46 protein-coding genes (2 of these 46 only partly in view) are annotated in these 57,671 nt (G+C 71.1%); 25 read left to right on the top strand and 21 right to left on the bottom strand.

What is annotated here, in order from left to right; all coding sequences use genetic code 11:
• Positions 1–237, bottom strand: the 5' portion of a protein-coding gene (locus MMA15_RS19495; protein WP_241061429.1) for a CGNR zinc finger domain-containing protein. The gene continues 402 nt to the left of window position 1, outside the view; 237 of the gene's 639 nt are visible here — the first part of the coding sequence; it begins with the start codon at positions 235–237; its stop codon lies off the left edge, out of view.
• Between the two features lie 101 nt (positions 238–338).
• Between MMA15_RS19495 and MMA15_RS19500 the strand changes: the two genes are divergently transcribed.
• A complete protein-coding gene (locus MMA15_RS19500; protein ID WP_241061430.1) occupies positions 339–1,184 on the top strand; it encodes a class I SAM-dependent methyltransferase in 846 nt (281 codons plus the stop codon).
• A 450-nt stretch (positions 1,185–1,634) separates the two neighbouring features.
• Here the strand turns inward: MMA15_RS19500 and MMA15_RS19505 are convergent, their stop codons facing one another.
• Positions 1,635–2,831: an NAD(P)-dependent malic enzyme gene (locus MMA15_RS19505; RefSeq protein ID WP_308290570.1), complete on the bottom strand. Its 1,197-nt coding sequence runs from the start codon at positions 2,829–2,831 to the stop codon at positions 1,635–1,637.
• A 672-nt stretch (positions 2,832–3,503) separates the two neighbouring features.
• Here MMA15_RS19505 and MMA15_RS19515 point away from each other — a divergent pair.
• From MMA15_RS19515 to MMA15_RS19535, 5 genes are all read left to right on the top strand, one after another.
• Positions 3,504–4,490: an ABC transporter substrate-binding protein gene (locus MMA15_RS19515; RefSeq protein ID WP_241061431.1), complete on the top strand. Its 987-nt coding sequence runs from the start codon at positions 3,504–3,506 to the stop codon at positions 4,488–4,490.
• A 67-nt stretch (positions 4,491–4,557) separates the two neighbouring features.
• Complete coding sequence (locus MMA15_RS19520; RefSeq protein ID WP_241061432.1) at positions 4,558–5,523, top strand: amino acid ABC transporter permease; 966 nt, start codon at positions 4,558–4,560, stop codon at positions 5,521–5,523.
• Between the two features lie 5 nt (positions 5,524–5,528).
• Entirely contained in the window at positions 5,529–6,281 is a 753-nt protein-coding gene (locus tag MMA15_RS19525; RefSeq protein WP_241063308.1) for an amino acid ABC transporter ATP-binding protein, read from the top strand.
• Between the two features lie 114 nt (positions 6,282–6,395).
• Positions 6,396–7,358 (top strand): zinc-binding dehydrogenase, encoded by a 963-nt coding sequence (locus MMA15_RS19530; protein WP_241061433.1) that lies wholly within the window; start codon positions 6,396–6,398, stop codon positions 7,356–7,358.
• A 2-nt stretch (positions 7,359–7,360) separates the two neighbouring features.
• On the top strand, positions 7,361–7,945 hold the full coding sequence (locus MMA15_RS19535; RefSeq protein WP_241061434.1) for a Uma2 family endonuclease: 585 nt from the start codon (positions 7,361–7,363) through the stop codon (positions 7,943–7,945).
• A gap of 88 nt (positions 7,946–8,033) precedes the next feature.
• Here the strand turns inward: MMA15_RS19535 and MMA15_RS19540 are convergent, their stop codons facing one another.
• The 6 genes from MMA15_RS19540 to MMA15_RS19570 all read right to left on the bottom strand — a co-directional run bounded on the left by MMA15_RS19540 (position 8,034) and on the right by MMA15_RS19570 (position 15,772).
• Positions 8,034–9,026 (bottom strand): PadR family transcriptional regulator, encoded by a 993-nt coding sequence (locus tag MMA15_RS19540; protein ID WP_241061435.1) that lies wholly within the window; start codon positions 9,024–9,026, stop codon positions 8,034–8,036.
• A gap of 1 nt (position 9,027) precedes the next feature.
• Positions 9,028–9,885, bottom strand: coding sequence for a DUF4097 family beta strand repeat-containing protein (locus tag MMA15_RS19545; RefSeq protein ID WP_241061436.1), 858 nt, complete (start codon positions 9,883–9,885; stop codon positions 9,028–9,030).
• Between the two features lie 230 nt (positions 9,886–10,115).
• On the bottom strand, positions 10,116–11,945 hold the full coding sequence (locus MMA15_RS27960; protein ID WP_277400414.1) for a thiamine pyrophosphate-dependent enzyme: 1,830 nt from the start codon (positions 11,943–11,945) through the stop codon (positions 10,116–10,118).
• A complete protein-coding gene (locus tag MMA15_RS19560) occupies positions 11,942–13,357 on the bottom strand; it encodes an MFS transporter (RefSeq protein WP_241061438.1) in 1,416 nt (471 codons plus the stop codon). The genes MMA15_RS27960 and MMA15_RS19560 overlap by 4 nt, the downstream gene beginning before the upstream one ends.
• 79 nt (positions 13,358–13,436) lie before the next feature.
• Entirely contained in the window at positions 13,437–15,140 is a 1,704-nt protein-coding gene (locus MMA15_RS19565; protein ID WP_241061439.1) for an urease subunit alpha, read from the bottom strand.
• Positions 15,137–15,772, bottom strand: a complete 636-nt coding sequence (locus MMA15_RS19570; RefSeq protein WP_241061440.1) for an urease subunit gamma — start codon at positions 15,770–15,772, stop codon at positions 15,137–15,139. Before MMA15_RS19570 ends, MMA15_RS19565 begins: the two co-directional genes overlap by 4 nt.
• Positions 15,773–15,897: 125 nt before the next feature.
• Here MMA15_RS19570 and MMA15_RS19575 point away from each other — a divergent pair, with 125 nt between their 5' ends.
• Entirely contained in the window at positions 15,898–17,151 is a 1,254-nt protein-coding gene (locus tag MMA15_RS19575) for an RsbRD N-terminal domain-containing protein (protein ID WP_241061441.1), read from the top strand.
• A 122-nt stretch (positions 17,152–17,273) separates the two neighbouring features.
• On the opposite strand, the gene MMA15_RS19580 is transcribed toward MMA15_RS19575, so the two are convergent.
• Positions 17,274–17,456: a DUF6104 family protein gene (locus MMA15_RS19580; protein ID WP_241061442.1), complete on the bottom strand. Its 183-nt coding sequence runs from the start codon at positions 17,454–17,456 to the stop codon at positions 17,274–17,276.
• A gap of 190 nt (positions 17,457–17,646) precedes the next feature.
• On the opposite strand from MMA15_RS19580, the gene MMA15_RS19585 reads away from it, so the two are divergent.
• The 7 genes from MMA15_RS19585 to fxsT all read left to right on the top strand — a co-directional run bounded on the left by MMA15_RS19585 (position 17,647) and on the right by fxsT (position 29,168).
• A complete protein-coding gene (locus tag MMA15_RS19585; RefSeq protein ID WP_241061443.1) occupies positions 17,647–18,081 on the top strand; it encodes a CU044_2847 family protein in 435 nt (144 codons plus the stop codon).
• A gap of 150 nt (positions 18,082–18,231) precedes the next feature.
• The gene (locus MMA15_RS19590) at positions 18,232–20,385 is read left to right on the top strand and encodes a VMAP-C domain-containing protein (protein ID WP_241061444.1); all 2,154 of its coding nucleotides are present in this window, start codon (positions 18,232–18,234) and stop codon (positions 20,383–20,385) included.
• Between the two features lie 75 nt (positions 20,386–20,460).
• Positions 20,461–21,480 (top strand): AAA family ATPase, encoded by a 1,020-nt coding sequence (locus tag MMA15_RS19595; protein ID WP_241061445.1) that lies wholly within the window; start codon positions 20,461–20,463, stop codon positions 21,478–21,480.
• Between the two features lie 6 nt (positions 21,481–21,486).
• Positions 21,487–24,534, top strand: coding sequence for an SAV_2336 N-terminal domain-related protein (locus MMA15_RS19600; RefSeq protein WP_241061446.1), 3,048 nt, complete (start codon positions 21,487–21,489; stop codon positions 24,532–24,534).
• A 101-nt stretch (positions 24,535–24,635) separates the two neighbouring features.
• Complete coding sequence (locus MMA15_RS19605) at positions 24,636–24,878, top strand: FxSxx-COOH-like cyclophane-containing RiPP peptide (RefSeq protein ID WP_241061447.1); 243 nt, start codon at positions 24,636–24,638, stop codon at positions 24,876–24,878.
• Positions 24,879–24,887: 9 nt separating this feature from the next.
• Positions 24,888–26,081, top strand: coding sequence for an aKG-HExxH-type peptide beta-hydroxylase (locus MMA15_RS28275; RefSeq protein ID WP_241061448.1), 1,194 nt, complete (start codon positions 24,888–24,890; stop codon positions 26,079–26,081).
• A 66-nt stretch (positions 26,082–26,147) separates the two neighbouring features.
• Positions 26,148–29,168: an FxSxx-COOH system tetratricopeptide repeat protein gene (gene fxsT / locus MMA15_RS19615; protein ID WP_241061449.1), complete on the top strand. Its 3,021-nt coding sequence runs from the start codon at positions 26,148–26,150 to the stop codon at positions 29,166–29,168.
• Between the two features lie 125 nt (positions 29,169–29,293).
• On the opposite strand, the gene MMA15_RS19620 is transcribed toward fxsT, so the two are convergent.
• The 4 genes from MMA15_RS19620 to MMA15_RS19635 all read right to left on the bottom strand — a co-directional run bounded on the left by MMA15_RS19620 (position 29,294) and on the right by MMA15_RS19635 (position 36,393).
• Entirely contained in the window at positions 29,294–33,130 is a 3,837-nt protein-coding gene (locus MMA15_RS19620) for a multifunctional oxoglutarate decarboxylase/oxoglutarate dehydrogenase thiamine pyrophosphate-binding subunit/dihydrolipoyllysine-residue succinyltransferase subunit (protein ID WP_241061450.1), read from the bottom strand.
• 305 nt (positions 33,131–33,435) lie between these two features.
• Positions 33,436–34,551 (bottom strand): HAMP domain-containing sensor histidine kinase, encoded by a 1,116-nt coding sequence (locus MMA15_RS19625; protein WP_241063309.1) that lies wholly within the window; start codon positions 34,549–34,551, stop codon positions 33,436–33,438.
• A gap of 136 nt (positions 34,552–34,687) precedes the next feature.
• Positions 34,688–35,512 (bottom strand): response regulator transcription factor, encoded by an 825-nt coding sequence (locus MMA15_RS19630; RefSeq protein ID WP_241061451.1) that lies wholly within the window; start codon positions 35,510–35,512, stop codon positions 34,688–34,690.
• An 80-nt stretch (positions 35,513–35,592) separates the two neighbouring features.
• The gene (locus MMA15_RS19635; RefSeq protein ID WP_241061452.1) at positions 35,593–36,393 is read right to left on the bottom strand and encodes a spermidine synthase family protein; all 801 of its coding nucleotides are present in this window, start codon (positions 36,391–36,393) and stop codon (positions 35,593–35,595) included.
• 182 nt (positions 36,394–36,575) lie between these two features.
• Here MMA15_RS19635 and lon point away from each other — a divergent pair, with 182 nt between their 5' ends.
• A complete protein-coding gene (gene lon, locus MMA15_RS19640) occupies positions 36,576–39,011 on the top strand; it encodes an endopeptidase La (protein ID WP_241061453.1) in 2,436 nt (811 codons plus the stop codon).
• A gap of 103 nt (positions 39,012–39,114) precedes the next feature.
• Here the strand turns inward: lon and MMA15_RS19645 are convergent, their stop codons facing one another.
• Positions 39,115–39,963, bottom strand: coding sequence for a lysozyme (locus MMA15_RS19645; protein WP_241061454.1), 849 nt, complete (start codon positions 39,961–39,963; stop codon positions 39,115–39,117).
• A 289-nt stretch (positions 39,964–40,252) separates the two neighbouring features.
• On the opposite strand from MMA15_RS19645, the gene MMA15_RS19650 reads away from it, so the two are divergent.
• Positions 40,253–40,711 (top strand): MarR family winged helix-turn-helix transcriptional regulator, encoded by a 459-nt coding sequence (locus tag MMA15_RS19650; protein ID WP_241061455.1) that lies wholly within the window; start codon positions 40,253–40,255, stop codon positions 40,709–40,711.
• 81 nt (positions 40,712–40,792) lie between these two features.
• On the opposite strand, the gene MMA15_RS19655 is transcribed toward MMA15_RS19650, so the two are convergent.
• On the bottom strand, positions 40,793–41,713 hold the full coding sequence (locus tag MMA15_RS19655) for a protein phosphatase 2C domain-containing protein (protein ID WP_241061456.1): 921 nt from the start codon (positions 41,711–41,713) through the stop codon (positions 40,793–40,795).
• Positions 41,714–42,269: 556 nt separating this feature from the next.
• Here MMA15_RS19655 and MMA15_RS19660 point away from each other — a divergent pair.
• The 5 genes from MMA15_RS19660 to MMA15_RS19680 are packed head-to-tail and all read left to right on the top strand — an operon-like array spanning position 42,270 to position 48,085.
• Positions 42,270–45,152 (top strand): sensor histidine kinase, encoded by a 2,883-nt coding sequence (locus MMA15_RS19660; protein ID WP_241061457.1) that lies wholly within the window; start codon positions 42,270–42,272, stop codon positions 45,150–45,152.
• Positions 45,149–45,742: a roadblock/LC7 domain-containing protein gene (locus MMA15_RS19665; protein WP_241061458.1), complete on the top strand. Its 594-nt coding sequence runs from the start codon at positions 45,149–45,151 to the stop codon at positions 45,740–45,742. Before MMA15_RS19660 ends, MMA15_RS19665 begins: the two co-directional genes overlap by 4 nt.
• Positions 45,739–46,158 carry a DUF742 domain-containing protein gene (locus tag MMA15_RS19670; protein WP_372498271.1) on the top strand — a complete coding sequence of 140 codons (420 nt, stop codon included), beginning with the start codon at positions 45,739–45,741 and terminating at the stop codon, positions 46,156–46,158. Before MMA15_RS19665 ends, MMA15_RS19670 begins: the two co-directional genes overlap by 4 nt.
• Entirely contained in the window at positions 46,139–46,780 is a 642-nt protein-coding gene (locus MMA15_RS19675) for a GTP-binding protein (RefSeq protein ID WP_372498272.1), read from the top strand. Before MMA15_RS19670 ends, MMA15_RS19675 begins: the two co-directional genes overlap by 20 nt.
• A 48-nt stretch (positions 46,781–46,828) precedes the next feature.
• The gene (locus MMA15_RS19680) at positions 46,829–48,085 is read left to right on the top strand and encodes a styrene monooxygenase/indole monooxygenase family protein (RefSeq protein ID WP_241061460.1); all 1,257 of its coding nucleotides are present in this window, start codon (positions 46,829–46,831) and stop codon (positions 48,083–48,085) included.
• A gap of 121 nt (positions 48,086–48,206) precedes the next feature.
• Here MMA15_RS19680 and MMA15_RS28280 read toward each other — a convergent pair whose 3' ends face one another.
• The 6 genes from MMA15_RS28280 to MMA15_RS19710 all read right to left on the bottom strand — a co-directional run bounded on the left by MMA15_RS28280 (position 48,207) and on the right by MMA15_RS19710 (position 53,185).
• A complete protein-coding gene (locus MMA15_RS28280) occupies positions 48,207–49,307 on the bottom strand; it encodes a C40 family peptidase (protein WP_241061461.1) in 1,101 nt (366 codons plus the stop codon).
• Between the two features lie 303 nt (positions 49,308–49,610).
• Entirely contained in the window at positions 49,611–50,474 is an 864-nt protein-coding gene (locus MMA15_RS19690; RefSeq protein ID WP_241061462.1) for a protein kinase domain-containing protein, read from the bottom strand.
• Between the two features lie 122 nt (positions 50,475–50,596).
• Positions 50,597–50,851, bottom strand: coding sequence for a DUF8847 domain-containing protein (locus tag MMA15_RS19695; RefSeq protein ID WP_241061463.1), 255 nt, complete (start codon positions 50,849–50,851; stop codon positions 50,597–50,599).
• Positions 50,851–51,333, bottom strand: a complete 483-nt coding sequence (gene soxR, locus MMA15_RS19700; protein WP_241061464.1) for a redox-sensitive transcriptional activator SoxR — start codon at positions 51,331–51,333, stop codon at positions 50,851–50,853. The genes MMA15_RS19695 and soxR overlap by 1 nt, the downstream gene beginning before the upstream one ends.
• A gap of 89 nt (positions 51,334–51,422) precedes the next feature.
• Entirely contained in the window at positions 51,423–52,175 is a 753-nt protein-coding gene (locus MMA15_RS19705; RefSeq protein ID WP_241061465.1) for a TetR/AcrR family transcriptional regulator, read from the bottom strand.
• Between the two features lie 53 nt (positions 52,176–52,228).
• Positions 52,229–53,185, bottom strand: coding sequence for an AurF N-oxygenase family protein (locus MMA15_RS19710; RefSeq protein WP_241061466.1), 957 nt, complete (start codon positions 53,183–53,185; stop codon positions 52,229–52,231).
• A gap of 210 nt (positions 53,186–53,395) precedes the next feature.
• Between MMA15_RS19710 and MMA15_RS19715 the strand changes: the two genes are divergently transcribed.
• The 4 genes from MMA15_RS19715 to MMA15_RS27975 all read left to right on the top strand — a co-directional run.
• The gene (locus MMA15_RS19715) at positions 53,396–54,547 is read left to right on the top strand and encodes a ferritin-like domain-containing protein (protein ID WP_241061467.1); all 1,152 of its coding nucleotides are present in this window, start codon (positions 53,396–53,398) and stop codon (positions 54,545–54,547) included.
• Between the two features lie 331 nt (positions 54,548–54,878).
• Positions 54,879–55,727, top strand: a complete 849-nt coding sequence (locus MMA15_RS19720; protein ID WP_241061468.1) for a SigB/SigF/SigG family RNA polymerase sigma factor — start codon at positions 54,879–54,881, stop codon at positions 55,725–55,727.
• A 539-nt stretch (positions 55,728–56,266) separates the two neighbouring features.
• Entirely contained in the window at positions 56,267–56,569 is a 303-nt protein-coding gene (locus tag MMA15_RS19725; RefSeq protein ID WP_277401235.1) for an ATP-binding cassette domain-containing protein, read from the top strand.
• Positions 56,472–57,671: the 5' portion of a sugar ABC transporter ATP-binding protein gene (locus MMA15_RS27975; protein ID WP_277400416.1), read on the top strand. 255 nt of this gene lie beyond the right edge of the window; 1,200 of the gene's 1,455 nt are visible here — the first part of the coding sequence; the start codon lies at positions 56,472–56,474; its stop codon lies off the right edge, out of view. Before MMA15_RS19725 ends, MMA15_RS27975 begins: the two co-directional genes overlap by 98 nt.

The following is a 57,671-nucleotide window of genomic DNA, read 5'->3' on the forward strand; positions in this document are numbered from 1 at the left end:
CAGGTCCACGGCGCGCGTCTCGTCGCCCTCGGAGGCGGCGCTGAAGACGGCGCGCAGCCGGGTCCGCACGGCGCGGAGGCGGCCGACGTCGGCCTCCGTGGCGCGGCGGGCCGTCTGGCGGCTCTCGCCGCACAGCTCCCTCACGGCCTCGACCGACGTGAGGGTGTCCTCGTGCCGTTCCGGCTGCTCGGTGTTGACCAGGCGCACCGCCCAGTCCGAGTAATAGTTGAGTTCCACTTGTGATCCTTACGGCTGCCGGTCTATCGTCGGCCGTGTTCAGTAATGAGTGCGCTCGGACCGAGGGTATTACATCCACGTATCGCATCCAGGAGGACGGCGTGGCCGCGTACACGGACGAAGGCGACAGCGGGGGCGGCCGGAACAGCTCGGCGCCCGGCGCCGACTGGCAGGCGTGGCAGGAGAGTTGGGACCGGCAGCAGGAGTTCTATCTGCCGGACCGCGAGGAGCGTTTCCGGGTCATGCTGGAGATGACCGAGGCGCTCGCCGTGGCCCCGGGCGCATCGGGCCCCTCCGGGGCCTCCGGTCCCGCGGTGCTGGACCTGGCCTGCGGTACGGGCAGCATCTCGGCGCGTGTGCTGCGGCGCTTCCCGGACGCGCGCTGCACCGGGGTCGACCTCGACCCCGCGCTGCTCACGATCGCGCGGGGCTCCTTCGCCGGTGACGAGCGCGTGGAGTTCGTGACCGCGGACCTCACCGACCCGGACTGGACACGCCGGCTCCCGCACCGCTCGTACGACGCGGTGCTGACGGCCACGGCGCTGCACTGGCTGCGCAGCGACCAACTCGCCGTGCTCTACGGGCAGATCGCGGACGTGCTGCGGGACGGCGGCGTCTTCATGAACGCCGACCACATGCCCGACGAGACCACTCCGCGCATCAACGAGGCGGCGCACGCCTTCGACAAGGGGCGGCGTGAGCGGGCAGAGGCGGAGGGTTCGCAGGACTGGATCGCGTGGTGGGACGGGCTCTCCCGGGAGCCCGCGGTGGCCGACGCCGTGGCTGAGCGTTTCCGTACGATCGGCAATCCGCTCGCGGGCGACCACTCGGACGGCGAGGTGCAGTCTCCCGGCCGCCATGCGCAGTTGCTGCGGGAGGCGGGCTTCGCGGAGGCGCGTCCGGTGTGGAGCGCACCACTGGACGCGCTGGTGCTCGGGCTCAAGTAGCGGGTCGGTTCTCGGAGTCCTCAAGTCCTCAAGCAGTGCGCGCGAGCTGCCCGTCGGCCGCTACGAACGGGGGTGCGGCCGGATTGCGGGCCGGGCGGCCGGTGCCGGGGTGCAACTCGCCGATGCGGGGCCCCGAGTGACAGGCGTGGGGTTCGACTCACCGGCACCGGGCCCCATGACCATGACCCGGCTGGCGGGCTGCCGGGCTCCCCGCGACCGGCCCTCCTGCGCCCAAGGCCCAGCCTCATACGACCGAAGCCCGGCCCCAGCCCCATACGAGCGAAGCCCGGTCCCGGGTGACTCCCCGGGACCGGGCCGTTCGTCCGTGAACCACGCCGGGCAGCGGGCCTGTTGAGCGCCCGGCGCCGCCCGCCCGCTCGCCCGCCGGGCGTCGGGTGAACCCTCCGCCCACCGCGGGCGACCGTCCACTCCGCGTCGGGCATCAGGCCCTCAGCGCCGCGCCACGCCCTCCGCGCGTGCTGCCGCCGCCACCGCTGCCGTCACCGCGGGGGCGACGCGCTCGTCGAACGGCGAGGGGATGACGCAGTCCGCGCTCAGCTCCTCGGAGACCACGGCCGCCAGAGCCTCGGCCGCCGCGAGCTTCATGCCCTCGGTGATGTCGGTCGCGCGCACCTGGAGCGCTCCCGCGAAGACACCGGGGAAGGCGAGGACGTTGTTGATCTGGTTCGGGTAGTCGCTGCGGCCGGTGGCGACCACGGCGGCGTACTTGGAGGCGACGTCCGGGTGGATCTCCGGGTTGGGGTTGGCCATGGCGAAGACGAAGGAGTCCTTCGCCAGGGTCGCCACCGCCTCCTCGGGGACCGTACCGCCGCTGACGCCGATGAAGACGTCCGCTCCGGCCATGACCGACTCCAGCGAGCCCGAGCGCCCCTCCTTGTTGGTGAAGGCGGCCAACTCCCGCTTGACGTCGGTGAGATCGTCGCGGTCGGCGGAGACGACGCCCTTGCGGTCGCAGACCACGACGTCGCCGATGCCCGCCTCCACGAGGATCTTGGCGATGGCGATTCCCGCGGCGCCCGCGCCGGAGATCACCGTACGCAGATCGCCCAGCGAACGCTGCGAGAGAAGCGCGGCGTTGCGGAGCGCCGCGAGGGTGACGATGGCCGTGCCGTGCTGGTCGTCGTGGAAGACGGGAACGTCGAGGCGCTCCTTGAGCTTTGCCTCGATCTCGAAGCACCGGGGTGCCGCGATGTCCTCCAGGTTGACGCCGCCGAAGGACGGTGCGAGACGTACGACGGTCTCCACGATCTCGTCGGTCTCACGGCAGTCCAGCGCGACCGGGAACGCGTCCACGCCGCCGAACTGCTTGAAGAGGATGGACTTGCCCTCCATCACCGGGAGGGACGCCTCCGCGCCGATGTCGCCGAGACCCAGCACCGCGCTGCCGTCGGTGACCACGGCCACCACCTGGGACTTCCAGGTGTAGTCCGCGACCAGCTCCGGCTGTTCGGCGATGGCGCTGCAGATCTTGGCGACGCCGGGTGTGTACGCGAGGGACAACTCGTCCGCGTCGCGCACGGGGACGGTCGCCTGCACGGCCATCTTCCCGCCGCGGTGCAGGGCGAAGGCCGGATCGATCACGTCCTCGTCCAGTCCGTCCTTCGAATTGACGATCTCCGCTGCCACTTGTCGAACCCCTTTGTCGAAAAACTTTGTGAGAGTGGCCGCTCCCTGGTTGAGGAACGGGCGGGCACCACGTCCGCCGGCCGCGGCGCCCCTTGGCCCTGGTGGGAGCCCCGGGCAGAGCCCGGTCGGGGGTCCCCCAGGCCGTTGGGCCGAGGTCGGGGGTGCCCCCGGGCCGTCAGGCCGAGGCGGGGCCCCCGGCCGTCGGGCCGAAGTCGGGCCCCGGGCCGTCGGACCCAGGAGGAGAAGGCGAACGCCGGGCGCGCCGCTCACGCGCCCCGGTCCCCGGGTGAGGGGTGTAATCGACCTTTGTACCTGACGAAGCCCACTTGTTACGACCCGCTTCTCTCATGAGCGGCGGTCTGTAAACGGACATTAGCCCACACAACGTCCGGAAGGTGTCCGGGGGTCGGGGAATCGGCGACGCCAACACCCTTGCCGGCGAAGGGTATTCGGCCAGGCACGGTGATGTGCCGAAGGTCTCCTGTCCGTGCCGGGCCCGACTGAGGGCGACGCCCTGTACGCGACGGGTGAGTGCCCTGTATCCGGAGCCCGGCCTCCGTTATGTGATTTTGACTCACCAGATCTGCGTAAGCCCTCGAACGGATGGCAGGATTTCCAAGCACCCGAGCATTCCCCCACTGGCCGCTCCCTTTTCCGCAGGAGGACCCCGTGATGACCGCACGCACCCCCCGCCGTCCGGGCACCGCGCGCAGGCGGAGCTCCACCAGGGCCTTCGGCCTGGGAGGTACCCGCAGCGTGGCGGCGCCCGTCGCACTCGCGGTCACCGGCGCCCTGCTGCTTGCAGGCTGCGGCGACCAGACGGACTCCGCGAGCGGAGGCGCGAAGACGCAGGGCAACAAGGCCCCGTACTTCGACGAGCTGCCGAAGAAGATCCAGAACGCGGGCGTCATCAAGGTCGGTACGGATGCCGCGTACAAGCCCATGGAGTACAAGGACGGGCAGAAGATAGTCGGACTCGACCCCGACATCGCCAACGCGCTCGGCAAGCAGCTCGGAGTGCGCTTCGAGTTCACGAACGGCACCTTCGACGGGCTGATCACCTCCATGCAGACCGGCCGCTTCGACATGATCATGTCGTCGATGACGGACACCAAGGACCGGCAGGAGGGCCTCGACGACCAGGGCAAGAAGGTTGGCAAGGGCGTCGACTTCGTCGACTACCTCACGGCGGGCTCCTCGATCCTCGTCGAGAAGGGCAACCCGAAGAAGATCAAGAAGATCGACGACCTGTGCGGCAAGAAGGTCGCGACGCAGCGCGGCACCACCTCGCACGAGATCCTCAAGAAGCAGATCGACGAGTGCAAGAAGGACCGTGAACGGCCCCTGACGATCGAGCCGTTCGACACGGACGACGAGGCGCGCGTGCGGCTGAAGGCCGGTGGCGTCGTCGCGGACATCTCCGACTTCCCCGTCGCCGCCAACGCCGCCAAGTCCACCGACGACTTCGAAGTCGTAGGCGAGCAGATGGAGTCCGCCCCGTACGGCATGGCCGTCACCAAGGGCAACGACGAACTCAGCGGCGCCCTCAAGCAGGCCCTGGCGAAGATCATCGACAACGGCACCTACGAGAAGCTGCTGGCGAAGTGGGGCGTCGAGGACGGCGGCGTCTTCAAGGCGAAGATCAACAGCGGCACCTGAGCCGCGCCACCGCCAGCCCCTCCCGGACCAGCCCCTCCGGGGCTCCGACCGACAGGCAGCCACATCCATGACCGCTCCCACCGATAAGGCGGCGGACGGCGCTTCGCCGCCCGCCCGCACGCCTCCCGAGGCGATAAGAGCGATACCCGTGCGGCACTACGGCCGCTACGTCTCCGCCGCCGTCGTCATCGTGCTCCTCCTCCTCATCGTCAAGGCGTTCGCGGAGGCGGACCTGACGTGGGGGTCGGTCGGCAGCTTCTTCTTCAACGACCAGATCATGCAGGGCGTGGCCAACACCCTCGTCGTCAGCGTGCTGTCCATGCTGATGGGCCTGGTGCTCGGCATCGTCCTCGCCGTGATGCGGATGTCGAAGAACCCGGTCACCAACTCCGTGGCGTGGGGCTACATCTGGTTCTTCCGCGGCACGCCCGTCTACGTGCAGTTGCTGCTCTGGTTCAACCTCGCGCTGATCTTCCCCGTCCTCAACCTCGGCCCGATCTACAAGGACGAGATGACGGACGTCATGACGCCGTTCATGGCCGCCCTGCTCGGACTCGGGCTCAACGAGGCCGCGTACATGGCGGAGATCTGCCGCGCGGGCATCCAGTCCGTCGACGAGGGGCAGACGGAGGCGTCGCAGGCGCTGGGGATGACCAACGGGCAGAACATGCGGCGCATCGTGCTGCCGCAGGCGATGCGCGTGATCGTGCCGCCCACCGGCAACGAGTTCATCAACCTGCTGAAGACGTCGGCGCTCTGCTCGGTCGTGCAGTACGAGGAGGTGCTGCGCAAGGCGCAGAACATCGGCAACACCTCCAGCGCGGTCGTGGAGATGCTGTTCGTGGCGACCATCTGGTTCCTCGTGATCACGACGATCTTCAGCATCGGGCAGTTCTATCTGGAACGGCACTACGCGCGTGGCTCGTCCCGGCAGCTTCCCGCGACGCCCTGGCAGCGGGCGCGGCAGCTCGTGTTCACCTTCAGCCGTGGTACGGGAGCGGGCTCCGGCCCGGGAGCGGGAGGCGCCGCATGAACGCGATGGTGAAGGCGGAGGCCGTACACAAGTCCTTCGGGCATGTCGAGGTGCTCAAGGGCATCGACCTGGAGGTCGCGCCGCGCGAGGTCTTCTGCATCGTCGGGCCCTCCGGCTCCGGCAAGTCGACGTTCCTGCGGTGCATCAACCACCTGGAGAAGATCAACGCCGGACGGCTCTACGTCGACGGCACCCTGGTCGGCTACCGGGAGCACGGCAACAAGCTCTACGAGCTGCGCGACCGCGAAGTGGCCGCGCAGCGCCGCGACATCGGCATGGTCTTCCAGCGCTTCAATCTCTTCCCGCACATGACCGCGCTGGAGAACGTGATGGAGGCGCCGGTACAGGTCAAGGGCGAGCCCAAGGCGCAGGCGGCGGAGCGTGCCCGCACCATGCTCGACAGGGTGGGCCTCGGCGAGAAGACCGACAGCTATCCGGCACAGCTCTCCGGCGGGCAGCAGCAGCGCGTGGCCATCGCCCGTGCGCTGGCGATGGAGCCGAAGCTGATGCTCTTCGACGAGCCGACCTCGGCGCTCGACCCGGAGCTGGTGGGCGAAGTCCTCGACGTCATGCGCGACTTGGCGCAGGACGGCATGACGATGATCGTCGTCACGCACGAGATGGGCTTCGCACGCGAGGTGGGCGACTCGCTCGTCTTCATGGACGACGGGGTGGTCGTGGAGTCCGGACGGCCGCGGGATGTGCTGAACGACCCGCAGCACGAGCGGACGAAGTCCTTCCTGTCGAAGGTCCTCTAGGGACGGGACGCGGGCATGCGTGCGTGGGCGTGCGCGGGCGGCCCGCCGTGAGATCTGTCGCGTTGCGGGGCGGGGGCTTTCTGGCCCCTGTCCTGCGGGAGTAGCGTCTGGATCATGTTTGCTGCATACGCCGCGCGCATCGACAAGGAACAGCCGCTCGACGGGCTGGAGCTGGGCGACCGCCCGGAGCCGGCCGTTCCGGACCACTGGACGTCCATCGAGGTCAAGGCGGCGTCGCTCAACCACCACGACCTGTGGTCGCTGCGGGGCGTCGGCCTGGGCGAGGACTCGCTCCCGATGATCCTCGGCTGCGACGCCGCCGGAGTCGACGCCGACGGCAACGAGGTGGTGCTCCACTCCGTCATCGGCGCCACCGGTCACGGCGTCGGCCCGCGCGAGCAGCGGACCCTGCTGACGGAGAAGTACCAGGGCACCTTCGCCGAGCGCGTGGCCGTACCGAGCTGGAACGTACTGCCGAAGCCGAAGCAGCTCTCCTTCGAGGAGGCCGCCTGCCTGCCCACGGCCTGGCTGACCGCGTACCGCATGCTCTTCACCAACGCGGGCGTACGGCCAGGCGACAGCGTGCTGGTGCAGGGAGCGGGCGGCGGTGTCGCGACCGCCGCGATCGTGCTCGGTGCCGCCGCCGGACTGCGGGTCTTCGCCACCAGCCGCAGCGAGGACAAGCGCAAGCGCGCCGTCGAACTCGGCGCCGAGGCCGCCGTGGAGAGCGGGGCCCGGCTGCCGCAGCGCGTCGACGCCGTACTGGAGACCGTCGGCGCGGCCACCTGGTCGCACTCGCTGAAGTCGCTGAAGCCGGGCGGCACCGTCGTCATCTCGGGAGCCACCAGCGGCCCCAACCCGCCCGCCACGGAGCTCAACCGGGTCTTCTTCCTCGAACTCAAGGTCGTCGGCTCGACGATGGGCAGCAAGGAGGAACTCGCCTCCCTGCTGGACTTCTGCGCCACCAAGGGCGTCCGCCCCGTCATCGACTCGACGCTGCCGCTGGACCGGGCCCGCGAGGGCTTCGCGAAGATGGCGGAGGGCGAACTCTTCGGCAAGATCGTCCTTACGGTCTGACGATGGCAGCCCCTGAGCGTGAGTCCGAAGTGGCAGCCGACGACGGCACCGGGTCATCGGTGGAGCACGCCTTCGACGCGTACAACGCGGCGTCCCCCGAGGGATGGCGCGTGGAGTTGATCGAGGGAGAGATCCACGTGGTGCCACCGGCCAACGGCGAGCACGAAGAGATCGTGTCCGAGGTGAGCGGGCAGGTCCGCGACCATCGCAGGGAATTCGGCCGTTACACCGGGCTCGGCCTGTTCGTGCCCGACGCGTCCCCCACAGGCAAGGTCGTGCCGGATCTCGTCATCGCGCCGAAGGGCAGCTTCGGCGACGACGCCGAGTACCACGACCCCGCGCCCGTGCTGCTCGTCGGCGAGGTGACCTTCCGGTCCACCGCCCAGCAGGACCGCGGGCCGAAGCTGCGCGGCTATGCCCGTGCGGGCATCCCCTGCTATCTGCTGATCGACCGCGAGGTCGGCGAGGTCGTGGTCTTCTCGGAGCCCTCCGGCGCCTCGTACACGCGCAGGGTCGAGGCGAAGCTGTCGAAGACGATCGAGCTGCCCGAGCCGCTCGGATTCGAGCTGGACACGGGGGAGTTCTGAGCGGGGGCGTCGTCGGGGACGGACGCCCCCGACGACGCCCCCGTATCTCCCGGACAGACCCCCGGCCCGCCCTCGAACCCCCGCCGTCTCAGTCGCCGTCCGCGTGCCCCTCTCCCGCACGCAGCAGGGCGACCAGATGTTCCGCCGTGGCGGAGAGACGGCGGCGTGCCTCGCTCAGTTGGCCTTCGGTCACGCCGTGGTCGCGTGCCGCGTCCCGTACGTCGTCGCGGAAGTGGTCCAGCAGCCGCTCCAGATCACGGGCCGGGTCGTCGCTCGGTGCGTCCTTCTCCCGCGCCCAGTCGGGGCGTTCGCTCTCGCCGCTCATGGGGCCCTCATGGCGCGCATAGGGGAACCACGCGGTGGTGTGGTCCGTAATGCGGTCCAAGTTGCCCATTTCGCGGGCCAGTTGGGACATGCCCTCGCGGACGGCGCCGGGCCAGTCGCCGGACTTCGCCCGTGACTGGACCTGGTCCTGGACCTGACGGGCGATGCGCTGCACCTCCTCGACCGCGGCGGCGCGTGCCTGGGCCTCCTTGACCTGGCGCTTGGCCTGCTGGGTCTCCCGCTTGGCGCGGCGCGCCTGCTCCTTCCACTCCTCCTTGGCGCGCTTCATCTCCTCCTTGGCCTGCTGCCACGCCTCCTTCTCGGCGGGGCCCGGCCAGCCGTGCGCCGCCCAGCCGCCGTTGTCCGTACGGGTGCGGCGGGCCTGTTCGCGCATCTCGCGCCGCAGATCGCGTGCGGAGCCGCTGACGTCCTCGCGGATGTCGGCGGCCAGCGCCGTCAGCGAGGCGCTGATCTCGACCTCAAGCTCCGCCAACTCGTCCTCGCGGTCGGCCAGTTCGGCGCGTCCCGCCTCCGTGATCGAGTAGACCTTGCGGCCGCCTCCCTCGGTGGTGTGGCTGACGAGGCCCTCGGCCTCCAGCTTTGCCAGACGCGGGTAGACGGTGCCGGCGGACGGTGCGTAGAGGCCCTGGAAGCGCTCCTCCAGCAGGCGGATCACCTCGTAGCCGTGGCGGGGTGCCTCGTCGAGCAGCTTGAGCAGATAGAGGCGGAGGCGGCCGTGTGCGAAGACGGGGGGCATGTCAGGCGTCCTTGCTGAGGAGGAGGTCGTCGTCGTGGAGGGGGGCCGCGCGCCGCAGGAGGGCGATCGAGCCCGAGACGCTGTTCGCCCGCAGCCGGCCGCTGCCGGTGCCGAGCGTGCCCGTGACCTTCTTCGCGCCCCACTCTCCCTGGACCTTCAGTTCGTCGAAGGCGCTGGAGACGGCGCCGCTCGCGGTGCTCGCGTCCACCGTGGCGTCGACGGGGTCCGCGAGGCGCAGGGCGACCTCGCCGGAGACCGTGCCGAGGGCGATGTCCGTCTCCGTGCCGCCGCCCGTGTCGAGGTCGAGGATCATCGAGCCGCTGACCGTGTCGGCCTTCACCGACGAGCGGCCGTCGATGACGGTCAGGTCGCCGGAGACGGAGTTGAAGCCGATGCGGCCCGAGAGGCCCTGCGTCTCGACGTTGCCGGAGACGGTCTCGGCGCGTACCGGGCCGTCGATGCCCACGAGTGTCGTGTCTCCGCTGACTCCGCGTACGTCCGTACGTCCCGTGGTGCCGGAGACGAAGGCGCTTGCCCCTACGACGCCGACCGAGAGGCGCACCTGCGAGGGCACCGAGACCGACACCACCACGTGCCGGTTCCAGCCCTTGCGGTCGAGCCACTTGAGGAAGCCCTTCCAGGGGACGTCCTCGTAGGCGATCACCAGCGAGCCGTCCTCGACCGTGACCATGAGGGGCGGCCCCTTCACCTCGCCGATCTCGATGCGTGCTCCGGGCTCGGAGGAGCCGACTACGTTGACGCTGCCGCCCACGATGCGTACCTGGAGCGATTCGACGCGGTCGTCGATGTCGAGGGTGCGTGGTTCGGAGATCGACCACGAGGAGCGTTCGGCGGGCACGGCGGCCTCCCGGGTAGGCGGGGCGGGACGGGACGTGAGCACGGCGCGATGCGACGACATATCGCGTCCGAGTCCTGGAACACGATATGTCGTGTGTGGTCGTGGAGGCAAGCGTCGCGGAAGGCATCGCGTCAGGGAGGGGCCTCGGTCGTCCGCCTGCCCCGTCGCCCTGGTCGCCCCGCTCGCTCCGTCACCCCGCTCGTTCCGTCGCTCTGTTCGCCCCAGTCGCCCTAGACCGCCGGGCCGCCGTCACCTCCGTATGCCTGCTGCCGCAGCGAACCGACCGTCATGCCCGGGGCCAGCCGGCCCTCGGCGGGACGCAGCGAGATCAACGCGGCCCTGCCGGAGCGGCAGTTGGCGAGCGCACGCTCCAGTGCGGGCGCGAACTCCTCGGTGGCCGTGACCGTTTCGCCGTGGGCGCCGAAGGCACGGGCGTAGGCGGCGAAGTCCGGGTTGAGCAGGTCGGTGCCGCTGACGCGGCCGGGGTGGGCGAGTTCCTGGTGCTTACGGATGGTGCCGTAGGTGCCGTTGTCGACGACGAGTATCAGGGGCGCGGCCTCGTGTGCGACGGCGGTGGCCAGCTCCTGTCCGTTCATCAGGAAGCAGCCGTCGCCCGCCAGCGTGACGACCTGGCGCCCGGGGCAGGCGACGGCGGCGGCGACCCCGGCCGGGACGCTGTAGCCCATCGACCCGTTACGCGGCGCGAGTTGGCGCATGCCGTCGCGGTATGTGAGGAAACGCTGCGCCCAGAGGGCGTAGTTGCCCGCGCCGAAGGTGACGACGGAGTCCGGGTCCAGCCGGGCGTCGAGGGCGGCGAACACCGCGCCGAGGTCGAGGAGTTCGGGATCGTGCAGCGGCCTGCGGTAGGCGAGGTGGGCGGCGTGGGCCGCGCGGGTGTCCTCCGCCCACGGAACCGCCGCCGCCGGCTTGAGAGTCGCGACTGCCCTGCCGAAGGCGGCGGGCGCGGCGAGCAGCGAGAGGTCGGCACGGTGCCAGACGCCGGGCGGCTGCGATTCGGGGAGCACATGGACGATGCGGCGGGCCATGTGCGGGGCGCCTGCCGGGACTTCGGCCGCGCGGGACGTGCCGGTCGCGTCACCGTCCCCGGCAGCGTCACCGTCCCCGGCAGCCTCGCCGTCCCCGGCATGGCCTCCGTCACGGCCCGGGCCCTCCGAGTGGTCCGAGGCCTCCAGCAGCGAGAACCCGTCCGTACCCACCTCCCCGGGCGCGGCCCCCACACAGATCAGCAGATCCGCCGAGGCCACCCGCCGGGCCAGGGCGTCGGAACGCCCATAGCCCAGGTGCCCGGCGAAGCATTCGCTGTCCTCGGGCATCAGGTCCTGGCAGCGGAAGTCGACGGCCACCGGCAGCGACCATGCCTCGGCCCACTGGCGTACGTCCGCTCGTGCCGCGTCCGTCCAGCGGCTGCCGCCGAGGATCACCAGCGGGCGCCGCGCGTCCGTCAGCAGCGCTTCGAGTTCGCTCGACTCGCCCGTGGAGACGGCGCCTTCGGGCACCGGGAGCGGACGGGCGTCCACGACGGCCGCGCTGTCGGTGAGCATGTCCTCGGGCAGCCCGACCACCACCGGACCGGGACGCCCCGAGGCGGCGGCGGCGAAGGCGCGGGCGGTGATCTCCGGCAGCCTGGCCGCGTCGTCCGCGGTCTCCACGAGCTTGGCGTGCGCGCCGAACGTGCCGCGCAGATCGAACTCCTGGAACGCCGCCCGGCCGGTGTGGCCACGCGGCACCAGCCCTACGAAGAGCACCAGCGGCGTCGCGTCCTGGTGCGCGGTGTGCAGCGCGACCAGCGCGTTGGCCGCGCCGGGGCCCCGCGTGGTGAAGCAGACGCCGGGGCGCCCGGTGAGCTTGCCGGACGCCTCCGCCATATAGGCGGCGCCGCCCTCCTGACGGCACACGACCATGCGTATGGGAGCGTCGTAGAGCGCGTCCAGCACGTCGAGATAGCTCTCGCCCGGAACGCCGTAGACCTCCTCGACTCCGTGCGCCACCAGCTGGTCGACGAGTATCCGCCCGCCGGTGCGCGGCAGTGGACGCCTCATGCGACGGCCTTCGGCGTCTCGTGCCGCATGCTCGGATCGTGGCCCAGCCGCCGCCGCAGCACGGGACCGGCGAGGTACGAACCGGCCGCCGTGCACGCCGCGATGAAGACCAGCAGCAGCGCCGCGCTCCACGAGGCGCCCCCGGAGAGCCCGAGCAGCGACGCGGCGACGAGCGGCACGAAGCCGGAGACGACACCCGCCAGGTTGTACGACATGGCGACGGCGCTGTAGCGGAAGTTCTCGGGGAACATCCCGGAGACGACGGCACCGATCGGCGCGTAGGGAATGGAGATCGCGCCGATGCCGAGCGCGACGCCCAGGATCACGAGCGGCGTGCGGCCCGTGTCCACGAGCCAGAACGAGGGGAAGGCCGCGAGCACCGAGATGACACCGCCCGCGACGCACACCCTCCAGGGCCCCGCGCGGTCGGCGATCCTGCCGCAGGCGACGAGCACGCCGATCTCCACCACGGCCCCTACGAGCGTCGCGTCGAGCATCACGGACTTGTCCACGCCGAGCTGTTCGGTGCCGTAGGAGATGATGAACGTGGTCAGCAGGAAGAAGCCGCCGATGCCCAGGAACGCCGCGGCGATGCCGATGAGGATGCGCCCCCAGGTGCGGCGGAACGCCTCGATCAGCGGGGCGGGCGGCGGGCCGTTCCGCTCGCTGTCGGCCATCATCGCCTGGAAGACCGGGGACTCCTCGATGCGCAGCCGCATGTAGAGGGCCACGAAGAGCAGCACGAAGGCGAAGAGGAACGGTATCCGCCAGCCCCATGAGTAGAACGCCTCGTCGGGCAGCGTCCCCACGAGCGCGAAGGCACCGCTGGAGAGCAACGTGCCGACGGGGGAGCCGAGTTGGGGGACCGCCGAGTAGCTGCCGTGCTTCTCCTTCGGGGTGTGTTCCAGCGTCAGCAGCATCGCGCCGCTCCACTCGCCGCCCACGGAGATGCCCTGGAGGAACCGCAGTACGGCCAGCAGCGCCGGTGCCCAGATGCCGATGGTGCCGTAGCCGGGCAGCAGCCCGATGCAGCCGGTCGTCAGGCCCATCAGCACGACGGTGATGATCAGCGCGGTGCGCCGCCCGTAGCGGTCGCCCACGTGACCGAAGATCGCCGCGCCGACGGGCCGAGCGACGAAGCCGACGGCGAAGGTGATGAACGAGGCGATGGTGCCGACGGCCGGGTCGAGGTCGGGGAAGAAGAGCTTGTTGAAGACGAGGGCGGCGGCGGTGCCGTAGAGGAAGTAGTCGTACCACTCCAGGGCCGTGCCGATGAACGCGGCCGAGAGCAGCCGCTTTACGTCGGCGGTGCTGGGCGCGGCCGTTGCGGACGGGGACGAAGAGCCGTCCGCGTACGGGGAGTCGGTGCCGGAGGGGGAGTCGGGGTCGGCCGGGGGCGGGGACGTGCTCATGCGGTCTCCTAGGGGACGGTGACCAGACTGTGCGGGGACGTGTGCGCCTGTGCGCGGCGGCCGGACGGCCGGCGGCCGGTCAGGCGAGGTGATGGAGTCGGGCGAGCGGGACTTCCGTGGCGGCTCCGGTGGCCGTCGGCGCGCCGTCGACGAGCACGGGCCCGGCGGAGCGCGGCACTTCGACGCGGGGCGTGGCGGTGTTGTGCAGCATGTCGTTGCGGCCGAGTCCGCGGCTGTCCTGGACGGGTGCGTAACTCAGCCCGGGGGGAAGGGAGTTGCGGGCATCGGCGTCCGCCAGCGCCTCGGCGCCGATGAAGACCCGGGACAGCCGTGAGGCCGCGTCGCCGAGCGCGCCGTAGTAGGGGCGGTAGGTGCGGGGCTGGGTGAGCCGCGTCGAGCCGGAGCCCGATCCGGTGTTGCCCCACGCCACGAAGCCGCCCTTGATGACGAGTTCGGGTTTCGTGCCGAACCAGGCGGGGTGCCAGAGCACGATGTCGGCGAGCCGCCCCGGGGCGACGGAGCCGACGTCGTGTGAGATCCCGTGCGCCACGGCCGGGTTGAGCGTGATCTTCGCCAGGTAGCGCAGCACCCGTGCGTTGGCGCTGTGCTCGACGCCGCTCTCCCCGTTGCGTACGGCCTGTAGGTGGGCGAGCTGCCATGTGCGGCGCACGGTCTCCGCGATCCTGCCCATGCCCATCGAGTCGGAGTTGACGATGCTGATCGCGCCGAGGTCGTGCAGGGAGTTCTCGGCGGCGATGGCGTGGGCGCGTATGCGGCCCTTGGAGACCTCCACGTCGCTGTCGATGTGATGGTTCTGCCGGTGGACGGTCATCGTCATCGGGAACAGCTCGTCGACGGTGTTGACCGTGTACGGGACGGTCGGCGTCGTCGAGGAGGGCAGGATGTTCGGCTCGGAGAGGATCTCCAGCAGATCGGGGTGACCGCCGCCGCCTTCCACGTGGTAGGCGTGCACGGTGCGGCCCCGGGTCGCGCCGACGGTGTCGCGCAGATAGCCGGACTCGTTCATCGAGTCGGTGTGCAACGCCACCGGCAGATCGGCCTGTTCGGCGGCGTCCAGGCAGTTGTCGACGATGCGCGGCGTCGCGCCGAAGTCCTCATGGATCTTGAAGCCCCCGGCGCCCGCCAGCACGATCTCGTCCAGCAGCCGCCGCGAACTGGACGAACCACGCGCCAGGAACGCCACGTTGAGCGGCGTGCCGCGCCACGCGCTCATCAGCGTGTGCAGATTGCGCGCCGGATTGCAGCCGATCTCCCACATGCCGCCGAGGCCCATGCCGACGACCGTGGTGACGCCCGAGGAGAGCGCCGCGGGAGCGATCTCCGGCGACGAGAGATGCACGTGGCTGTCGACGATGCCGGGCGTCGCGATCAGCCCTTCGCCGGGGACCATCGAGGTGTGGGAGTCGACGGCGAAGTCCACGGGCGCGACATCCGGGTTGCCCACGCCGCCGACCGCGACCACGCGGCCGTCCTTCACGCCGATGTCGGTCTTGCGCACGCCCAGCCGGGGGTCGAGCAGCACCACGTTGGTGACGACCATGTCCAGGGCGGAGTCCCGGTCGGAGCGGGGCGAGGCGAGCAGCCCGTCGCGCACGGTCTTGCCGCAGCCGCCGAGGAGCTCGTCTCCCGGCGTCCCGTCGTCGGTCTCGACCTCCACCCAGAGCCCGGTGTCGCCGAGTCGTATCCGGTCGCCGGTCGTCGGCCCGTAGAGCGCGTTGTAGGTACGCCTGTCCACCTGGGCCGGTGTCCGCTCGCCGCTCATGTCCTCGCCTCCACCACGTCGACCTCGCGCACGCCGCCCGGTTCGAAGACGAGGGCGGTGCCCGCGGGGATGTCGAGCCTCATGCCGGCGGCGGCCTCACGGTCGAAGGAGAGCGCCGCGTTGGTCTCGCCGAGGGGGTAGTGCGAGGAGACGTAGACGGGCCGGTCGCCGGTGTTGCGCACGGTCAGCCGCATCCTGCGCCGCCCCTCGTTGATCCGTACGGGATCGGCGGCCGTACATACGGCACCGGGCGGGTCCGCGGCCGTACGAGGAGCGTCGGCCGTGCCGGTGCCCGCTCCGCCGGCGCCCGCGGGTTTCGCGCCCGCCGACGCCGCGATCGGGGCGTCCACGGCGACCAGCGCCGTACCGCTGGGGAACAGAGCCTCGACCTGGACGGTGGGCACCAGCGCGGGCACGCCCTCCATCACGTCGTCCTCGGTGAGCACCGAACGTCCCACGGCGATGACCTCGTCCATGCTCAGCCCGTCCCACGCCGCCTCCAGGACCTCGTCGCAGATGAGGGCGACGGCCTCGGGAGCGTTGAGACGGCGGCCGCGCGAGCGGCGCCTTCGAGCCAGCTCCGCGGCGGTGAAGAGCTGAAGCCGCTCGTTCTCGCGAGGGGTCAGATGCACTGTCGGGGCCTCCCCGAGGCTCGACCGGCCGGTCGGTGGGAAACGGGCGATCGACCCAGGATCGCGTGCGGGAGGCGGCAGGCCAACGTTGAAGTATCGCGGAACCGGACCTCACAATCGTGCATATGCACACTCCACCCCGCCCGGCCGACCTCCCGCCGGACCGCGCGACGGAGCGCCCGCCCGACCGTGCTGCCGAACTCGCCGTCGAGTGCCTGGAGGGCGTCGAGGACCTGCTCGGCGACTGGCTGGAAGCGGTACAGCCCCTTCGCGACACCTACGAGGGCGCCGTACCTGACGACGACTTCCGCGGATCGGCGCTCCAGGCCTTCGAACTGCTGCTGCGTACGGTCGCGGAACTGCCCGTACCGGCGGAACTGGCCGGGATCTCGGAACGCATCGGCGAACGCCGCGCCCGCCAGGGCGTGCCCCTCGACTCGCTGCTGGCGGCGGCAAGGCTCGACTTCCGGGTGGTGTGGGACGCGCTCGTCGAGCGCGCCGACGACCGGGACAAGGTGCGGCTGGTCGCCTCCGCCTACCACGTATGGGAGGCGGTGGAGGCCCACGTCACCGGCATCATGACCGCGTACCAGCGCACGGTGCTGGAGATGGGGCGGCAGCGCGAGGACGAGCGGCGGCTGTGGTTCGACCGGCTGCTGGAGAGCGGCGGCCACAACCCGACGGTCGTACGCGATGTGGGCCTCGCGCTGGGCTTCGTGCCGTCCGGCCGGTTCCTGTGCGTGGCGGCACCGCCGGGCAGCGGGCCCGGCGGAGGGCTGCACGGCGCGGCGGCGGCGCTGCGCTCGGCGGGGGCGGTGTCGCAGCGCCAGACGGTCTCGTCGGCGTCGCTGCTGGTGGTGCAGCTCGGGCGGCGCGTCACCGAGGAGACCGTGCTGGAAGGGCTGGACGGGGTGCCGTGCGGGGTGTCACCCGTCGCCGAGGGCCTGGCCGGGGTGCCGAGGGCCGTGGAACTGGCCACCGCGACCGTGAGGGTCCTCGCCGAGGACGCGACCGGGCCGCTGCGTCTCTCCGACGCGTGGCTGGACGTACTGGTCAACCGGGCCGGTCACTTCGCCGCGCACCTCACGGAGGACGTGCTCGGCGGGTTGTACGGGAGGAACGCCGGTGACGGCGGTAACGGGAGCGACGGCGGCGCGGTGCCCGCCGCAGAGAGGGAACGGCTGCTGCACACGGTCCGGGTGCATCTGACGGGAAGCGGCTCCATCGCGGAGACCGCCCGAGCCCTCTACTGCCACCGCAACACCGTCCAGCAGCGCTTCACCCGCTTCTGCGAACTGACGGGCCGCGACATCCGCCGCCCCGGCGACGCGGCGCTGCTGGCGTTCGCGCTGCGGGCACGGGAGAGCGGCGGGGGGTAGGGGAGCGGGGGAGGCGGGCGGCTCGCCCGGGGCCGGAGCGGCGTCGGGCGAGCGCCGTCGGTCGTCGACCGCGGGATCGCGGACTGCGGATCATCGAGCGGACCGCGGACCGTCGAGCGCCGTCAGTCGTCCTCGTCCTCGTCGTCGAGCCGCGCCAGCCAGGTCGCCAGCCGCTCCACGGGCACCTCGAAGTCGGGATTGAGATCCACGAACGCCCGCAACTGCTCGGCCAGCCACTCGAAGGTGAACTCCTCCTCGCCGCGCCTGCCGGCCAGTTCCTCGATGCCGCGGTCGGTGAAGTACACGTATGGCTCCTGGGGGACGGTGGACTGTAGCGGGTCCCAAGATAATGCGCGCACGAGAGGCGACCGCGGCCGGTCGCAGCGCATGCGGCGGCCGGGCCTGCGGCAGCGCAGACGCAGGGCCGCGCAGACGCAGGGCCGCGGTGACGCACCGGCAGCGGTGACACAGGGGAGACGAAGGGGAGGGGCGCCCGTGGAACGGGACGTTCGTGTACAGGAGATCGAACTGCCGGGCGGGGAGCGGGTGCTGGCATCCGTGAGCGTGCTGGAGCCCGGCCGTGTTCCGGGCGGCGGCAGCGGCGGGTACGCAGACGGAGCCTACGAGGGCGGAGCCTACGAGGACGGCCGGTACGAAGAGGAGGAGTACGAGTTCGAGGACACGGGGGCGTTCGACGGGCTGAGCGCCCGTGTCGACCAGCTCAACGAGCTTGTCAGCGGCGTCGGTTCGGCCGTGCTGAACGCGGCACGCTCAGCGCGCCCGGACGAGGTCAGCGCCACCTTCGGCATCGAACTCGCGGCCAAACCGGGCAGGGCGGTGGCGATGCTCGCCGACGGGCAGGTGAAGGGGGCGATCTCGGTGACCTTGACCTGGAAACAGGGGGCAGAAACGCGGCAGCATGAACAGTAATCTTGTCCAGCACACGTCTCCGGCGGGAGAGTTCGGGGGAACGGGGGTGGAGACGATCACTGTCTGCGAGGGACGGGCCGGGATGCCCGTTCGAGGACGGCCGGCCCGGACGGCACGACTCGGCTTGCTGCCGTGCGCCGTGCGTGTCCCGTGAGCGCCGTCGAGAGCGCCGTGCGCTCGGCGGTCGTACGGATTGGTGCACCCGGCGACGGGTACAACGGCGAAGACGGCGGCCCGCGTGCGGAGTTCTGGGGCAGCGGCTTCTTCATCGCGCCGGGCTGGGTGCTGACCAGCGCGCACGTCGTGGCCGAGGGGAGAGGTGCCGTGTGGAGGGGTGATCGCGTCATCGGCATCACCACGGAAAGCGGCGAGAAGCTCGTGGCGGAGCTAGCGTGTGCCCTTCCCCGGCCCTCCGCAGCCGACCAGCGGACCGGTCCCTGGGCCGACCCCGACCTCGCACTCTTACGGGTCCCGGAGGAGCCTGCCGCCTCTCCTCCCAACGCCCTCTGGCTGAGCGACCGTTCGGCGCTGAACTCGGCCCACGTGGAGCTGTTCGGCTACTCCTCCGCCCTCGGCGCCGATGTGGCGTATGTGCAGGGTTCCGGGCGGGCCAGCGCCGGCGCCGGCGGCCCGATGATGCTGGAGGGCACCTACGTCCCGGCGGGCTGTTCGGGCGGCCCCGTAGTGGACCGGGACCGCGGCAGCGTCATCGGGGTCAACAAGGGCCGTGCGCGGGACGGCAGCCATGTCGTGCGGGCCACGCCGATCACCGCGCTGCGCCGGTTCTGCGAGGAGGGAGCGCGGGAGGCGGCGGCATGGCGGGAGGCGCTGCGCGCTCACGACCGGCACCACCTGGAGCGCTTCCTGGCTCTCGACTGGAGCTGGCCGAGGGAGCAGTTCCTGCGTGAGCAGCAGCGTGACCCCGGCGGGTACGCGAGCGGTTTCACCGCCTACGACCGTGCCGAACTCTTCGGCCGCTTCGCCGAGTTGCCGCCGCCGGTCAGCGCCGGAGAGGTGCTGGAGATGGTGGAGGAGGCACGCCGCGACGTACGCCGGGAGACATTCAGGCTCCACATCCACTCGCCCCGTAGCTGGCGCGAGGGAGTCGGGCTGCTCTACGACATGCACGACGGCAGCGCCTCGGGCGGCGAGAGCAGCCGCGACCGGGAGCGTGCGGCGGTGGTGCTGTACGCGGCACGCGTGTGCCAGGCCCTCTCCGCGCCCGGCCGCACGGTGCCGCGGCAGCGCACGGCTTCGGCCGATGAGCGGGCCGCCCAACAGACCGACCCCCTCGCGGAGTTGAAGGCATGGGTCGGCAACGTGAAGGCATGGGTCGGCAACGCAGCGGTGACCCTGCCGAACGGGATCGACAGGGAGCTGGTGCAGAGCATCCTGGACAGCGCCGTGGCCGGGCACGGCCCCCGCGCCTCGTACGCCGACGTGCTCGTGGAGATCGACCCCGACCTGTACGGCACCCACCCGTGGCGGATCAAGCTCGTACAGGAGGACGGCCAGGTCACGCCCGTACGGCAGAGTGAGACCGGCGTGCCGCGCGCCGAGCTGGAACGGGACATCCGCGCCGCGCTCGCCGACGCCCTCGACAAGGGCGACATCGGCGAACACCTCGCCGCCGTGGACTTCATGCTGCCGCGTGCGATGTTCGACGAGCCCGTGGAGATGTGGCGGGCCAGGGTGGCGAGCCCGGACGAGCCGTTCAGCCCGCACACGCTGCCGCTGGGCCACCGGCGCACGGTGGCGCTGCGCGACCGGCACCGCTGGATGCAGCGGGAGCGCATCCCGGAGTGGCACCAGCGCTGGCGCGTCATCAAGAAGGGGCACATGGAGGCGGTCCCGCTGTGTCTGGGCACGGGCGACGGCGGAGACGGAGGGCTCCATCACACGCAGCACGAGAGCGAGTTGGCCGCATACGGCAGGCTGCGAAGCGCCGAGCCGCACGCCGTCCCCGTGCACTGCACGCGTGCGGGCAGCGGGCAGGGAGCGGTGGCGCTGGGCGTGGCGCTGGGGGCGGGGCACCCGGTCGTACTGTGGCGGCGCTGCGACGAACAGCACTCGGACTGCGCCGAGTTCCACGAACGGGCCGCGGAGCTGCTGAACTCCGCGCGGTCCGCAGGAGCCCCCGAGAGCCTGCGGGAACTCGTGCGCGACCTGCGCAACCAGAACGCCGGTCCCGATGTCTCAAAGCCCGCAACTGCCTGGGCCGGAGAGCTCGTTCTCCTTTACGATCCGCCGCAAGGCCCGCAACTTGCCGACGAACCGCTCCGAGCGCCGCCACTTCGCCCGTAGCCTCGGGCACACCGCCCGCCTACGACCGACGTCCCGACGACCCGACCAGGACCGGAACAGCACAAGGAGCTCACAGTGAGCGATTGGCGAATCTACCGGGGAGCGGGTCTCCCGCACGACGGCGCCGGGCGGTTACCCGCCCCGCCGCCCTGGAGGGACTTCACCCTCTCCGGGGGCTCGGGGCCCGGCGACGAGGGAGACGCGGCCCGACGGCTGGGCGTACAGCGGCAGTTGGTCGAGAACCTCCACCCCCGCCCCGAAGAGGTCGAGGCCGTCAACGCCGCCCTCTATCTGCGCCGCCCGCTGCTGGTGACCGGCAACCCCGGCACCGGCAAGTCGACGCTCGCACACGCCGTAGCGCACGAACTGAAGCTCGGCCGGGTGCTGCGCTGGCCCATCGTCAGCCGCACCACCCTCCAGGACGGGCTCTATCACTACGACGCCATCGGCCGGCTCCAGGACGTACAGCTCGACAGGGCCGTCGAGGGAGAACGGGCCGAACGTCCGCCCATCGGCTCCTATGTGCGGCTCGGCCCGCTCGGCACCGCGCTGCTGCCGCGTCCCGAGGGCCAGGAGGCACTGCCGCGGGTGCTCCTCGTCGACGAACTCGACAAGAGCGACATCGACCTCCCCAACGATCTCCTGAACGTGCTGGAGGAGGGCGAGTTCACGATCCGGGAACTGGAACGCAGCGCCGACCGTGAGCCCGTCAGCGAGGTGCTCACCGACGACGGCGACAAGGTGGCCGTCACCGGCGGCCGGGTCCGCTGCACGACCTTCCCCTTCATCGTCCTGACGTCCAACGGCGAACGGGACTTCCCGGCCGCGCTGTTGCGCCGCTGCATCCAGCTCGAACTCAAGCCGCCCACCGACAAGCAGCTCGCCGCCATGATCACCGCCCATCTCGGCGAGGAGGCGCTCGCCGAGGGCGAGGAGCACATCCGGCGCTTCCTGGAGCGCGACGCCGGCCAGGTAGTCGCCACGGACCAGCTCCTCAACGCCCTGTTCCTGACCCAACGGGCGGCAGGAGCCGAGCGGGTGACGCGCAGCCGTCTCGCGGAGATGCTGCTGCGCCCGCTGGACCGCCCGAGGTGATGGGGGATGCACCCGAGCGGGCTCCCGAACCGCGCCCCGTCGCGGCTGACCGAACTCGTCTCTCGGATGCGCGAGGCAGGCTGGGAGCCAACGGCCGAGGAGGTGGCCGAGGCGCTGTGGCTCGCCCGGTGGGCCGGCACCGGCGTGCACGAGACGGTGACCGCCGACCCTGCCCCGGACGGCGACCGGGAACGGCGGTCGGCGGCGGAGCCGTCCGGGCACCGGGAGCCTCCGGCGGACAGGCGCGCACCCGGCAATGAGATCGGGCCCGGGGCTCCGGCAGAGCGCGCGGCCTCGCTGTCCACCGTGTCGCTCTACGCACCCGACCGTCACGGCGGTGCTCCGAGCAGCGCGTTCCCCGTGCGCGCTCCCGCGGCCAGCACCCTGCCGGGTCTGCTGGGGCTTCAGCGTGCGATGCGCCCGCTGCTGGGCTACCGGCCCCGGCTGCCGTCGGTGCCGCGCGTACTGGACGAGGCCGCGAGCGCCGAACTGAGCGCCCGCAGCGGTGCCGTGCGTCCCGTCTTCGGCCCGGCGCGGCGGCCCGAGACCGAACTTCTGCTGCTGATGGACGCGTCGGCGACGACCTCGGTATGGCAGCTCACCTTCGACAAGCTCCGCCAGACCTGTGAACGACTCGGTGCCTTCCGCGACGTCCAGGCCCTCTGCCTGCACCGCGGCTCCGACAGGACGCCGCTCATCGGCACCGGGCCCGACCCCTCAGCCACCCGGCTGCGCCCTGCCGACCAGTACCGGGACACCACCGGGCGGAGGCTGACGCTCGTACTCAGCGACTGCGTGGGCCCCCTGTGGCAGGACGGCGGAGCGCAGCGGATGCTGCACCGCTGGGCGGGCGGTTCGCCGCTGGCCGTCGTGCAGCCGCTGCCCCCTCGGCTGTGGCCGCGCACGGCTCTGCCGGGCGAGCCCGGGCTGCTCATACGCGACAAGGGGCCCGGCGGCCCCGTCACCTTCGAGCCGGACGGCTACGGACGGCTGCCCGCGCACGATGCGCTGCCGGTGCCCGTACTTCTGCCCACGCCCGCCGCGCTGGGCAGATGGGCCCGGCTGCTGGGCGGCGAAGGACGTCAGACGGTGCGCGGCGCCGCGGCCTGGGTGACGTCCCGGCACCATGCGATGCCGGCGCCTTCGTCGTCGCACGGTGCCGACGCCCGCGATCTGCTCAACGCCTTCCGGGCGTCCGCTTCCCCCGGCGCGCTCGACCTGGCGGTGCATCTGGCCGCCGTACCGCTCGTGCTGCCCGTCATCCAGCTCGTACAGGAGGCGATGTTCCCCGACACGGGGCCCATGGAGCTGGCGGAGGTGCTGCTGAGCGGGCTGCTGGAACGGCTTCCGGACGTCGAGGACTCGCCGGGGCCCCGCTACGACTTCATACCGGGAGTGCAGAACCTGCTGCTCCAGTCCCTCGACCAGGGAGCGGCCGAACTGGTGCTCAAGCACCTCTCGGAGTACGTCACCAAGCGCTTCGGCAAGGGCACCCGCAACTTCCCCGCGATGGCCGTCGCCCAGCTCAGCGGGCGCTTCACCGGCATGGAGAGCGAGCACCCGGAACCGGAGGAGCCGGGGGACGACGAGGGGGAGCTGGGGGAGGAGCTGTTCGCCGAGATCCCGGCCCGGGTGGTGCAGTGGTACCGGCCCGTACGGCCGTTGCCGGACCAACTCAAGGACGCGGAACGGCTGTTGGACCAGTGGCGTGTGCAGCGCGACAGCAAGCTGCTGCGCGAGGCACACGAGGTCACCGAGGGTGTGCTGCTCGCCGAGGACAGCGGGCGGGCCCGCCGGGTGCTCGGCCGGGTGCTGTTCGCGCAGGCGGGAACCCCCGAGGTGCGGCGTGACCCCGAGCGCCGCAGGAAGCTGCTGACGCGTGCCGAGCAGTTGCTGTCAGGAGAGGGCCCGGAAGGCGCGGCGACCGTACTGGCCCGCGCCGGAGTACGGCACGAACTGTGGCGCATGGACGGCGACTCGGACTGGCTGCATGCCGTGGCGCGCGATCTGAGCGACCCCCTGGAGGACGAGCGGTCCACCCCCGCGACGCAGGAGGACCGGCGCGTACGGCTGGGACGTGCCCTGCTCGACCTCGCCCGTACGGAACGCAATCAGGAGGCAGCCGCGGAGTACGCCACAGCCGCGGCCGGCGAACTGCGCGCCGCCGCAGGCCTGTCCGAGGCGGCCGGCGTCTCCGCTCAGCGGCGGGGCGCCGTGCTGCTGGACCTCGTCGCCGCCCTGCGCCTGACAGGCCGCTCCGAGCACACGAGGCTGCTGCGCCTGCTCGCCGACGCGGAGCCCGCCGTGCGGGCCGACCCCGCGGCCCCCGGCGGCCGGAACCTGCTGCTGCGATGGACCGGCACCCGGGCCCAGGTGTACCGCGAGGCCGGCGACTTGCAGGCCGCCGACCAGGCGTACGAGGAGGCCGCCGAGCTGACCGCACGGGACACCCCGCAGCGCTGCGAACTCTTCATCGAGTGGGGCGAGGCGCGGCTGCTGCGGCACGACGACCCGTACGGCGCCGAGGGCATCCTGCGCGAGGCGCTGACCGGAGCCCCGGCGAGCGGACGGCTGCCCGCCCGCGCCCAACTGCTGCTCGGCCGGGCCTTGGTGCGCCGCTGGCAGCGGGGGCACTTCCTGCCCGACCTGTTCGAGGGCAGTCATCTGCTGGAACTGGCCGCACGTCAGTCGCCGGACGCGGTGCAGCGCGCCGAGAGCTGGCGGCGGCTGGGCGACGCCGGGTTGGAATTCCCGGACGCGAGGCCGCCGTTCGCACAGGCCGAACGGTGTTATCGGACCGCGCTGACCGAGGCACGCGAGACCCCTGGAGCGCGCCGCACCGGTTCCGTGGAGGCCGCCCGCGCCCTGCACGCACTGGCCGCGCTGTACGAGCGGTGCGATGAGCCGCGCAAGGCACTGGCCGCGTACCGGGAGGCCGCCGAGGAGTGGCACCTGCTGGCCGGCACGCTCACGCCCGTTCCCAGAGGGGAGGCCGGACGCACCCGCGAACGGATCGCCGCGCTGGAGACCGGTACGGCGGGCGGGGCCGAATGACAGCCAATCCAGGACCGAACAGGTTTCCGTATCCGGGGCCTCGGGAAGGACAACAGCCGCTGAGGAGCCTCCTGGATGGGGCCACGGGGAGGGAGAGCACAGTGCCGAAGCACACTGATGCCGAACTGGTCGTGGAGAGAGCGGAGTACGCGCTTGCGCCGCCGCTCCCCGACCTCTCCGGCGTCGACCTGCGCACCCTGCGCCTGATGGACACCCCCGACCTCACCGCGGCGGTGGCCCACGTGCTGCGCGGGCCGGGGGAGTCGGGCGAGCTCTTCAAGCAGAACGGGGACGAACGCCGCGCCGGTGAAGCCCCGAACAGGACTGGACGCTGTGGCGGCTGACCGGTGCGCGTGACAGCGCAACAGCTGTGGCTCCTCGGCCGGACCCGCGCACAACCGGGAGACGTGGACGCCCACCTGCGGGTGGTTCACCACCACCGGCTGCTGCTGCTCAAGTCGCTGTACGAGCGGGTGAACGCCGAGCGTGACACGCTCCCGGCCTCGGCGTTACGGGACTTCGCCGCCCACTGGGAGCTGCTGGAGCGGGCGGAGGCGCACTCTCCGGGCAGCACCCGGCACGCCCTGGCGTACCCGACCGTCGGCAGCAGGCTGGTGCGAGCGCTCTACGCGCGTGAACCGGGGGCCTTCGGCGCGGAACTGGCTCTGATCGGCCAGATCGCCGCCGCCGCCGCGTTACGGTCCGGCTGCCCCTTCGAACTCGTACTGCCCGCGCCGGAAGGGGAGTTGGTGCTCCCCGGCGTCGGCGGCTACGAGTGCCCCTCCGGAGAGTTACGGCTGGAGGTGGACGCCGGCGCCGGTCCGGAACCGGCGAGGGCGCCCGCGCAGTTGCCGGGCGGGCACACCGTGCTCGACGACATCGACCCCTGTCACACGCCACCGGACGGCGGGCTGTCGCAGCCTCCCGCCGCGCACACCGCAGCGGCGAGCCAGTGGTGGTCACCGCTGTGGCGCGAGGCGATGGACCTGCTGTTCGCCGCCGACCCGCAGCGGGCCCGCGAAGTCGCGGCGCTGACCCGCTGCCTGGTACCGCTCACCCCCCTGCCCGAAGGGCCGGAGAACCTCTACAGCGCCACCCTTCGCGCGTCACCCGGCGCGGTGCTGACCACGCCGCCCGAGGACGCCTCCGTGCTGGCGGAGGTACTCGTACACGAGATCCAGCACACCAAGCTGGCCGTGCTGTGCGATCTGACTCCGCTCTACTTTCCGGGCGGCCCGGCCGTACACAAGGTGCCCTGGCGCACCGACCCGCGTCCCATCGGCGGACTGCTCCAGGGCGCCTACGCCCATCTGGCGCTCACCGACCTCTGGCACCGGATCGCCGGCACCCGCGGCACGGGTGTCCCCGCAACGGTCCGAAGAGCCGCGCGGAGCCGCCACAGGGAGTATCGCGATCAGGTCGCCGAGGTCCTTCCCACGCTCGCGGAATCGGCCGAACTCACCGACAATGGACGGGAGTTGGTGAGCGGGATGGCGGCGCACCACAGGCGGCTCGGCAGCGCGGGCAATTCGGTGACAATGCGGTGAGTCTCGGCGATGGCACTCTTGGTCGCTGAAAGGCAGCCGATTCAGGAGCAGTAAGGGGAAATGCGCATGAGCGCTCAGGGCCAGGCGCTCGAGGCGGAGCTGACGGGTCGGCAGGACCGGAGCTTCGTCATCGTCTATCCCGGCTACCACCGGCACTGGGCCACGTGGATTCACCGCACGCTGGAGCGTCTGGGTTGCCAGGTCGTGTTGCAGCGGTGGGGGCCACCGCGCGAACAGCCTCTGGAAGAGGCGCTTGCCGACCTTCTGCTGGCCGACGGGACGGTGCTGCTGGTACTGAGCGAGTGGTTCTTCGAACTCGGCCCGCGCAAGGAGGGCGAGTGGGACACGGCGCTGCGGGGGTTCGTGGCGACGCACCGCGACCGCTTCGCGGCAGTCAACGTCACCAGCCCGGCGCTGCCCACCTCCGCCGCCGTGGTGCGCCCCGTGGAGCTGTGGGGCGTGAGCGCCGACGAGGCCGTGCGCCGACTGCTGAACCGGCTCGAAGTGGACGCCGAACCGGCGGAGATGGCCGATGCCCGCGAGGGTCACCGCTACCCGCGTGACACCCCCGACGTCTGGGGCGACGTGCCGCGCCGCAGCGGCGACTTCACCGGCCGGGACGACCTGCTCAACTCCCTTCAGCAGCGCCTGATGGACGCCGAGCGCGGTACCGCGGCGATCGCGCTGGTGGGCATGCCCGGCATCGGCAAGTCCGCCATCGCCGCGGAGTACGCCCACCGCTTCAGTTCCGACTACGACGTGGTGTGGTGGGTCAACTCCGACGCCCGCGGCACCCTGCGCGAGCGGTTCAGTGAACTGGCCCCTCGGCTGGGACTTCCCGCCGAGGCCGGCGGCTCCGGCGGACGTATCCGCGCGCTGCGGGAGGCACTGCGGCGCGGCAAGCCGTACGGCCGCTGGCTGATCATCTTCGACGGCTGGGACGAACTGACCGACGCCGAGGCGCTGCTGCCCGAAGGCGACGGCCACGTGCTGATCACGTCCCGGAACCGCAACTGGAGCAGGTTCACGGACGTCGTGACCGTCCCCGGGTTCGTACGGGGCGAGTCCACCGGCTATCTGATGCGTCGCGCCCGCAACATCACGGCGGAGGAGGCCGACGAGGTCGCCCGGGAGCTGGAGGACGTGCCGCTGGCGCTCGTCCAGGCCGCGGCCTTCCTCAACCAGTCCGACATGGCCGTACCCGAGTACCTGCGGATGACCCGTGAGCGCGGCAGCCTCGACTTCCCGGTCGGCCTCGAATCAGCGGGCGACTACCCGGCTTCCTCCCTGACGTCCTGGTCGATACTCATCAACCAGCTCCGCAAGGACAATCCGCGTGCCGTGCAGCTCCTCACCCTGTGCACGGTGTTCGCTCCCGGCCGGATTCCGCTGGGCCTGGTGCGTGCCGTCCCGGAGAGCGAACTGCCGGAGGATCTTCGCTGGATCGCCCGCGGCCGTGCCGCCTGGACCCAGGCGCTGGACGTGCTCACCAACTTCTCCGTCGTCAGCCTCGAACCCGTGGAGCACGGAGGCACCGGCCGGGCCGACGGAGGCGAGGACCGGGTGCGGATGCACCGTCTGGTGCACTCGATCGCGAGCCAGCTCACCGCCACCGAAGACCTGGAGGAGTACCGGCGGATCGTGCGCAGGGGCCTCGCGGAGGCCGACCCGGGCACGCCACAGGACAGCCGTACCTGGCCGGTCTACTCCGAGCTGCTCCTCCACATCGAGCCCAGCGGCGCACTGACCAGCACGGGCAACCGGGTGCGCAAGACCGTACTCAACTGTGTGCAGTACTGCTCCGCGAGCGCCGAATACACCACCGGCGTGACGCTGGGCGCCCGGGTGCGGGAGCACTGGCAGGCGACTTTCCCGCCGAGCGATCCGATGTGGGTGCCGCTCTCCCTCTCGCAGAGCCTGTGTCTGCGGGAGAGCGGCCAGATCCGCGCCGCACACGAGCTGATCCGCGAACAGCTCGCCGACCTCGACGAGTTGGACGCCCCGGACGCGGCCGCGGTGCTCAGCGTCCGGCAGGCCCTCGCCGTCGTACTGCGCCGACTCGGCCGGTACGGGGAGTCACTGGAGCTGTCCCGGGAGATCAACAGCGCGGCCCAGGAGGTCCTCGGCCCGGACCACGTCAGCTCGCTCGTCTTCCGCAACAACCTCGGTGTGGCGCTGCGGCAGCTCGGGCGCTACGAGGAGGCGTACGAGATCGACGCGGAGACCCTGCGCCGCAGGGAGCGGGCACTGTCCGTCCGCGACCCGTCCACGCTCGTATCCGGCAACAACTGCGCCTACGACCTGCGGCTCATGGGCAAGTTCTCCGAAGCGCTGGCCCGCCAGGAACTCGGCATGCAGATGCACATCCAGGTGCTGGGACCTGACCACGATCAGACCCTCTTCGCCCGGCATCAGCTTCTGCTGTGCCGCTACCGGGCCGGCGAGGACCGGGAGGAGATCGGGGAGCAGCTCGGCCTGCTGCTGGACCGCTACCGCCAGGTCTACGGCCGCAGCTTCTACCAGACCCTCAACCTGGTGACGGACTACGGCAACTTCCTGCGCGAGGTGGGCGATACGGCCCAGGCCAGCCGTCTGATCGCCGAGGCCGAGGAGGGCTACCGCAAGCTGCTGGGCCAGGCGCACCCGGTGCCGACCGGCATGCAGTCCAGCTTCGGGCTCATCCTGCGCGCCGAGGGCGACACCCGGGGCGCGCTCAACCTGTTCGAGCAGGCGTACTTCGGGCTGCGTACGCTGCTGGGCCCCGACCACCCGTGGACGCTGGGCTGCGCTCTCAACTCCGCCGCCGGACGGCAGGACTCGGGCCGCGGCGACGAGGCGGTCGAGCTGGGCAGGGACACCCTGGACCGGGCGCGGCGGACGCTCGGCGACGACCATCTGCTGACGCTGTCGGTGATGTCGGGCCTCGCCACCGACCTGCGCTCGCTGGGGGAGGAGACGGAGTCCCGCAAGCTCGACGAGGACGTGCTCTCCCGGCTCACCCGCACCCTGGGCATGCGCCACCCGCAGACCATCACCATTCGCGAAGGGGCGCGCCCGCTCTGGGACTTCGAGCCGAATCTGGGCTGAGGCCGACCACGAAGGCCGCCGCCCCTACGCACGACAGGGGCCCGCCGGTATCCGTTACCGGCGGGCCCTCCGTCTGCGCAGGGCAAGGCCCCTCAGAGGTCGAGCCCCTGGGAGGCCGGAGCCCCTCAGAGGTCGAAGACCTCCTGGATGAGCTGCTGCTGCTCCTCCTGGTGCCGCTTGCCCGAGCCGACCGCGGGCGAGGACGACGACGGGCGCGAGACCCGGCGGAGCCGGTCCGCGTTGGGGACCGGGTCGGAGCCGATGATCAGGTCCAGGTGGTCGACGAGGTTGAGGGCGATGAACGGCCAGGCGCCCTGGTTCGCCGGTTCCTCCTGGGCCCACAGGAACTTCGACGCACCGCTGTACTTGGCCATCTCGGCCTGGATCTCCTTGCCGGGCAGCGGGTAGAGCCGCTCCAGGCGGATGATCGCGGTGTCGGTCAGTCCGCGCTTCTGCCGCTCGGCGTCGAGGTCGTAGTAGACCTTCCCGGAGCAGAAGACGACCTTGCGGACGTTCGCCGGGTCCACGGAGCCGTCGCCGATGACGGGGCGGAAGCCCCCGGAGGTGAACTCCGACGTCTTCGACGCCGCCGCCTTCAGCCGGAGCATCGACTTCGGGGTGAAGACGACCAGCGGCTTGTGGTGCGGGTTGTGGACCTGCCAGCGCAGCAGGTGGAAGTAGTTCGACGGCAGGGTCGGCATCGCGACCGTCATGCTGTTCTGCGCGCAGAGCTGGAGGAACCGCTCGATGCGGGCCGACGAGTGGTCGGGGCCCTGGCCCTCGTAGCCGTGCGGGAGCAGCAGCGTGACGCCGGAGGTCTGGTTCCACTTCTGCTCGGCGGAGGTGATGAACTCGTCGATCACCGTCTGGGCGCCGTTGGCGAAGTCGCCGAACTGCGCCTCCCACATCACCAGCGCCTCGGGCCGCGCCAGGGAGTAGCCGTACTCGAAGCCCATCGCGGCGTACTCGCTCAGCAGCGAGTCGTAGACGTTGTAGCGGGCCTGGTCCTCGGAGAGGTAGAGCAGCGGCGTGTAGTCGTTGCCGGTGTTCTGGTCGAGGAGTACCGCGTGGCGCTGGCCGAAGGTGCCGCGGCGGGAGTCCTGCCCGGAGAGGCGGACCGGGGTGCCCTCCATCAGCAGCGAGCCGATGGCCAGGGTCTCGCCCATGCCCCAGTCGATCGTGTCGTCCTCGATCATCGCCGCGCGCCGCTGGAGCTGCGGCAGCAGGCGCGGGTGGACCGTGACGTGGTCGGGGATGTTGACCTGCGACTCGGCGATCCGCTTGACGACCTCCTGGCCGACGCCCGTCTCCACGTGGACGGGGAACTCCGCCTCGGGCTGGGGGACTTCGGCCGGTGCGGGGGCGTTGGTGACGTCCCGGACCTCGGTGAAGACCTTCTCCAACTGGCCCTGGAAGTCCTGGAGCGCCTGCTCGGCCTCCTCCAGCGTGATGTCGCCGCGGCCGATGAGGGACTCGGTGTAGAGCTTGCGCACCGAGCGCTTCTTGTCGACCAGGTTGTACATCAGCGGCTGCGTGAACTGCGGGTTGTCGGTCTCGTTGTGACCGCGGCGCCGGTAGCAGATCAGGTCGATGACGACGTCCTTGTTGAACGCCTGCCGGTATTCGAAGGCCAGGCGGGCCACGCGGACCACGGCCTCCGGGTCGTCGCCGTTGACGTGGAAGATCGGCGCCTCGATCATCCGGGCCACGTCGGTGGAGTACATCGACGAGCGCGCCGACTCCGGTGCGGCGGTGAAGCCGACCTGGTTGTTGACGATGATGTGCACCGTGCCGCCGGTGCGGTAGCCGCGCAGCTGCGACATGTTGAGCGTCTCGGCCACGACGCCCTGGCCCGCGAAGGCCGCGTCGCCGTGCAACTGGACGGGCAGGACGGTGAAGTCCGTGCCGCCCTTGCCGATGATGTCCTGCTTGGCGCGTGCGACGCCCTCGACGATCGGGTCGACGGCCTCCAGATGCGAGGGGTTGGCGGTGAGCGAGACCTTGATCTGCTCGCCGTCGAGGCCGGTGAAGGTGCCTTCGGCGCCCAGGTGGTACTTCACGTCGCCGGAGCCGTGCATCGACTTCGGGTCGAGGTTGCCCTCGAACTCGCGGAAGATCTGCGCGTAGGACTTGCCGACGATGTTGGCCAGTACGTTCAGCCGGCCGCGGTGGGCCATGCCGATCACGCACTCGTCGAGGCGGGACTCGGCGGCGGCGTCGAGCACGGCGTCCAGCATCGGGATGACGGACTCGCCGCCCTCCAGCGAGAAGCGCTTCTGCCCGACGTACTTGGTCTGGAGGAACGTCTCGAACGCCTCGGCCGCGTTCAGCCGCCGCAGGATGCGGAGCTGTTCGTCACGCTCGGGCTTGGAGTGCGGACGCTCGACGCGGTCCTGGATCCACTTGCGTTCCTTCGGATCCTGGATGTGCATGTACTCGATGCCGGTGGTGCGGCAGTACGAGTCGCGCAGCACCCCGAGGATGTCGCGCAGCTTCATCATCGACTTGTTGGCGAAGCCGCCGACCGCGAACTCCCGCTCCAGGTCCCACAGGGTGAGCCCGTGCTCGGTGATGTCCAGGTCGGGGTGCTTGCGCTGCTTGTACTCCAGCGGGTCGGTGTCGGCCATGATGTGGCCGCGCACCCGGTAGGAGTGGATCAGGTCGAAGACGCGGGCGGCCTTGGTGACGTCGTCGTCGTGGGAGGCGTCGATGTCCTGGTTCCAGCGCACCGGCTCGTAGGGGATGCGCAGCGCCTTGAAGATCTCGTCGTAGAACCGCTCCTCGCCGAGCAGCAGCTTGCTGACGATGCGCAGGAACTCGCCGGAGGCGGCGCCCTGGATGACCCTGTGGTCGTAGGTGCTGGTCAGCGTCATCACCTTGGAGACGCCGAGCCGGTTGAGGGTGTCCTGCGAGGTGCCCTGGAACTCCGCCGGGTACTCCATGGCGCCCACGCCCAGGATCAGGCCCTGGCCGGGCATCAGCCGCGGCACGGAGTGGACGGTGCCGATGCCGCCGGGGTTGGTCAGGGAGCAGGTGACGCCGGAGAAGTCCTCCATCGTCAGCTTGTTCTGCCGGGCGCGGCGGACGATGTCCTCGTACGCCTGCCAGAACTCGAAGAAGGTGAGCGTCTCGGCCTTCTTGATGGCGGCGACGACGAGCTGGCGGTCGCCGTTGGGCTTCACCAGGTCGATGGCGAGACCGAGGTTGACGTGGTCGGGCTTGACCAGCGTCGGCTTGCCGTCCTTCTCGGTGTACGAGTAGTTCATCGACGGCATCGCCTTCAGCGCCTGCACCATGGCGTAGCCGATCAGGTGCGTGAAGGACACCTTGCCGCCGCGGGCGCGCTTGAGGTGGTTGTTGATGACGATGCGGTTGTCGAAGAGGAGCTTCACCGGCACGGCGCGGACCGAGGTGGCGGTGGGCAGCTCCAGCGAGGCGTTCATGTTCTTCGCGACCGCCGCGGAGGGGCCCCGCATGGGCACGTACTCCGGACCGGCGGGCTCCTCGGCCTCGGCGGAGGGCTCGGGCGCGGCGGGCTTGGCGGCGGCCTTGGCCGGGGCCTGCTTGGCGGCCTTCGGCTGCGCGGGCTGCTTCGGCGCGGCGGACTTGGCGGGTGCCGCCTTGCCCGCGGCCTGCTCGGCGGGCGCGGCCGCCTGCTCCGAAGGCTGCGCGGGAGCGGGCGTGGGCGCCTGCTTCGCGGGCGCCGCCGAGGCCGCCGCCTGCTGGGCGGTCGTGCCGGGGGGCGCCGCGGGCTCGGCCACGGTCCCCGCGGACTCGGCGCCCGGCTTGTAATCGGCGAAGAAGTCCCACCAGGCTCGGTCTACCGAGTTCGGGTCCTGGAGGTACTGCTGGTAGATCTCGTCGACGAGCCACTCGTTTGGCCCGAACACGGCGGCGGGATCACTTCCCTGACCGTCCTGCTGGGTCGAGACGCTCGAGCTGTTGGGGGACTGTGACGACACGGCGGCAACCGCCCTCTTCCGCGTTCCTTAGGTGGTGGACAGCGGGAACAAAGGCTACGCCTCTCCCCGCCTCCCTTGCAGTCCAGCCCGGGTTGTCGTCGTGCAAGTCACATCGCGAGTCCGGTTTCGGGACATGATCTGGCGGGAAACAACCAAGGTTCGTCTGGGAGCGGAACTGGCGGCCCCGGTTCCGCGTCGTACTCTTCGGGCCTCCGGCCGGGCTCAGCATGCCCCGGGCCCGTCTTCTGCGGCCCCGGCTCGGCCCGGCCCGGCCCGGCCCCTCGCCCCGAGGCCCGTACCGGCAGCTAGCCCTGTGCCTCCTCCACTCCCGGAAGCGTGACCTGGATGCGGCAGCCCTTCGGGGACTCCGCGACCCTTATCCAGCCGCCGTGCAGATCGACCGCCCAGCGTGCGATGGCCAGGCCGAGCCCCGTGCCGCCGTCGCCGCCGCCGGGGCCCTGGCCGCGCTGTGAGGAGGACTCGGCGGCCTTCGTACGGTTGAAGCGCTCGAAGACGTGTGCCCGCTCGGACTCCGGGATGCCGGGGCCCTCGTCGAGCACCTCCACCTCAAGGCTCTCCGCGGTCGCGCCCGGACGTGCGCGCACCGTGACGCGGCCGTGCGGCGGGCTGTGCTTGACCGCGTTGTCGATGAGGTTGGCGACGACCTGGTGCAGGCGCTCGGCGTCGGCGTAGGCCGTCAGTTCGGGCGGCGAGACGTCGAGGTGCAGATGGACGTCCGTACGGGAGTGCCCCTGCCCCTTGCTCATGTTGGCTTCCTTGAGCACGCCCGCCAGATAGGGCCAGACCTCGAAGCGTCGTGCGTGCAGCGGCACGACACCGTTGTCCAGCCGGGAGAGGTCCAGGAGATGCGCCACGAGCCGGCCGAGCCGGTCCGTCTGCTGGAGGGCGATGCGCATCGTCTCGGGATCGGAGTCGGAGACGCCGTCCACGACGTTCTCCAGCACCGCCCGCAGCGCGGCGATGGGGGTGCGCAGCTCGTGCGAGACGTTGGCGACCAGCTCCTTGCGGTGCTGGTCGACGGCTTCGAGGTCCGCGGCCATCTGATTGAAGGTCTCGGCCAGTTCGCCGAACTCGTCCCTGCGGTCGCCCCGTACGCGCCGCGAGTAGTCGCCGTCCGCCATCGCCCTGGCCGCGTCGGTCATCTCGTCCAGCGGCGCCGTGAGCGACTGGGCCACGAACTGGGTGATCAGCAGCGACGCGATGATCGAGATGATGGTGATCACGCGCAGCTCGGTCGCGGAGTTGACCGCGAAGAGCGCGAGCAGCGTGGTGATCACCACGGAGACGATCACCAGCGCGCCGAGCGCCGCCTTCACCGAGCGATACGGGTCGAGTGGGCGCAGCCCCTCCCAGATCCGGTCGAGCCAACGGATCCACACTGGCTCCCAGCGTCTGCGCAGGCGCTGGTTGAGACGGCCCAGGGCGCGCAGGCAGCGCGCCAGGAACCGCCCCGTGACGCGGGCCGAGCGCGGAAGGCGCAGCGCACGGCCCGTGGCAGGCGAGTCGGGCACCTCGGTCACGTCGCGGCGCTCCCCTTCAGGAGCCGTCCGCGGCCGACGCCGGGTATCCGCCGCCTTCCGCGCCGGACGCGGCGTTGGCCGAGTTGGAGCCCGAGGAGGGGGTCTCCAGCGCGTAACCCACGCCGTGCACCGTACGGATGCGCTCCGCGCCGATCTTGCGGCGCAGGGCCTTGATGTGGCTGTCGACGGTGCGCGTACCGGAGGCGTCCGCCCAGTCCCACACCTCGGCGAGCAACTGCTCGCGGGAGAGCACGGCCCGCGGGGAGTGCGCCAGGCACACCAGCAGGTCGAACTCGGTCGGGGTGAGGTGTACGTCCTCACCGGTGACGCGCACCCGGCGCTGCGAGTGGTCGATCTCCAGCTCGCCGAGGCGGAGTATCCCGCTGCGCGGCGTGTGGGCGGCGAGCGTCGCCCGCTCCACGCGGCGCAGCAGTACGTGCACCCGCGCGGCGACCTCGCGCATGGAGAACGGCTTCGTCATGTAGTCGTCCGCGCCGACGCCCAGCCCGACCAGCATGTCGGTCTCGTCGTCCCGTGCCGTGAGCATCAGTACGGGGACCGGACGCTGCGACTGCACCCTGCGGCAGACCTCCAGCCCGTCGAAGCCCGGCAGCATCACGTCGAGCACGATCAGATCCGGCTGCCACGCCTCGGCGGTGTCGACGGCGGCAGGGCCGTCGCCCGCCGTCTGCACCTGGAATCCCTCGGCGCGCAGCCGCATCGCGATCGCGTCGACGATGGTGGGATCGTCTTCGACGACCAGGATCCTGCGCTGGGCGCCTGGGGTGGTCGTCGCGGACGCGTTGCTGCTCTGTGCCGTTGTGATGTTCTTCTGGTCCATTCGACCCCGCCCCTGCAATGGCCCCGTGGCTTGTTTGTATGCGTGCTTGCAGCAGCGTAAGGGGCTCGTGTCGGCTGCGGCTATGCCGGTTTGGTTGCGAAGTGGACCACGTCGGGGACGCCTCGGGCGACAGGGATCTCTTCGGTGCGAACCCCCTGGAATCCGGCATTCCGCAATGCATCCTCGAATGTCGGGGAGCTTTGTGCGGACCAGACGGCGAGCACGCCCCCGGGCGCCATGCGGGCCAGGCAGCGGGAGAGTCCGCCGGGGGAGTAGAGGGAGGCGTTGTCGTCGGTGACGGTCCATCCCGGGCCGTTGTCCACGTCGAGGCAGAGCGCGTCGAAGAGTTCGCGGGGCGCCTCGCCCCCGGTCTCTCCGCCGCCCTCGGCCGTTCCCTCGCCTCGCCCGGCTTCGCACGGTCCGGGCTCGCCGCGCAGAAAGGCGCCGAGGTCCGCGTGGACGATCTCCGTACGGGGATCGCGGAGCGCGGCGGCCGTCAGCGCGGAGAGCGGGCCGTCGTGGCGGTGCCAGTCGACGACGGCCTCCTCGCGTTCCACGACGGTGATGTGCCCCCACTCGGGCTCCTCCGCGGCCTCCGCCAGCGAGAAGCCCACGCCGAGACCCCCGATGAGCAGCCGGGGCGGGCGCCGTGGCGCGGAGTGAGCCCGGCCGCGGCGCAGCTCCGCCAGGGCGGCCCGCACCAGCAGGCGCTCGGAGCGTCCGTCGGAGGTGTCCATCAGGAAGGTGCCGTTGGCGATGATCTGGAGCAGTTCGCCGTGGCGCCGTAGCACCACCTCGCCGTGCGGGCCGTCCCGGCGGTCGAGGACGACGGGGCGCCCGGTGCCGTAGTCGTCGGTGCTGCTGCCGACGGTCTGCTGCATGTGCCCATCCTGCACCGGGTCTTCCGGCGGCTGCCGCGCCGCAGGTCGCGGCCCGTGCAGGCCGCGCCGTTGATCGCTCCTGGCGAACAGGGATGCCCCCGAGGAACATCCGGCGCCCTCGATGCATTGACTGATCACAGCTTGAGCGAAGACCGCTCAACTTGCCTGCCGAGGGAGAGATCATGGCTTCGATGTCCAAACCGCTCACCCTGCCCGTGCTGCCCCTCGATGACGAGGTAGTGCTCCCGGGGATGGTGGTGCCGCTGGACCTGTCCGACAGCGACGTAAGGGCGGCGGTGGAGGCCGCACAGGCCGCCGTCACCGCTGGGGAGAAGCCGCAGCTCCTGCTGGTGCCGAGGATCGGCGGAAGCTACGCGGGCCTGGGCGTGCTCGGCAGCGTCGAGCAGGTCGGCCGCCTCGCGGGCGGAGACCCCGGCGCCCTGATCCGCGCTCGCGGCCGGGTGCGCGTCGGCTCCGGTACGAGCGGCCCCGGCGCGGCCCTGTGGGTCGAGGGCACGCCCGTCGACGAGACCACCGGCCCGCAGCAGGACGGCGAGGGTGAGTCGTCCGGCGCCGCCGAGCTGATGACCGAGTACAAGGCGCTCGCCGCCGACTGGCTGCGCAAGCGCGGCGCCTGGCAGGTGGTGGACCGGCTCCAGCAGATCGACGACCCCGGCCAGCTCGCCGACAACGCCGGCTATTCGCCGTTCCTCTCGGCCGAGCAGAAGATGACGCTGCTGGAGACCCTCGACCCCGTCGAGCGGCTGCGCTTCGCCGTCTCCACGCTGCGCGAGCACCTCGCCGAGCAGGACGTGGCCGAGTCCATCGCCAAGGACGTTCAGGAGGGCGTCGACAAGCAGCAGCGCGAGTTCCTGCTCCGCCGCCAGCTCGACGCCGTACGCAAGGAACTCGCGGAACTCAACGGCGACCCGGAGGACGAGGGTGAGGACTACCGCGCCCGTGTCGAGGCCGCCGCCCTGCCCGAGCATGTGCACAAGGCCGCGCTCAAGGAGCTGGAGAAGCTGGAGCGGGCCTCCGACCAGTCGCCCGAGGGAGGCTGGATCCGCACCTGGCTCGACACCGTGCTGGAGCTGCCCTGGAACGAGCGGACCGAGGACGCCTACGACATCGCGGGCGCACAGGCCGTGCTCGACGCCGACCACGCCGGACTTCAGGACGTCAAGGAGCGCATCACCGAGTATCTGGCGGTGCGCAAGCGCCGCGAGGAGCGCGGCCTCGGCGTCGTCGGCGGGCGGCGCGGGGGTGCCGTGCTGGCGCTGACCGGCCCGCCCGGCGTCGGCAAGACGTCGCTGGGGGAGTCCGTGGCACGCGCGATGGGACGGAAGTTCGTGCGCGTCGCGCTGGGCGGCGTCCGCGACGAGGCGGAGATCCGCGGCCACCGCCGCACGTATGTGGGCGCGCTGCCCGGACGGATCGTGCGGGCGGTGAAGGAGGCCGGTTCGATGAACCCGGTCGTGCTGCTCGACGAGGTCGACAAGCTCGGTGCCGACTTCCGCGGCGACCCCTCGTCGGCGCTGCTGGAGGTCCTCGACCCGGCGCAGAACCACACATTCCGCGACCACTACCTGGAGGTCGAACTCGACCTGTCCGACGTGGTGTTCCTCGCCACCGCCAACGTCATGGAGGCGATCCCGGACGCGCTGCTGGACCGCATGGAGGTCGTGCAGCTCGACGGCTACACCGAGGACGAGAAGGTCGTCATCGCCCGCGAGCACCTGCTGCCGCGGCAGCTCGAACGCACGGGCCTGGACGCCGGCGAGGTCCTGCTCCAGGACGAGGCGCTGCGCAAGCTCGCCGCCGAGTACACGCGGGAGGCCGGTGTGCGGAATCTGGAGCGCTCCGTCGCCCGTGTGCTGCGCAAGGTCGCGGCACAGCACGAGCTGGGGGAGCGCGAACTGCCCGTCAGCGTCGGCCCGGAAGAGCTGCGCGACCTCATCGGGCGTCCGCACCACACCCCGGAGTCGGCCCAGGACCCGGCGGAGCGGCGTACGTCCGTGCCCGGGGTGGCCACGGGGCTCGCGGTCACCGGAGCGGGCGGCGACGTGCTCTTCGTGGAGGCGTCGCTCGCCGATCCGGAGACGGGCGGCTCGGGGCTGACCCTGACCGGGCAGCTCGGCGACGTGATGAAGGAGTCCGCACACATCGCGCTGTCGTATCTGCGGTCGCGCGGCGCGGAGTTGGAGCTGCCGGTCGGCGATCTGAAGGACCGGGGCGTCCATCTGCACGTGCCCGCGGGCGCGGTGCCGAAGGACGGCCCCAGCGCCGGCGTCACCATGACCACCGCGCTGGCGTCGCTGCTGAGCGGCCGTCAGGTGCGTACGGACGTGGCGATGACCGGGGAGGTCTCGCTGACCGGCCGGGTGCTGCCCATCGGCGGCGTCAAGCAGAAGCTGCTGGCGGCGCACCGTGCGGGCGTCACGACGGTCGTCATCCCGAAGCGGAACGAGCCCGACCTGGACGATGTGCCGGAGGAGGTGCTGGAAGGGCTCGACGTGCGTCCGCTCTCCGACATCCGCCAGGTGCTCGAACTGGCTCTGACTCCCGCGGAGTCGGGCTGCCCGGGCGGCGCGGAGCGGGAGCTCCCGGTGGCGGCCTGAGGCCGCCACCGGGCACCCCCTCCCGGCTGGAAAGCCGCACGGCGGCGCCGCGTTCACGTGCCTGAGCCCGTGTGACGCGCCGCCGCCTGCTGCGGCCGGGGTGTTAGCCGTTGGCGAGTGCCTGGAGGCGGTCCATCGCTCCGTTGAACAGATCGTGGTCGCCGACGGTCGGCCCCGTCGAGGTGTACTGCCAGAAGGTGTAGAAGCCCCAGCCGTTGGGGAGCGTGCCGGGCGACGAGGCGTAACGCGCCACCCACAGCGGATTGGTGCTGCCGAAGCCGCCGTTGTTGCCCGTGCACTGGGTCCACCAGTCCGTCGTGGTGTAGATGACGGCGTCGCGGCCGGTGCGTGCCTTGTAGGTGCTGGTGAAGTCCTTGATCCAGCTCACCATGGCGCTCTGGCTCTTCCCGTAGCAGGTCGAGCCGTACGGGTTGTACTCGATGTCGAGCACTCCGGGCAGCGTCTTGCCGTCCTTGCTCCAGCCGCCGCCGTGGTCCGCGAAGTAGTTGGCCTGCGCGGCGCCGCTGGAGCTGTTCGGCAGCGCGAAGTGATAGGCCCCGCGGATCATTCCGACGTTGTACGAGCCGTTGTACTGCTGCGTGAAGTACTCGTTCTGGTACGAGGTGCCCTCGGTCGCCTTGACGTAGGCCCAGCGCACGCCGCTGTCCCACAGGGCCGACCATGCGACGTTGCCCTGATGGCCGCTCACATCGACGCCGTGGACGCTCGCGGCGAGGGTCTTCGGCGGTGACCCGTCGGAGGGGTCGCCGCCCTCGTGCATCCGTACGCCGACGCCCATCGAGGCTTCGCCGGGCTTTACGGGTTCCTGCTGGCTGGCCGCGCTCGCCGCACCCGGTGCGGTGACGAGCAGGGCGAGTGCGGAGATGAACAATCCCGCCGCGGTGAGGAGCCTTCCTCTGCGGCGGGCCGTACCGGATCCGAGACCTGGCATCGCTGCCTCCGAGACGTGGGGGCGGGGGACGAATGGCGGTGCTGGGTGGAGCGGTTGGAGCGTTGGAGCGGGTCGTGCGGCGGTGCGGTCGTGCGGGACGCGTGGGGGGTTCGGCATGCCCTTCTGGTGTGGGCATGTCAGGTCTTTAACGGTACGCGCGTAGACATATTCGGGGAAGACGGACAGCGTCTCTGCCGGAGGTCCACACCTGCGAAATCCTCCCGGACCTGGGACGATCGCCGTCGGGCGACGGGAAGTTTCCGCGCGGAAGACGGAAGAGGACGCACAAGTGGACGAGGCCAGGTTGCAGCCGACACCCGAACTGCTGGACCTAGAGAGGGAGTTGACGGTCTTCTTGCGCCGGGCGCGCGCCTTCTCGGGCGAGATGGCCCGCGAGGTCCACCCGGAACTGGAGCCCGCGGCGTACGGGCTCTTCGTCAGGCTCGACGACGGCGGGCCCCAGCGGGCGACCGACCTCGCGATGTACTTCGGCGTGGGCAAGGCGACCATCAGCCGCCAGTTGCGGGTGCTGGAGAACCTCGGGCTGATCTACCGCGCGCCCGACCCCGACGACGGCCGCGCGTCGCTGGTGCATCTCACCCCCCGGGGGCGCGACCGCTTCCGGTCCGTACGGGAGGCGCGCCGAGCGCAGTACGTACGCAGGCTCGCGTCCTGGGACCCGGCGGAGATCGCCGAGCTGGCGAGGCTGCTCCACCAGCTCAACACCATGTCCGACACGGATGGTTGACGGCGGCCCGTCCGGGTCCTTGAGGGACACACGGGGGTACCTGCGTGCCGCCTTTGCCCGGTGCCGCGTCAGGAACGCACTTCAGCGCGTCTCGCGTGCGTCCTTAGCGTCCTCGGAGTCCCCGGCCCCCCGGCCGTGCGCTTCGTGCACGCCCAGTTCGGCGAGGACCGCCGAGGCGTCGTCGTGCCGCTTGCCTCGCGGGTGCGCCGTGCCGTCCGGGTCGGCGCGCTCCGCCTCCCGTACTCGGGCGATCAGCCCCTCGGTGCCCTCCTTGCGTACGAAGTTCAGCAGCGCGGCCCAGTCGCCGAACCGGAACGTCTGGCTCCAGCGGGCCGCGCCGTCGCTGAGCGCGAGCAGCGCCCGCACGTCCGCACGCGGCGTGGAGCCGGTCACCGCGAGCGCGGCCACGGAGGGGTCGGCGGCCGCGGTGTAGAAGCCGGAGCCCCCGGGGGCGTTGCGCAGCGCCTCCACGGCTCGTACGTACTCGGCGCGTGCGGCGCCCCGTCGGGGGCTGCCCTCGGGCAACTCGCGTACCCGGGCCCGCAGTCGGCCCGCATGCTCGGGAAGCCGGTCAAGACGGGGGTCGAGCACCGCCGTCACCGAGCCGCCGTGATCCTCCACGAGCAGCGCGGAGTCGGACAGTACGAGGTGCTCGACGCGCTCCCTGCCCCAGCGGGCGGCGACCACGGTCGCCTGCGGGGTACGGCTGTGAGAAAGGTCACAGATTGAAATGTGCGCGGCGGCGGTAGACGAGATGGCCTCCGAAAGACAGTGACGCAGCGTCAGATCCCGCTGCGCGACGGCGAGTTCGAGCAGCGCACCGCCGAGTCGCGCGGTGAACCACGGCACTCCGTGAACGCATCCGGTGTCTCCCGCCGGAGGTGTCACACCGTCCAGCAGCACCAGCGCTCCGCCCTCGCCGGAGGAGGGGAGGGCCGCCGAGACGTAGTCCTCGTTGGGGCGGCCGGGATCTCCGGGTTCGCCGGTCATGTCGATGCGCATGCCGTCAGTCTGCACTCGGCGGACCGCGCCGGAAGGCCCGCACGGCATGTGTCAAGAGGCGGGGCGATACGGAAGGACCGCCAGGTCAGAGTCCCCGGGGAACCGAAGTTGACCGGAATTAGCGCGTCCGCAAGTATGCGAATGCGCATCCTGCCAGGAGGCAGCCGGGATTGCCAACCAGTGCCCGTTACAGGGCGGTTGGGGTGCGCAAGGGGAGTTGTTCACTGACGCCCCGTTACGGTTCACTCCTTCGGGTGGTCCAGCAGGAGAACGTCACATCGCCTGTCATCCGTACTGGAAGGGTCGGACGGCGTCCGAGGGGATGTACTAGGACGACACCGGACCAAGTCCGCTCCTGCGACACAAGGTTGGAATGAGCCGACCCGGGCCGGTCCCGGGGCAGGCCCCGACGAGATTGCGAGCACGGGTGCGGACGAAGCTACTGCGGAAACCGGGCGGACCGGGTGTGCCGGGCGGACTGCGATCCAGGCCCGGGAGCCCGACGACGGCACGGGACGGCGGTCCGTCCCGGCAGACCGGGCCCCGCCGGGCCCGGGTGCGCAACCGTCTGCTGGCCTCAGTGGTGCTCTGCTCGATCGCGGTGATCGGGGCGGGAACTCCCGCCGTGCTCACCTCATACGGCGACCTCACCGAGTCCCAGCGGCTGGTGGAGCGCGCCGAACTCGACAAGCGGGCCATCTCCCTCGGACACGCCCTCGCCGACGAGCGCGACGGCATGGTCGAGTACGTCGCCGCAGGCCGTACGAGCCGCAACGGCGCCGGTGTCACCGAGGAGCAACGGGCCCGCGTCGACCGGCAGATCACCGAGATCCGGGAGACGGCGCCCGCTTCCGTGCGCAAGGCGCTCGGCAAGCTGCCCCGGCTGCGCCAGGAGGCACAGGCGGGCCGCAGCGGCGCGCTGGACGTGCACGCCGCCTACACCGCCACCATCAAGACCCTTCAGGACGTGGGCGCCGAGGTCGCCCGCTCCCTGCCCGCGCGTGCCACCGACGGCGGCGGCTCGGGTGCCGCGCACACGCTGCCCGACCTGGGCCAGGCCGTGGCGCAGGCGTCCTCGGCGCGCGGGCTGCTGCGCGGTGCGCTGGCCGCCGGCGGGCCACAGCGCGCCATGACCGCCGAGGCGCAGCGCGCCACCGTGAGGGAGCAGGCCGCGCTCGCGGACTTCGGCGACGGCGCGGGCAGTTCGGCACGTGAGAGGTTCGCGAAGACGGTCACCGGCGCCGACGTCTCCGTGGCCGAGCGCTATCTGGCGCGGCTGACCGACCAGCCGTACCTGTCGCCGTCCGACCGTGCGATGAGCCACGACCGCATCGACGCCGCCCTCTCCGCCCGCGTCGACGGGATGCGAGGCGTCCAGTCGTCGTTCGCCGCCGAGGAGTTGAAGCATCTGGAGCGGCTGCGGGACGGCGACGTCACCACGCTGGAGTGGCGGATCGCCCTCGTCGCAGCGTGTCTGCTGCTGGCCGCGGGCATCAGCGTGCACACGGCGCGGTCGATGGCGCGCCCGCTGTCGGTGCTCAAGCGCGGCTCGCGCAGGCTCGCGAGCGACCCGGCGGGCGAGGAGCCGGTCGTCTTCCACGGCAGGAACGACGAGTTCGCCGAGGTCGTACGCTCGCTCAACACCCTGCGCGAGACCCTCGTGGCCGTACAGGAGCGTGCTGCCGAGGCGGAGGCCGACAACACCTATCTGGTACGCCACAAGGACGCGCTGACCGCCGAACGCGACCGTGCGCGCGGCGAGTTCGAGAAACTGAAGGAGCGGCTCGACGCCCTGTCGGGTGCCGTGCACGGGACCTTCGTCAATCTCGCCCTGCGCACCCTGGGCCTGGTCGAGCGCCAGCTCGGCGTCATCGAGGACCTGGAGGAGAAGGAGAGCGACCCGGGCCGGCTCAGCACGCTGTTCAAGCTCGACCACCTGGCGACGCGGATGCGGCGCTACAGCGAGAACCTGCTGCTTCTCGCCGGCGCCGAGCACGTCACCGCCGGCCACTCGGGACCCGTACCGCTGCTGGACGTCGTGCGGGCCGCCATCAGTGAGATCGAGCGCTACGAGCGTGTGGAGCTCGGCACACTGCCGCCGCACGTACAGGTCTCCGGTCACGCGGCGGACGACCTGAGCCACCTCGTCTCCGAACTCCTCGACAACGCCGCCACGTTCTCCCCGCCGGACGCCCAAGTGCAGCTCTCCGGCTGGCTGCTGGAGAGCGGCGAGGTGATGCTCTCCATCGAGGACGAGGGCATAGGCGTCACCAGCAGAAGACTCGCCGCGCTCAACGCCAGGCTGAGCGTCCCCGAGGGGCAGGAGCCCCCGGAGATGGAGGCACCGGGCATGGGGAGCGGGGACCGCGGCGCGGAGGCCGGGCTCGGCATGGGCCTCTACGTGGTCGCACGGCTCGCGGCACGGCACGGGTTGCGGGTCCAGTTGCGGGAGCGGCGGCAGGGCGGCGGCATAGCGGCCGTCGTGGCCGTACCGAGCGCGCTGCTGCCGTCGCGGCCGGCGCCGGTCGCGGCGGGGTCCGGGGAGGTACCGGGTGGAGGCCGTCCCGAGGCGCTCTCGTCGTCGTTCCCCGGTTCGGTCGCGGAGGCCAACTCCAATGCGCTGCCCCGCCGTCGGGGCGGCCCGGGCGCAGGAGCCGAAGCACCCGCCGGAAGCAGCGAGGCCCCGGGAGTCGGCGGAGCCGGAGCCGGCAGCGGACACGGCGACGATCCGCTGGTCACGGCAGCCGAACAGGCCGTTCGCGACGCGGGGATCGCCGCTCGCGACGCGGGCGACGCAGGTGCTTCGGGCGCCCCCGAGGAACACGGCTGGGCGCCGGGCGAGTCGGGCACCCGGGCGGGTCACGACCCGGAGCCGGAGCCCGGGGACGGGCCCGCGGAGGCCGGGCCAACGGAAGACGGGCCCGCCGAAACCGTTGCGGGCACCGGGACTTGGCATGGCACGGAGACCCCGGGCCCCGGGCCGCGCAGGGCCCGCCACGCCGCCCCCGGAGCCGGACCCGCGCACGAGTCCGCCCTCACGCAGGAGTCCGGCCCCGCGCAGCGCACCGGCCCCGTAGGGGAGCCCGGCGGCGCACACGAGACAGCCCCCGTTCAACAGACAGCTCCCGCACCGGAGTCCGGCCCCGCGCCCGAGGCCGGACCCGCCGGACCCCGCGCCGGTCTCCCGGAGCAGCCGAGGGTGACCGACAAGGGACTCCCCAAGCGGACCCCGCACCATGTGGAGGCGCAGACGAACTCGGCGCCGCCGCGCAGGCAGAGCGCGAACGCCGAGGAGATGCGCCGCCGCCTGGGCGGTTTCCAGCGGGGCGCCGCCCACGGACGCCGTGACGCGGCCGTCGAGACCGGCGCTGATGAGAATGTGATCGACCGACGGGGGGCGCAGTCCGATGGTGGTACCGCCGAGGAGGCTCGCACGTGAACGCGCCCACCACGCGCACTACCGGCAGCACCCAAGCGCGCAATCTGCGCTGGCTGTTGGAGAACCTTGTCGACGAGGTGCCGGGCATCCTGTCCGTCGCCGTCGTCTCGTCCGACGGACTTCTGCTGCTGGCCTCCGACCAGCAGGCGCAGACCGCCGCTGACGACGCCGCCGCCACCGGCGCGTCCGGCGACCCGCGTCAGGGCGACGGCGCCGCGGACGGCGACGGCGGCTCCGGGCGGCACAGAGGCGCCGCCGAGCCCCCTGCGGTCCGCAGGAGCAGCCGCCGCAGCCCGAAGGGTTCGAGCGCCGACCTGGCCACCATCGTCTCCGGACTCGGATCGCTGACTCTCGGCGCCGCGAAGCTGATGAACGGCGGTGAGATCCGGCAGACCGTGGTCGCCATGGAAGAGGGCTCGCTCTTCGTGATGTCGATAAGCGACGGTTCCCTGCTCGGTGTGCACGCCACGCCGGACTGCGACATGAGCGTCATCGCCTACCACATGGCGCTCTTCGTCGGCCGCGCCGGCCATGTCCTAACGCCCGAACTCCGAACCGAACTGCGCTCGTCGATGGAGCTGGACAAGTGACACCTGCTTCTTCCCCTTCCTCTCCGCCTCCGTTGCCCGTACGGCGTGAGAGCGGCAAGTCGAAGAGAGTCCGCCCCTACACCCTCACCGGAGGCCGTACCCGCTTCGGCCATGTGCTGCTGGTCGAGACGATCGTCGCGGCGATCGAAGCCCCGGAGGAGCGCCCGGAGTTGACCTCCGGCGGTTTGCGTGACCGGGTGATGCCCGAGATGCGGGCGATTGTCGAACTCTGCCGCCGCATGCGGTCGGTGGCTGAGATCGCGGCACTGTTGAAGATGCCTCTGGGCGTGGTACGGGTTCTGCTGAGCGACCTCGCCGATCAAGGACGGGTACGCGTTCATGGCACCGGGCACGGCAGCGACCGGCCCGACCGTGCGCTGTTGGAAAGGGTGCTGGGTGGACTTCGCAGGCTCTGAGCCGGTCGTGGAAGAAGTGAGGACTGCGGACGGGACCGCGCCCGGAGTTCAGGACTGGCAGGAGGATCTCTCACAGGCCCCCATCTCCACGAAGATCGTGGTGGCGGGCGGCTTCGGCGTGGGCAAGACGACGCTGGTCGGTTCGGTCTCCGAGATCGAACCGCTGACGACCGAGGCGTTGATGACGCAGGCGAGCGAGTCCACGGACGACATCGCCTCCACGCCGGACAAGACGACGACGACCGTCGCCATGGACTTCGGCCGCATCACCCTCGAATCGGACCTGGTGCTCTATCTGTTCGGTACGCCGGGCCAGCAGCGCTTCTGGTTCATGTGGGACGACCTGGTGCGCGGCGCCATCGGTGCCGTCGTCATGGCGGACACCCGGCGCCTGGAGGACTGCTTCCCCGCGCTGGACTATTTCGAGAGCTGCGGGTATCCGTACGTCGTCGCGGTGAACCACTTCGAGGGCACCACCGCGTACGAAGCCGAGGACGTGCGGGAAGCCCTGTCCGTGCCCCGGCATGTGCCTGTCGTGATCATGGACGCACGGGAGCGGAGCACCGTCCTGAAGTCCCTGCTCGCGCTGGTCAGTCACGCCCTGGACGTCACGCCCGCCTGACCGGGTGCGGACGCGAACTGCACACACGTACGGAGAAGAGAGACCGCCATGCGGAAGATACTCATTGTCGGAGCCGGACAGGCGGGACTTCAGCTCGCGCTGGGCCTCCAGACGCAGGGCTACGAGGTCACCGTGATGTCGAACCGCACGGCCGACGAGATACGCGGCGGCCGCGTCATGTCGACGCAGATGCAGTTCCACACCGCGCTCCAGAACGAGCGTGACATCGAGGTCAACTTCTGGGAGAGCCAGACGCCGAAGGTCGAGGGCCTGGGCGTCTCCGTCGCCGACCCGGAGTCGGTGCAGGGCCCCGGCGAGACCCAGCGCGCCATCGACTGGCTGGGGAGGCTGGACAATTACGCGCAGTCCGTCGACCAGCGCGTGAAGATGTCCGGCTGGATGGAGACGTTCGCCCAGCGCGGCGGCCAGCTCGTCATCCACGGCGCGGCCGTCTCCGACCTGGACTTCTTCGCCAAGAAGTACGACCTGGTCCTCGTCGCCGCCGGCAAGGGCGAGCTGGTGTCGATGTTCGAGCGCGACGCGGAGCGCTCGCCCTACGACGCACCGCAGCGCGCCCTCGCCGTCAGCTACGTCAACGGCCTGGGACCGCGCCCCGAGCACCCCGACACCGAAGCCGTGCGCTGCAACCTGGTGCCGGGCGTGGGCGAACTGTTCGTGATGCCCTGCCTGACGACGTCCGGCCGCTGCGACATCCTCTTCTGGGAGGGCATCCCCGGCGGCCCGCTGGACGTCTTCCAGGGCATCAAGGACCCGAACGAGCAGCTCGCCAAGACCCTTGAGCTGATGGAGCAGTTCACGCCCTGGGAGTACGCACGGGCCACGAAGGTCGAGCTGACCGACGCCAACGGCACGCTCTCCGGCCGCTACGCCCCGACCGTGAGAAAGCCCGTCGGACGGCTGCCCAGCGGCGGTGCCGTGCTCGGCGTCGCGGACGTGGTCGTCGCCAACGACCCCATCACGGGCCAGGGTTCGAACTCCGCGTCCAAGTGCGCCGCGGCGTATCTGAAGTCCATCCTCGAACGGGGCGACAAGCCCTTCGACGAGGAGTGGATGCAGCAGACCTTCGACCGCTTCTGGGCCGACGTCCAGCACACCACGAAGTGGACGAACGCGATGCTGGCGCCGCCGCCCGAGCACGTCCTCAACATCATCGGCGCGGGCGGCCAACTCCAGCCCGTCGCCGACCGGTTCGCCAACGGCTTCAACAACCCGGCGGACTTCGAGGAGTACCTCTACGACCCGGCGAAGGCCGAGGCGTATCTGGGCAGCTTCGCCGAAGGCTGACGGCGCCGGCCGGGGGCCGGTCCCTGGCCAGGGCCCCCGGCCGCCGCGCCCGTTGTCTCCCGGCGCGGCGGCCCGTCACGGGCGGGGAAGGGGGACCCGCCCGCGGCCCGGGTGCCGTGCTTCAGCGCAGCGGCTTCGGCAGCCGGTAGCTGAGCAGCGGACTCATGCCCGCGTCGGGCCGCACCGCACCCCGTACGGACGGGATGGCGCCGACCGGTGACAGCTTCACGGACGAACCGGGCCGCGGCGCGTGTACGACCTTGCCCCGCCCGGCGTAGATCGCCACGTGCGACGCGCTCCTGTAGTAGACGACGAGGTCCCCGGGACGCAGCCTGCTCATCCGCACATGCCGCAGCGTCTTCCACTGGGCCTGGCTGGTCCGCGGGATGGAGCGCCCCGCCTTCCCCCACGCCTTGTGCGTGAGCCCCGAGCAGTCGTACGCGCCGGGGCCCTCCGCTCCGAAGCGGTACGGCTTGCCGATCTGCCGCAGTGCGAACCTCACGGCCTTGGCGCCCACACGCGACGGCTTGCGCAGGGACTTCGAACCGCGCAGCCCGTGCGCGGACATCAACGAGCGCTGGACGCCTGCCTGTTGGGCCGCCTCCAGACCGCGCAGCCGGGTGAGCTGCTCGGGGGACAGCGACGCCAGAGCGCGCTCGACCCGGTGCAGCCGGGAGCGTACGGCGTCGCGCTGCCTCTTCTTGCGGTCGGCGAGCCGCTGCTGCCCGGCGAGCGATTTGCGGGCGCGCGCGGTGAGCTGACGCTGTCTCTTCTCACCCGCGACCAGCCGGTGCACGGTCAGTGCCTGGCGCCCGGCGGCGCGCGTGAGCAGGCGCAGCCCGTCCATGGTGTCGCGGGGCTCACGCATGAGGAGAAGCTGGACCACCGGCGGCAGTCCGATGTCGCCGCGCCGGTACTGCTGGCGGGCCAGACGGCCGGCGTCGCGGCGGCTCTCGGCGAGCACGGAGCGCAGCGAAGTGAGCGCCCGCTCGGCCTCGTGGGTGCGCTTGCGCTGCCGCTCCAGCTTCGCGGAGGTCCTGTTGTACGCGTCCGAGGCGGACTCGGTCTGCTCGTACATGACCCGCAGTTCACGCAGCAGTTCGCCGACGGGCTTGCCGACGGGGTCGGCCATCACGGGCGGCGGCTGGAAGGCGAGAGCCGCGACTGCCGCCGCGGCCAACGCCCCGGCGGCGATGGAGCGTGGAACACCTCTGTGCGACACCTCTCGCCTCCGATCTGACTGGCTACCGGAGCGATCGTGCACGGCGGCGCCGGTTACCGGCGGGGAGGTCAGGCTCGGAGCGGGGGTCAGTCACCCGAAGGGTGCGGGGGCGTCGTCCGTGCGGCGGCGGCACGGGGCGGGGCGTATCGCGGTGCGCTCACGCGCGCCGGTGCGGGCGCCGGAATACGCGTCGGAACGCGGCGGGGGCGCGGCGGCACCGGCCTGCGGCACGGGCGTACGGGCGTACGGCAGGGACGTACGGCAAGGACCGCAGGCCCGGCGAGAAGGGCGGCTGCCCGGGGTTCACCTGCCGAAGAGACGGCGTCCCGCCAGCTTGCGCGCCGCGTCGGCGGCCGTGCCGATCTCGTGCGCGTACGCCTCCGGCAGCCAGTCGACGGCGGGCTGTTCCGCGGTCTCGGCCAGATCGAGCGCGGTGGCGAGGACGCCGGGGGTAGGGCGGGAATCGGGGGTCTTGTGCAGACAGGCGAAGAGCGCCGGGCACAGACCGTCCGGGACTCCCGTCAGATCGGGGTCCTCGCGTGCCATGGGAAGCATGTTCCCGGCGAACGGCTGATGGGCGCTGGAGGCGAAGACGAGGGTCGCCCCGAGGTCGAAGACGTCGTCGGCCAGCTCGTCGGTGGCGGGGCCGCTCATACGTCCCAGCGCGAGGCCGTAGTCGACGACGCGGGGCGCGTCCGCGGCGAGCAGCACATTGTGCGGTCCCAGATCGCGGTGGGTTATGCCCGCCGCGTGAAGGGCCATCAGCGAACGGGACAGCGCGCCGCCGAGAGCGCGCACGGACGACTCGGGGAGCGGGCCGAACTTGGCGACCAGCACCTCCAGGGAGACGCCGGGCACGAAGGCGTTGGCTATCCAGGGCTTCGCGCCGTCGAGTTCGCAGCCCGCGGCGTCGGCCACGTACCTGCTGCGTACATTCGCCGCCGCCGACTGCATCTCCTGCCGAAGCCGCGCCCTGAGCGGGCGGTCGCGGATCAGCTCCGGCCGCAAGGTCCGCACGGCGACGAGCTGCTTGCGAGCCCCCCGCTGCGGTGCCCCCCGCCCCAGATAGACGGTGCCCATACGGCCGTTGCCGAGCACTCCGTGAAGGCGGTACGGGCCCAGTCCCTGGGGATCTGCGCTGCCGAGGCCGGACATCCCTTGGATCACGCAGGGCAGCCTAGGCGCACAGCGTGTACAAGGGGACGTCGCGAACAGAACCGTCGCAGTTCTTCGCAAACTTCACGTGAGGCGCAGAAATCGTCAGGGATGTACCCGGGCCTGACCGGACATCAGCGGCGGAACGGGCCCCGCCGGGGCCGGGCGTCCGGTTCGTGCACGTAGCGCCAGCCGCGCGGAATGCCCAACCGCCGTGTGTAGGACGCGGGTTCGAGACGGTAGACGTGCACCGTGGCCGCCCCGTCCTCGTCCGGGGAGGGTACCGGCACCTCGTAACGTTTCGGTGGGCGGCCGTCGATTCCGGTGAGCACCGGCAGTACGCGGCCGTCCAGCGGGCCGCCGACGAAGAGGCTGTCCTCGCTGCGCATCAGCGGCATCCGTCCGCGGAGGCGTCGCAGCCGGCGAGCGAGCGCGGGCCGGGGCCCTCTTCGCCGAGCTTGTCGTAGGGGTTGGCCAGCGCGCAGTGGTCGAGGGAGAGGCAGCCGCAGCCGATGCACTCGGTGAGATGGTCGCGCAACTGCGTCATCAGCTTGATGCGCTGGTTGAGGTCCTCCCGCCAGCACTCCGAGACCCTCGCCCAGTCCTCCCTCGTGGGCGTACGGCCCTCCGGGAGCAGCGCGAGCGCATCGCGGATGGCGGCCAGGGGCATGCCGAGCCGCTGGGAGGCGCGGATGAACGCGACGCGGCGGAGGGTGTCGCGGCTGTAGCGGCGCTGGTTGCCGGAGGTGCGGCGGCTGCGGATGAGGCCTTCGCGCTCGTAGTAGCGCAGCGCGGAAGGTGCGACTCCGGCACGCTCGGCGAGTTCGCCGACCGTGGCCTCCTTCGCCTGCCAGGACAGTTGGTTGGACATGCGGCCACGATAGGCGTTCTTCAAGTTTTGTTTAAGTCTCGTCGCGGGTTCATGGGCGCCCTCGCCCCGGACCGCCAGTCCCCTACGGGTCAGAGGCCGCCGGGCGGCTGGAGCAGGTGGCCCTTGTCGCCGACGACGGGCAGCATGCGGCGTGCCAGTTCGCCGACGGGGCCGTCGCCCTCCTCCAGGTCCAGCGCGTGACGTACGATCCGCGCCGTCTCCGCGTCCCTCGTGGCCGACGCCATCAGCAGCGCGACGAAGTGGTCCAGCAGCCAGTCCCTCAACTCGCCCACGGGCGGCTGCTTGTCCTCGTCGAGCCACATCAGCGAAGCGGCCTCGACGACGGTGATCCAGGTGCTGACCGTCATCCGCAGCCGGGGGCCCGCCTCGTGGCCCGGCTGGAACCCGAGGTGGAAGAGGATCTGGTCGGCCGCCGCACGCCGCACCTCGTCCACGATCGCGTGCGTACGCGAGGTCTGTACGACGCTGCCCCCCTGGAGCAGCGCCATGAAGCCGGCGTCGTGCCCGTCCACGAACGCCAGATAGCGGTCGAGGGCGCGGACGAGGCGCAGCGTGAGCGGCCCCGTCTGCGGCTCGGCGAAGCACTGCTCCAGCTCGTCGGCGGCGCTGCGCAGGGCCGCCTCGTACAACTGCTGCTTGCCGCCCGGGAAGTAGCGGTAGACGAGCGGGCGCGACACACCGGCGGTGGCGGCCACGTCGTCGAGGGAGACCTCCTCCGGCGGATGGTGGGCGAAGAGGCCGAGCGCGGTGCCGATGAGCTGCGTACGCCGTTCGTCCACGCTCAGCCTGCGATACGCCGGGGCCGTGCCGCTGCTGCTCATCCCATGAGCGTAACGGGCGGGCCAGTGCCCGGGGCGGCGCGGGCGTCTCCCGCTCAGCGGGCCAGCAGGCCCGAACTGACCCACAGCTTCCGGCCGATGCCGCGCATCACGCCGATCTCGTCCAGGAAGTCGGTGAGCCGCCGGGCGCCGGTCTGCATCACCTCGCGGCGGTGGCCGCTCGCCTTGACCTGGGCCATCGCCTCGCGCTTGTCCAGGCCCACGTTCGTGTAGACCTCGGGGTTGATGAAGGAGATGGAGAAGACGCGGGCGGCCTCTCCCGAGCTGATGCGTGTGAACTCGGCCTCCCAGCGGGGGCAGCTCACCATCTGGCGGCGCAGCTCCTCACGTGCGTAGCGCACGTGACGTGCCTCCTCGACGACATGGATGCGGGTCACTCCGCGCACCAGCGGCTGGACCCGCTCGTCGGGGAACGTCAGCCGCTGCATCCAGTCGAGGATCTCCTCGCCGAGGAGCGTGGCGGTGAAGGAACCCGGCGTGGTGGAGACGGTCTTCAGCAGCCGGGCGAGGTTGTGGTGGAGCCGGGAGACGCGGTAGGTGGGGCTGCCGCTCTTGGAGATCATGCGGGCGAACATCTTCGAGTGGCGGCACTCGTCCTCGATCTCCGTCAGCGCGTACCGCACATGGCTGCTGGTGAGGGACTTGTCGTAGATGTGGCGCACCAGGAGCTGCATGAGTATGACCTCGAACCAGATGCCGAGGGAGGCGAGCGAGGCGGCCTCGTGGCGTGCGAGGTCGAGGCGCTGTTCCTGCGACATCCGCTTCCACAGCGGGGTGTCGTAGAGGGACACCAGCTCGGGCGGCCAGAACCACTTGCCTTCTTCGAAGTCGGCGTCCCAGTCCAGCTCGGTCTCCGGGTCGAACGAGTGCTTCTTCGAGGATTCGAGCAGACGCTCCGCGACCCGCTCCCTGTCCTTGAGCAGTCCGAGGGCGTCCCGGAGCGGCCGTTCTCCGGTCTCTTCGGGGGTGGCCGTGTCAGGGGTGATCGTCATGCTGGGCACCTCTTCGTGAGTTACCGAAGGTTACATCGCCGGACAGTCTTATGAGACTGCCTGTCAGCAAGGCGAGTCAATCCCCGTGACGTACATTGCGCGGCTTTTGTTGACCCGGCGGTAACGGCCGTGTGAGCCTGCCGACTGCCTGCCGTGGCAAGCCCGTTGAGGTCCGCGGCCGGCCCAGCGACCCGGAGTCAGGAGGCGTCCATGTCCACGCACGACCTCTACACGCTGAGCCCGGGGGCCGAGGGCTGGGAGGTGCCTGCCTCCGGTGCGGCCCGCTTCAGCTGGGACTACGACGACGGCCGCGACCGTCTGCTCGCCCTCTATCAGAAGGGCAAGGACAAGCAGTGGGACGGCCAGTTGCGCATCGACTGGGACCTGGAGGTCGATCCGTACGACCCGCTCGGCACTCCCGACGAGGCCATGTCGCTGTACGGCACGTCCTACTGGGACAGGATGAGCGAGGCCGAACGGGCCGATCTGCGAAGGCACTACGCGTCCTGGCAGTTCAGCCAGTTCCTCCACGGCGAGCAGGGCGCCATGGTGTGCGCCGCTCGGATCGTGGAGTCCGTACCCGACCTCGACGCGAAGTTCTACTCCGCGACCCAGACCATGGACGAGGCCCGGCACGCGGAGATCTACGGGCGCTTCCTGCACGAGAAGGTCGGGATGGTCTACCCGATCAACGACAACCTCCAGTCCCTGCTGGGCGACACCCTCCGCGACTCCCGCTGGGACATGCCGTATCTGGGCATGCAGGTGCTGATCGAGGGGCTGGCGCTCGCCGCCTTCGGCATGATCCGCGACACCACGAGCAAGCCGCTGCCCAAGCAGATCCTCGCCTACGTCATGCAGGACGAGGCCCGGCACGTGGCCTTCGGACGGATGGCGCTGCGCGACTACTACAAGCAGCTCACCGAGGCCGAACTGCGCGAGCGCGAGGACTTCGTGATCGAGGGCTGCTATCTGATGCGCGACCGCCTCAAGGGCGTGGAGGTGCTGGAGAACTTCGGCGTTCCGCGTGCGGAGGCGGAGGTCTTCAGCGAGCAGTCGGACTTCCTGAAGCTCTTCCGGAAGCTGCTCTTCAGCCGCATCGTGCCCTGCGTCCGCGACATCGGGCTGTGGGGCGAGCGGCTACAGCGTGCGTACCTCGACATGGGCGTCTTCGAGATGGGCGACCAGAACCTGGATCTGCTGATGGCCCAGGACGAGGAGATCGCGGAGAAGCTGGACGCGGAACGCTTCGCCGCGGAGGAGGCCGAACGTACCGCCGAGGTCGCCGACGCCATCGCCGAGGGCGAGCGCGAGAGCGAGGGCGAGCCGGAGGAAGCGGAAGCGGGCGGCGCCACGCGCTGACGCGGCGGCTGTGACCGCAGGGCCCCGGGTGTGCCGATGTGCACCCGGGGCCCTCGTGCGTCCGGAGTCCTCGTGTGTCCGCAGGCCGTCACCGGAAGAGCCGGGACGAAACACGGCGTACGTGTGGCACGAGGCTCCGGCGCGACGTAGTTTGAAGGGGATCGGGAGTAATGAGGATGTAATTACTCTTCGGGTTATTTGAGCACCATGTGCTTCGGCCAGTAGGCACAGCTTGCGGGAGGGCGGTCGGCGCCGCCGCGCTTGATCGCTGTGTCGGCTCCCGTGGGGACGCGCTACCCGTAGTTCACCGCGCACCGGGAGGCAGCAGGTCATGTCAGCAGTCCGTTTCCGTGCCAAGCACGCACGCCACCCGCATGACGATGCACCCGACACCGCGGCCCACTTCGAGCGCATCACGTCGCTCCCCGACGGGCCGGAGAAGGAGGAACTGCGCCAGGAGGTCGTGAGGGCGTGGATGCCGATGGCGGACCGTCTCGCCCAGCGCTTCCGCAACCGCGGCGAGAATCTGGAGGACCTCCAGCAGGTCGCGGCACTGGGCCTCGTCAAGGCGGTGGCGCGCTACGACCCGGCGCGCGGGTGCGCCTTCGAGAGCTTCGCCGTGCCGACCATCGTCGGCGAGATCAAGCGCCATTTCCGTGACTACATGTGGGATCTGCATGTGCCGCGGCGCGTGCAGGAGCTGCGTAACCGCGTGCGGGCGAGCAGCCGTGAACTCGCGGTGACCCTCGACGACCGATCGCCCACCGTCGCGCAGATCGCCGAGCACAGCGGGCTCAGCCAGGAGGACGTCGTCATCGGCATGGAGGCGCTGGAGAGCTACAGTGCGCTGTCGCTCGACGCCGAACTGTCGAAGAACGAGGACGGCTACTCGCTGCTGGACACGCTCGGGGCCACCGAGCCCGGCTTCGACCGCGTGACCTACCGCGAGGCGGTCAAGCCGCAGTTGCGGAATCTGCCGGAGCGGGAGCGGTACATCCTCTATCTGCGGTTCTTCTGCGACATGACGCAGAGCAGCATCGCCGAACAGCTCGGGATCTCCCAGATGCACGTGTCGCGGCTGATCAGCCGTACATGCGAGCGGCTGCACCGCGAGGTCGAGGCGGAGGTGGCCGCCCGTGCGCACGAGCCAGCCCCCGAGCGGGCCCCGATGACGGTCTGACCGCTCCTCCGGAGTGTCGTCGGGGCCCCTCGGGTCAGGGGGCGATCGGTCCGGGCGCCCCTCGGGTCCGGGGAGGGGACGGGGCCGAGGCCGGCCGTGACCGAAGCAGCGGCGGAGTTCCGGACCGAGCGCGGCGAGCCGGGAGCCGAACCGGGGCCGGGGGGCCGGGGCCCGTCCGCATCCATGTCGCCAGGATGCGGACGGGCCCTTCCATGCGTACGGGGCCGTCACATGTGGCGGGGGCCGGATGCCGAGCCGTCGGTTCCCTGGTCCCGAGTCCCGGCTTCCGCGCGGCACTTCCGGAATCGATTTCAGGTCGGGCGTCCGGTCGTCGTATGGAGACTCTATGGAGTTCGAGCACGCCCATTGACGGTCCCTGGGGCGCTTCCTAAGCTCTGCTGAAATCGATTTCTAGGGCTGGTGGGGAGGCGCTGGAGATGGAGGACGGTCACGACGAGGCGGCCGGAGGCGCTGCGGTACCGCTGCTTCGAATACGCGGCGTCGCCAAGAGCTTCCCCGGGGTGCGGGCGCTGCGGGACATGCGTCTCGACCTCCGTCGCGGCGAGGTGCTCGCGCTCGTCGGCGAGAACGGCGCCGGCAAGTCGACGCTGATGAAGCTGCTTTCGGGCATCCACACACCGGACGCCGGTGAGTTCGTACTGGACGGCGAGCGGGTGCGCATCGCCGGCCCCCCGGCAGGCGCAGCGGCTGGGCATCAGCATCATCCACCAGGAGTTCAACCTGATGCCCGACCTCACGGTCGCGCAGAACATCTTCATCGGACGGGAGCCGCGGGGGCGCCTGCTGCTCGACGAGCGCGCCCTCGGCGAGCGCGCCCGTGAACTGATCGAGCGGCTGGAGCTGCCGCTCGACCCGCGGCGCCGCGTGGGCACGCTCACCGTCGCACAGCAGCAGACGGTCGAGATCGCCAAGGCGCTGTCGTACGACGCCAGAGTGCTGATCATGGACGAGCCGACGGCGGCGCTGAACGACGCCGAGGTACGCGTACTGCACGCGCTGATACGGCGGTTCACGGGGAAGGACGGCGGGAGCGGAGACGGCGGCCCGGATGCGGTAGGCGGACCCGGCAGCAGCAACGGCAGCAGCAACGGCAGCAGCAAGGGCAACGGCACCGAGAGCGGCACCGGCGTCATCTACATCTCGCACCGCATGGAAGAGCTGAAGTCGCTGGCCGACCGCATCACGGTCATCCGCGACGGACAGTACGTCGACACGCTCCCGGCGGCGGAGACCCCCATGCGCGAGGTCGTATCGCTCATGGTCGGCCGCGAACTCGACGGCGGCGCGGGCCCCCAGGGCGTGCGCGACGACCGCGAGACGGTCCTCAGCGTGCGCGGTCTGTCGACGAAGGAGCTGCTGAGGGATGTGTCGCTGGACCTGAAGCGCGGTGAGATCCTCGGCCTCGCCGGGCTGATGGGCGCCGGGCGCACCGAATTCGCCCGCGCCCTCGTCGGCGCCGACCCGGTCACCGCCGGGACCGTCACCCTCGAAGGCCGCAAGGTCAGGATCGGCAGCCCGGCGGACGCCGCCCGGCACGGCATCGGCTATCTCTCCGAGGACCGCAAGAACTACGGCCTGCTGCTGGAGCAGGACGTCGCGACCAACATCGGGATCGGGTCGCTCAAGCAGCGCTTCCAGTCGGCCGGTTTCGTCGACGCCCGTGCGATGCGTGCCGCCGCGGAGGAGTTCATCGGCAAGCTCGGCATCCGTACTCCCTCCGCCGGTCAGACGGTCAAGCATCTCTCCGGCGGCAATCAGCAGAAGGTCGTCATCGCCAAGTGGCTGCTGAAGGACTGCGACATCCTCGTCTTCGACGAGCCGACCCGCGGCATCGACGTGGGCGCGAAGGAGGAGATCCACCGCCTCGTCGACGAACTGGCGCAGCAGGGCAAGTCGTTGATCGTGATCTCGTCCGACCTCCCC

This window comes from Streptomyces marispadix (assembly GCF_022524345.1).
GTDB lineage: Bacteria > Actinomycetota > Actinomycetes > Streptomycetales > Streptomycetaceae > Streptomyces > Streptomyces marispadix.

Bases quoted from the DNA above. Each gene is read 5' to 3' on its own strand.
- MMA15_RS19565 (WP_241061439.1), bottom strand. From the start codon at position 15,140: ATGAGCGGCGAGCGGACACCGGCCCAGGTGGACAGGCGTACCTACAAC.
- MMA15_RS19655 (WP_241061456.1), bottom strand. From the start codon at position 41,713: ATGCGCATCGACATGACCGGCGAACCCGGAGATCCCGGCCGCCCCAAC.
- MMA15_RS19525 (WP_241063308.1), top strand. From the start codon at position 5,529: ATGGTGAAGGCGGAGGCCGTACACAAGTCCTTCGGGCATGTCGAGGTG.
- soxR (WP_241061464.1), bottom strand. From the start codon at position 51,333: ATGTCCAACCAACTGTCCTGGCAGGCGAAGGAGGCCACGGTCGGCGAA.
- MMA15_RS19715 (WP_241061467.1), top strand. From the start codon at position 53,396: ATGTCCACGCACGACCTCTACACGCTGAGCCCGGGGGCCGAGGGCTGG.
- MMA15_RS19535 (WP_241061434.1), top strand. From the start codon at position 7,361: ATGGCAGCCCCTGAGCGTGAGTCCGAAGTGGCAGCCGACGACGGCACC.
- MMA15_RS19725 (WP_277401235.1), top strand. From the start codon at position 56,267: ATGCGTCTCGACCTCCGTCGCGGCGAGGTGCTCGCGCTCGTCGGCGAG.
- MMA15_RS27960 (WP_277400414.1), bottom strand. From the start codon at position 11,945: ATGAGGCGTCCACTGCCGCGCACCGGCGGGCGGATACTCGTCGACCAG.
- MMA15_RS19600 (WP_241061446.1), top strand. From the start codon at position 21,487: ATGCACCCGAGCGGGCTCCCGAACCGCGCCCCGTCGCGGCTGACCGAA.
- MMA15_RS19560 (WP_241061438.1), bottom strand. From the start codon at position 13,357: ATGAGCACGTCCCCGCCCCCGGCCGACCCCGACTCCCCCTCCGGCACC.
- MMA15_RS19720 (WP_241061468.1), top strand. From the start codon at position 54,879: ATGTCAGCAGTCCGTTTCCGTGCCAAGCACGCACGCCACCCGCATGAC.
- MMA15_RS19710 (WP_241061466.1), bottom strand. From the start codon at position 53,185: ATGACGATCACCCCTGACACGGCCACCCCCGAAGAGACCGGAGAACGG.
- MMA15_RS19530 (WP_241061433.1), top strand. From the start codon at position 6,396: ATGTTTGCTGCATACGCCGCGCGCATCGACAAGGAACAGCCGCTCGAC.
- MMA15_RS19575 (WP_241061441.1), top strand. From the start codon at position 15,898: ATGCACACTCCACCCCGCCCGGCCGACCTCCCGCCGGACCGCGCGACG.
- MMA15_RS19705 (WP_241061465.1), bottom strand. From the start codon at position 52,175: ATGAGCAGCAGCGGCACGGCCCCGGCGTATCGCAGGCTGAGCGTGGAC.
- MMA15_RS19520 (WP_241061432.1), top strand. From the start codon at position 4,558: ATGACCGCTCCCACCGATAAGGCGGCGGACGGCGCTTCGCCGCCCGCC.
- MMA15_RS19540 (WP_241061435.1), bottom strand. From the start codon at position 9,026: ATGCCCCCCGTCTTCGCACACGGCCGCCTCCGCCTCTATCTGCTCAAG.
- MMA15_RS19515 (WP_241061431.1), top strand. From the start codon at position 3,504: ATGACCGCACGCACCCCCCGCCGTCCGGGCACCGCGCGCAGGCGGAGC.
- MMA15_RS19630 (WP_241061451.1), bottom strand. From the start codon at position 35,512: ATGGACCAGAAGAACATCACAACGGCACAGAGCAGCAACGCGTCCGCG.
- MMA15_RS19645 (WP_241061454.1), bottom strand. From the start codon at position 39,963: ATGCCAGGTCTCGGATCCGGTACGGCCCGCCGCAGAGGAAGGCTCCTC.
- MMA15_RS19695 (WP_241061463.1), bottom strand. From the start codon at position 50,851: ATGCGCAGCGAGGACAGCCTCTTCGTCGGCGGCCCGCTGGACGGCCGC.
- lon (WP_241061453.1), top strand. From the start codon at position 36,576: ATGGCTTCGATGTCCAAACCGCTCACCCTGCCCGTGCTGCCCCTCGAT.
- fxsT (WP_241061449.1), top strand. From the start codon at position 26,148: ATGAGCGCTCAGGGCCAGGCGCTCGAGGCGGAGCTGACGGGTCGGCAG.
- MMA15_RS19680 (WP_241061460.1), top strand. From the start codon at position 46,829: ATGCGGAAGATACTCATTGTCGGAGCCGGACAGGCGGGACTTCAGCTC.
- MMA15_RS19635 (WP_241061452.1), bottom strand. From the start codon at position 36,393: ATGCAGCAGACCGTCGGCAGCAGCACCGACGACTACGGCACCGGGCGC.